This window comes from Pantoea sp. SGAir0430 (assembly GCF_043549295.1).
Genome location: NZ_CP039428.1, coordinates 282210 through 336701, shown reverse-complemented (window position 1 = coordinate 336701; position 54492 = coordinate 282210). Strand labels below are relative to the sequence as shown.

Below are 54492 nucleotides of genomic sequence, written 5' to 3'. Positions count from 1 at the left end.
AACCTGCTGGCCAGACTGATGGAAAATGCGCTGCGCAACATAGAGCCGTTACCGGGTCTGCGGCCCGCCTGAATTGCTGCGCTAATCCCTGCGACAGTTACTTCGCAATCAGCAGCGCATCGGCGATATCCAGCATGGCGCGCAGGCGGTCCATGTGCCGCAGATCCTGATGATAGCCTACCCAGATATCGCGCGAAGGCGGCGGCTGTGGGGTTGGAATCCGCTGCAGTCCGGCGGTGGCATCGCCCAGCGGCTGGGGTAACACCGCCACGCCCATGCCGCGCCGGCACATCTGCGCCTGCACCGCCCGGCTGGTGCTGGTAAAAGCCCGCCGTGACTGTGGAAATTGATCGAGCAGCCAGACGACGTCCGGAAAATGCGCTTGCGCGGTATTCATCAGGATCAGCCCCACTGATGCGGGATCGTGTTGCAATGCGCGGGCATTTTCAGGCGTGCCGTATAACGCATAGGGCATGCTCATCAGGCGCCGCTGGACGATATCCGGCTCGGTAAAAGGCACAATGCGAAAAGCCACGTCGGCGTCGCGCCGCGACAGATTGAGCAAACGGTAGCTGGCGATGATTTCCGGCACGATAGCGGGATGGCGCTGTGTCAGCTCGCTCAGTACCGGCGCCAGCACGGCGGTGGCAAACCACTCGGCACAGGAGATGCGTAAAATGCCTTCCAGCCGCGGGTGATTGCCCGCCAGTCGTCTCTCCATCGCCAGCGCAGCATTTTCCATACTTTCTGCCAGGCCCAGCACGGCGTCACCGGCATCGGTTAACACCAGGCCATCCGGCGTGCGGCGAAACAGCGCCTGATGGGCCTGCGCTTCCAGCACCTTAATGCGACGACCCACGGTCGGATGGCTGACGCCGAGCCGGCGCGCGGCCTCGCCATAGGATCCGCTGCGCATCACCGCCAGAAAGATCCGTACATCGCTCCATTCCATTGCGCTTGCTCCCGTTCAAAAATGAACGTCGAATATACAAAAATGGCAGTTCTCAAACAACTTTGTAGCTATCACCATAACGGCACCATCCAGACTGAACTGATTGAGGATTGCAGAACATGAAAAAGCTTCAGGACAAAGTCGCCCTCGTAACCGGCGCATCTAAAGGCATTGGTGCGGCGATTGCCCGCCAGCTGGCCGCCGACGGCGCAAAGATCGTCGTCAACTATGCCGCCGATAAAAACGGGGCGGATAAGGTGGTCGCCGCTATTGAGGCTGCCGGTGGCACGGCGGTGGCGCTGGCAGCGGATGTCACCGATCAGCCGCAGGTTGAGGCACTCATTCAATCTACCCTCGCGCAGTTTGGCCGGCTGGATATTGTGGTGAACAATGCCGGTGTGTATCAGTTTGCGAAGATTGAAGAGAGCAGCGAAGCGCTGTATCGCAAGCAGTTTGACATCAATGTGCTCGGGCCGCTGCTGGTGACAGGCGCCGCCGTGCCACATCTGGGCAAGGGCAGCAGCATTATCAATATCAGCTCATTCGTGACGCGGGTATTTCTGGCGGAGAGCGCTATTTACAGCGGCAGCAAAGGCGCGATTGATGCCATTACCGGCGTGCTGGCGCGCGAACTCGGCCCGCGCGGCATCCGCGTCAACGCGGTCAATCCTGGGTTAATCGAAACCGAAGGCACGCACAGCACCGGCGCGATGGGATCGGAGTTTCAGCGCTGGAACGAAAGCCAGACACCGCTTGGCCGTATTGGCCAGGTGCAGGATATTGCGCCGATTGTGGCTTATCTCGCTTCCGACGATGCCGGATGGGTGACGGGCGAGGTGATGGTGGCGTCAGGCGGCATGCGTTAACGGGAGAAAAGGATGCATCAGATGATGGTGGTATGTGTCGGCGATGAAACCCATCGCTTTGACCGCGACTATTATACCCACACGCACCTGCCGCTGGCGCTGGCGTGCTGGCAGGATTATGGGCTCATTTCGGCGGAAGCGTTCTATCCCGCTTCAGACCGCAGCGGCTGGCTCTCCATCGGTGTTTACACGTTTGCCTGTCAGCAGGATGTCAACCGGGCGCTGGAGTCCGAACAAACCAAAAGAGTCATGGCAGATGTGGTGCATTTTACCGACGCCACCACGGTGATTCGCAGCCATTTCATTCCTTTCTGAACGGCAGCAACGCCGCCGCGCAGTTATGCCCTCCGGTCACCGGTTTAATAGTCTGCTTAATGAACGCATTGTGCGTTAAGCAGGCATCCCGGCAGCAAAAACGGGACGCGCTGGTGCCAAATCAGGACAAACCAATCCCTGAATCTGGTACGTGGCGCTGCCTTTTGCTATTTCATGTGTGAGCTATCACCGCAGCAGCACACAGGACGCAAACATGAATTTTTACAGCAGCAGAGAATTTACGGGTTCCAAAGCCTGGGAGTCTCAGCATATTGCCAGCTTCGATAACACCAGCGTTAAACTGCACTGGACCGATCAACCCTATAAATGGCATATCAATGATGGACAAGAGGTGTTTGCCGTTATGGATGGTTGCGTTGACATGTTCTACAAACAAGCGGGCGAAGTGAGAACCCAACGATTAACCGCCGGTGATATTTTTTATGCCAGCGAAGGCACTGAACACGTCGCACATCCGCAGGGCGTAGCCCGGGTGCTGGTGATTGAACAAGCGGGATCGGTTTGATGCGACGCCTCAACCCCGGTTATTTCACGATCGACGAAGCCTGATCAGCGCGATTACCGGCTATGACGCGCCGGCGATGACAGTCGGCGGGATCGAGTCGTTCTCCCCGGGCAGAATACACGGCCAGTTCAGGTAACGGTTCACCGTTAGCGTTATCCAGCAAAACCGAGTGTGTCTCGCCTTTTTCAAACAGATAACGCTCTCCCCACTGGCGCATCGCCACGACGATTGGGAAGACGTCTCGTCCCCGTTCGGTCAGCAAATATTCCTTGTAGGCGCTGCCATCTGACGCCGGACAACTCTCAAGCACGCCGACTTCGACCAGCAGTTTCAGCCGTGACGCCAGGATATTTTTTGCCAGCCCAAGGTTTTTCTGGAAATCACTGAAGCGGCGCACATCATCAAACGCTTCACGGATGATCATCAGACACCAGCGTTCGCCAATCACCTCCACGGTCCGGGCGACCGGGCATTCGCTGGTTCTGAGCGATTCCTGTTTGGCCATCTTCTCTCTCACTCTGCTGATTTACTGACGGCAGCTTAGCCTTCAGTAAAACAAGTTGCAAAAAAAAACCACCGCTGCTACTTATAGAATAAATCGGTTTCAAAAAAAAACCACATAAGGATGCAACATGACTTGCACCAGTGATACCCCTGCAACCTCTGAGGCGCCTCTTTCGCCAGCGACGACCTCAGTGCTGTCGCCTCACATCATTTTTCTGCTCTCACTGACCTGTGCGCTGGCTGTCGGCAATGTCTATTCTGCCCAGCCATTGCTGGAATCCATCTCCGCAACGCTGCAGGTTTCGCCCGGCACCATCGGCCTGGTCATCACGGCAACGCAGGCGGGTTATGCCATAGGATTGTTTTTGCTGGTGCCGCTCGGCGATCGCTTTGATCGCAAAAAGCTGGTGGTCACGCACCTGCTGCTGTCGGTGCTGGCCCTGGTCGCGGCGGCGTTAGCAGAGAGTTTGCTGGCGCTGCTGGTGGCGATGCTGCTGGTGGGTTTGATGGCGGTGGTGACGCAAACCGTGGTGGCGTGGGCCGCTATCCTGGCGGCACCGGCTCAGCGTGGCAAGGTGGTAGGCAGCGTCACCAGTGGCATCGTCATGGGCATACTGCTGGCGCGCCTGGTCTCTGGCATCATCGCCGATATCGCCGGCTGGCGGGCGGTGTATATGACCTCAGCCGCGCTGATGCTGCTGATTACCGTGCTGCTGATGAAAGTGATACCTGCTGCCGGTCCGCAGAACACAGCCACTTCCGTGGCCGGGCTGCTGGGGTCTGTCCCGCGTCTTTTCGTCACCGAGCCCTTGTTGCGTCAGCGCGGCGCGCTGGCTCTGCTGATTTTTGCCGCGTTCAGCATGTTGTGGAGTTCCATGGTTTTGCCGCTCACGGCCATGTCGCTTTCCCATACGCAAACAGGGCTGTTTGGTCTGGCTGGGATAGCCGGAGCGCTGGCGGCTTCCAGAAGTGGCGCCTGGGCTGACAGGGGAACCGGGCAGCGCGCCAGCGGATGCGCACTGGTTTTACTAACGCTCTCGTGGCTTCCCATCGCCTTCGCGCAGACTTCTTTATTATTGCTGGTTATTGGCGTGATCATGCTGGATTTCGCGGTGCAGACGGTGCATGTCATCAACCAGAGCATGCTGATTGCCGGCAAACCCGCTATCACCAGCCGGCTTATCGGTGCCTATATGTGTTTTTATGCGGCAGGCAGCGCGCTGGGCGCTATTACTGCCACCCAACTCTATGCGCACTGGGGATGGTATGCAGTGTGCAGCGGCGGGGCACTGGTCAGTGCCTGCGCACTTATTCTCTGGTATGGAACACGTCAATCATGAAATTATCACACCTGCTGCTGGCCATCGGTATTACCGCCATCTGGGGCATTAATTTTTCGGTGATTAAATTAGGGTTGCACGCCATCGATCCATTTATTCTGGCAGGGCTGCGTTTTACGCTGTGTGCCATCCCGGCGCTCTTCTTTATTAAAAAACCTGACGTCCCGTGGCGCTACCTTATTGGCTACGGACTGGTGTTCGGCATTGGCTTGTGGGGCCTGGTCAATCTGGGGATAAAAACCGGGCTGTCGGCGGGGATCGCCTCGCTGGTGCTGCAGTTCAGTGCCTTTTTCACTCTGCTGCTCGGCAGTTATGTGTTTAAAGAACAGCTCAGCCGCTATCAGATCGCTGGCTTTGTGCTGGCGTGCAGCGGATTGATGAGCATTGTGTTTATTACCGACGGCTCGGTGACGTTTGCCGGGTTGCTGCTGGTGCTGGCAGGCGCCATAGCCTGGAGTATTGCCAATATCATCATGAAAAAAGCCGGCACGAAGCAGGTATTCGCGTTTCTGGTCTGGTCGAGCGCCTTTTCGCCGCTTCCGCTTTTCCTGCTGGACGGATTAATTAATGGCAGCACGGGCTATAGCGCATTAATCAGCCATATGGATACCCGTGCGATATTATCCATTCTGTTTCAGGTCTACCCCAATACGTTATTAGGCTACTGGATCTGGAATTCATTGCTCAAACAGTATCCTGTCTCCACCGTCGCGCCATTATCGCTGCTGGTGCCGGTATTCGGCATTCTCGGTTCGATGATGATATTTGGTGAAGCTATTTCTCCGATGAAAATCCTGGCGCTGGTACTGATTATTACCGGGCTGGCGGTTGGGTTGTATGGACAACGCATCAAACGTTATTTCATCCGCAGTCGGATTCGCTGTGATCAGCAGCCCGCTGATGAGCCGTGATCCGACAAGAGCGGGCATCCCGCCCGCTCTCTCTGTCAGTGAAAATCCGCTTACTGCACCACGAAACGCGCGACTGAGCCTTCCAGTGTCGACGCCTGATCGCGCAGTGCGCTGGCGGCGGCCGATGATTCCTGCACCAGCGCGGCGTTCTGCTGCGTCACGCTGTCCATCTGAACGATAGCGACGCCGACCTGCGAAATGCCGCGATTCTGCTCATCGGATGCCTGCGCGATTTCGGCGAGGATGCTGGTTACGTTGCCAACGGAGTGCACAATTTCATCCATGGTTTTACCGGCCTGACCCACCAGCTGTGAACCACTGCTGATACGCGCGACCGATTCGCCAATCAGGGTTTCAATCTCTTTGGCCGCCTGAGCGCTGCGCTGCGCCAGACTGCGCACCTCGCTGGCGACCACGGCAAAGCCGCGTCCCTGCTCACCGGCGCGCGCTGCTTCTACTGCTGCGTTTAACGCCAGGATATTGGTCTGGAAAGCAATGCTGTTAATGACGGTGGTGATTTCGGCGATTTTGCCGGAGCTGGCGCTGATCTGGTCCATGGTTTCAACCACGCCTTTGACCAGCGAGCCGCCCTGATTGGCCTTCTCTGAAGTGGCACGCGCCAGTTCGCTGGAGTGATGAATGTTTTCAACGTTCTGCTTCACGGTAGCGGTTAACTGCTCCATGCTGGCTGCCGTCTGCTCCAGCGCGGCCGCCTGCTCCTCGGTGCGGGCTGACAGATCGTTATTGCCTGCGGCAATTTCTGCGGAAGCGTGGCTGACCTGCATCACGCCGCTGCGAATGTTACCAATGATGCCGCGCAGATCGTTGCTCATCTCACCGACCGCCTGCATCAGCTCGCCCAGTTCGTCCTTACGCGAAGTTTGCAGCTGTACGCTCAAATCTCCCTGCGCAATCTGCCGCGCGACGTTCAGTGTTACCGCTAAAGGACGGGTAATCTGCCGGGTGATAAACACCGCAATCAGAATGCTGATTACCACAGCCGCCGCCAGGATCAGCGACATCCACAGGATTGCCCGGGCGATATCCTGGTGCGTGGCGGCCAGCTGCTGGGTAAATAATTGATTACTGGTATTAGTCAGATGCAGGCCCGCGATGGCAAGCTGGCGGGTCGCTTCCACTTCTTCTTCCGCGGAGGCGTTGTAGTCCTGCACGCTGTCGCGTCTGGCCGCCAGCGTTACGGCAATTTTATCCAGCGCGTTGCTGTCATCAGCGCTCAGGCGTGGTCGAGCCTGGTCAATGAGTTGAATCGTTTCAGCTATAAAGCCTGACAAAGCCAGACGGTTTTCCTCAGTGTTGTCCAGCGCCATCAGCTTTACGCGAATACTAATACCGTTCAGATATTTAGCGATTTCAGTGAGCGTAGCTGCCGTATCCTGCTGTGTGCTGACGTAGTTTCTGGCCAGCGCGGCAATCGCCGTGGTTTCGTCACTGAAGCGCAGTGCCTGCAGAATGCTCTGGCGCTTATGCACTTCGTTCACCGTTTCTGCACGATGCTGACGATAAAGGTTCATCGCAGCCGGCAGAGAGGCAATCAGCGCGGTCTGCGCGCTATCCCATCGCCAGGTTTTCAGCTGGTTGATACTGCCCTCAATCGCCTGCAGTCGCGATTCGTTGTCGGCAATGAATTTTTCATCGTGGGTTTTAACGTATTGCAGGCGGGCATCTTTAGCCTGCGCGAACTGATCGTTGATGCCTTTCAACTGGCTGAGTTTTTCCGCACGTTCCGCGATGTCGTGCAGGTTTTTGATGCCACAGGAAGCTACAGCAATGCTGAGGATAAGCAGCACACCAAACCCGAGCATGAGTTTTCTGCTGACTCTGATATCTTCCAAAAAAACACGTATTTTTTTCATTAAGGTGAATCTCCCTGGTTGTTGTTGTCCACGCTTTTGCCTGATGGCAATGGCGTTATCGGCAGGGAGATGGTTAATTTCAATTAAAATAATTAAAAAACATATAATCACCTAAATTTATTAGATGAGCTATGCTGGGGGAAGGGATGCAACGGTAGGGCAGGCGGGTAATTCACATTCTCTGTTTTATGATGGTACTGATTTTGGCTGATAGCGGTGCGGGGGAAAGTATTGACGCAACCTGCCGGTTTGTCAAAGCGCCGGGATTTCAGGCGAAGGGCCCGATAGCCCTCAGGCCAGCCATTGCGCCTGAGGACATTCTGCTACGCCTGAAATCCTCAGGACTCCGCTGGCTGGTTCGTCAGCCACTGAGCGGCGCTGGTGGTGGCAATGTGCTCGCGGTAATTAAACGTCTCCTGTTTAGACCATGCCACACCGTCCGGACGGGCAAAGGCCAGCCGGTAGGCCGCGCCAGTGTCATGGGGATGACGCTCTGCATCTTCCCTTAGCCTTTCCCGGCTAAGTAATACTCGCCTGACTGCGCTTTTCCAGTGAGATTGCATCAGGTCAGCCAGCTCTGCGTAAGTCAGCGTATCGCCAGCAATATAAACAATGTCGTTCTGAAAAGCGGGCTGATGAAAGAAGATATCGGCTGTCAGCTGCCCGATGTCGTCTGGCGTGGTGAGTGTCAGGGCATAGTTCCAGTCACCGAGGGCATAAACCGTTTTATTCCCGGCATCGATCACGCCAAAATCGGGTTCAAACAGATAGCTGGTAAAAATACCGGTCGAAACAATTACCCAGTCAGTGTTGCTTTGGGCGCGCAGCAGGTGGCGCACTTCAAGCTGCTCATCCCATACCGGTTGCCCACTCTCTTTGCCGATAACGTCATAATCCACGCCAAACTGCCAGGGAAAATAGCGTGCGACACCCGCCTTCAGCACGGCCTGAGTGATTCTTAGCTGCGTTCCCGGCCCGCCGACAAAACCACTGCAATTAATGATGGCATCATAAGTGCGAAATAATGCTGAGAGTTCGCTCAGGCTATTTTTCTGCAGGTCGCCTTCCACCACAGTGATATTTAGCTTTTGCAGCGCATCCAGCCGGGTTTTAAGTGGGCCGGACGTGACATGTGCAGCCTCGCTTCTGAGTAATACACTTATTTTAATCAGAGGATGCTGCTGCGCTTTTTTAGCCATGGCGTTTAACACCGCCATGCCTAATTCTCCTGCGCCGAGGATAAGAATATTTTCGACATGTTGATCAACGGGTAGCATGCTTGTCTCCTTAGGTTATATCCGTCATCCTGACAGCGGACAAACCCTGATTCAATCAGGTACACCCGTGATACCGGAGGAGAGATGGAACCTAATCGCGAAGCCCTGCTGCAGTTTTCCAGACAATTTTGTGAGGCGTTGAGTCACGATGATGAAACATTAAAGCGTGAAATTCTTTCACACGCCGGCAATCGCTGGTCGCTGGGTGTATTGCATATTCTGGTCACCCATGGACCGTTGCGCCATGCAGAAATGGGTCGTTTACTGCATGGCGTCACACAACGAATGCTGACGCGCACACTGCGAACGCTTGAGCGTGACGGCCTTATTTCCCGATGTGATTATCAGGAAAAAGTACCGCGTGTCGTTTATACGGCCACGGACGCGGGCGAAGAAATGATGATGAAAATGATGCCGCTCTGGGCGTGGATTATCTCGTCGGCCGACTATTTTAAGCAAAGCAGAATTACGTTTGATACTCCTCAACAGTAATGGCATTAAATTGCGCGATGACGACCTTGCTGAGGATGCGTGATTATTTCCCTGCTGCCAATAGTGCAATTTTTTTGCACTATTAATCCTGCCTCAGTTTTGACAGGTTGTCTCGTGAGAATTCACGCATTGAGAGCAGCACGGGCATCAGATTATGGCCTGCATGCGTGAGTGCGTATTCAACACGCGGGGCAGTTCACCAAAATCAGTGCGGGTTATCAGCCCATCACGTTCAAGCTTGCGCAGATGTTGAGTCAGTACTTTATGCGATATCTCCGGCATACTCTTCATGAATTGCGAGTGACGCATCGCAGGCTCCGCAAATAACCTGAATAAAATCTGCAGTGTCCATCTGCCGGAAATAATAGTTAAACATTGCGTGACATAAGCGACCGAACCTTCTGGTCCGAGACAACGTGTTTTCTCATCATCGCCTACAGGCACTTTCAGGTGCGTAATTGATTCATTCATCAGTTTATTTTCTAATAGATTTTTCAGGTATCCTGGAGAACAGTAATGGATCTGAAACTCGACGGCAAAATTGCTCTGATAACGGGTAGCACCAAAGGTATTGGAGAAGCGGTAGCCAGAGGGCTTGCCGCTGAAGGCACCCGCGTTATTATACATGGCCGGGATCCGGTTAAAGCTGAAAATATCGCCAGCGATATCATAAAGCAAGGTGGACAAGCGTACGCAGTAACGGGAGATTTAACCCGTGAGGCAGATATTCAACTGCTTTATCAGCAAGTCTGTTCGTTTGTACAATGCGTTGATATTGTTGTTAATAATGCGGGTGGCTCCGGCCCCACAGAGGACTGGACGTCTTCTTTGCCAGAAACCTGGGCGGCTGGGTATTATAAAAATGTCCTTTCAGCCTTACGTGTCATTAATCTTTTTCTTCCTGGGATGCGTGAACAAAAATGGGGCAGAATCATTAATATTTCGAGCCTGGCAGCGTTGATGCCTCCCGCCAGGCGTCCGGATTATGCGGCTGCTAAAGCAGGGATTATTGCCATGACTTCATCGCTGGCAAAAGCGGTCGCACACGATGGCGTAACCGTAAATACTCTCTCACCGGGTACTATTCATAGTGCAAGCCTGGAAAAAGCGTTTCGTCAAACGGCCAAAGATGCAGGGCTTTCAGCTGACGCGCCCTGGGAAGATATTGAACAGGCCGTATTGCCCCTGTATGCCAATGTGCCCATGGCGCGCGTAGGGACGCTCAAAGAAATAGCGGACGCCATCACCTTTCTGGCCAGCCCGTTGTCGGGTTACATAACGGGTTAAAATTTAAGGCTTGATGGCGGTATGTGGCCCGGACTTTAAAACCAGCCGCACAACATCCTGAATAAAATCTCTGTTTCAGCTACTACTTCATTCGATGACATCATCACAGCCGATTTAATTATCAGAACTTAGCAGGCTGCTGTTGCAGCCCTGCTTATACCCTAACGTCATCCTCTTCATGATGCGCGCAGTCCCGGTCGGTATGCCCAATCCTGATTATTGACAGTCCACGCCTGGTCATGCATATTGTTATGTTATAACGTAACAATAAAAGTACCGTGATGAAAAACTCGCTCTCCCTGATTATTGCGGCGCTGCTGTCGCTTCCTGTATTCAATGCTAATGCCAGTAACTATCCGCTCACCGTTGATAACTGCGGTGTCAAAGAGACCTTCGCTCATCCGCCAGCGCGCGTCGTCACCGTGGGTCAGCATGAGACGGAACTGCTGCTGGCGCTCGGTCTGGCAGATAAAATTGCCGCAACCTCGGTATGGTTTGGCGCGCTGCCCGCCGACTTGCAAGCGCAGGGCAGCCATCTTAAACGGCTGGCCGATAACGCCCCGGGCTTTGAAGCGGTGGTGGCACAGCGCCCGGAGCTGGTGCTGGCGCAGTACAGCTGGCACGTTGGGCCGCAGGGTGAAGTCGCCACGCGTGAACAGTTTGAACAGCTCGGCATCCGAACCTGGATTTCGCCTGCCGACTGCATCGGCAAAGCCGTCACCACCACGTCCAATAGCGACGGTGCACGCACCACACCGTATGGGATCGAGGTGATCTTTGCGGAAATCAGCGCGCTGGCGCGCATTTTTGATGTGCCGGCGCGTGGCGAAGCGCTCAAACAGCAGCTGGCCGCTCGTATAGCACAGGTTCAGCAACAGCTGCACAAATCGCCGTCAGCGCCTCTGAAGGTGGTTTACTGGTTTTCCAGCCCGCGCCTGAAAGGCGATCCCTGGGTCGCCGGCAATAAAGGGGCGCCGGGCTGGATCAGCCAGACGCTCGGTCTGACTAACATTATCGATTCAGACGAAGAGTGGCCGGCGGTCACCTGGGAACACATCGTCTCCGCGCAGCCGGACATCATCGTTATTGCCAGCATGGCGCGGCGGCTCTATCCCGCCGATGACGTCGCGGTTAAAAAACACTTTCTGCAAAGCGATCCGGTGACGCGTGAAATGCCAGCGGTGAAAAACGGCCACATCGTGGTGGTACCGGCGATGTCACTGAATCCCTCGTTGCGCAATGTGGAAGCTGTAGAGCTGATCGGTCAGCAGATCGCTGCTTTCGCACCTGCCCGATGAGCGCTCACGCTGTCTGTTACTGGCGCACCGGCCTGCTGATTGCTGCGGGCGCGCTCAGTCTGCCGGTGATGATGACGCTGGCCGCGGCAACCGGCGATGTCGCGATCAGCTTTACCCTGACCGCGCAGGCCATTACTAATGGTCTTGGCATCACCCATTACGACCTGCCGGCGCTGGAAGCCGGCATCGTCTGGCAATACCGCATGAGCCGCGCGCTGATGGCGGCGAGCAGCGGCGGCGGCCTGGCACTGTGTGGGATGGTGTTGCAGTCGTTGCTGCGCAATTCGCTGGCCGACCCTTATCTGCTGGGTATTTCCGCCGGTGCATCAACCGGCGCGGTGTGCGTGATGCTGCTTGGCATCGGCGGCGGCGCCATCACCACCGGTGCCGGCGCGTTTGGCGGTGCCTGTCTTGCATTTATGCTGATTGTTCTGCTCTCCGGCGGCATGCGGGAAAACACCGCGCGCATCATTCTGGCCGGTATTGCCGGGACGCAATTATTTAATGCGCTGACCGCCTACATTGTCAGCACGGCGGCCAATGCTGAGCAGTCGCGCGGCGTGATGTTCTGGCTGCTCGGCAGCCTGAGCGGTGTGCGCTGGGCAGATGCATTATTGTGTTTTGCCGTTACTCTCGCCGGTCTGCTGACTGTGCTCTACCATGCGCGCGCGCTGGATACCTTCTCCTTTGGCGCGGAAGTTTCCGCGACGCTGGGCACGCAGGTTTCAGCGGTGCGCATCGTATTACTGCTGACCACTGCGTTAGTGACGGCGGTGATCGTCAGCGCGATTGGCGCGGTCGGTTTTGTCGGGCTGGTGATCCCGCATATCACCCGCATGATTGCCGGGCCGCGTCATCTGGTGACGATTCCCCTCGCATTCCTGGGCGGCTGCCATTTCATGGTGATTGCCGACCTGGTATCGCGCACGTTAATCACCCATCAGGTGCTGCCGATAGGCGTGGTGACGGCGTTAGTCGGCGCTCCGGTGTTCGCCCTGATTCTGTATCGCAACCGGGAGAAATCATGAAGTATGTCGCGGTGGATAAACTGAGCGTGACGCTACAGGCGCGCAGCGTGTTATCTGACATCAGTTTTGCGGCGCAGCGGGGACAAACGGTCGGGTTGCTCGGCCCTAATGGCTCGGGCAAATCGACGCTCATCCGTGCGCTGGCGGGCGTTCAGCCCTGTGCTTATAACGGGCTGGAAATGGGCGGCACGCGGCTCAACCAACTCAGCCGGCGGCAGCGTGCCCGTACGCTGGCCTTCGTACCGCAGCATGCCGAAATGGAGGCTGAGATGTGCGTCAGCGACATCGTGCGTCTGGGGCGGGCGCCGCATCGCAATGCGTTCAGCCCGTGGCGGACGGCAGATGAAACGGCAGTGCAGCACGCGCTGTCGCTGATGAAACTGGATGCGCTGGCCGGGCGGTCGTGGCAGCGGCTGTCCGGTGGTGAACGCCAGCGCTGCCAGATCGCGCGTGCGCTCGCGCAGCAGCCGGATATCCTGTTGCTGGATGAGCCGATTAACCATCTGGATATTCAGTTTCAGCTTGAGCTGATGCGGCTGATTGCCGCACTGCCGGTCACGGTGATTGTGGCCCTGCACGATCTGAATCTGGCGGCAAAATTTTGCCAGCATCTGGTGGTGCTGCAGCACGGGCAAGTGGTGGCGAGCGGTGAGCCCGCCGCCGTGCTGACGCCTGCCCTGATTCAGCGGACGTGGCAGGTCGAGGCCATCGTCAACCGCAGCGAGCGCGGCTCCATGAATATTCAGTACGCCTGAACCGGGCTGATCTTAACGCTCGTCGAATGGCACGCCGCCTTTAGATTTATGATGCTTCGGCGTTTCGATAATCGACACGGTGACCACATCAGCATCGATCTCAAACGAATCCACCACGGCCTGGGTGATGGCTTTGAGTAACTTTTTCTTCTGCTCAACGCTACGGCCTTCCGCAGCATAAACGACAATCTCTGGCATAACGGCGTTTCCTCACGGGTTAGAGTTCTTCTCAAGCATACCTCAGCCAGGCTGCCGCGCGCAGCGTTAACCTGTCGCGACGGTTAAAAGGCAACAAGCGGCTGACGAATTCCCTGCAAACGCCGTGTGTTAAAGTGTGAATTGTTATGTTATAACGTAATTGATTCGATGATAGTGTAACGGTTTATTCGGAAAATTTAATGAAATCAATGCAAAATTTGCTGATCGCTGCGGCGCTCGGCCTGGCTTCTTGCGCCGTTGTGGCGGCGAGCACACCCGAAAAACCGGTGCGGATTGCCGCACCGTTTGAAATTAAAGGCAGCGATCCGGCGCTCTCCGGCGACATTCTGTTGCGCATGGATGTGGTTGAAACGCTGGTAGAAGTGAACGATCGCGGTGAGCCGGTGGCGGCGCTGGCGCAGCGCTGGCAGGTCTCTGACGATGGGCTGCGCTGGCAGTTCCAGCTGCGCGACGGCGTGCATTTTCACGATGGCTCGCTGCTGGATGCGGTTGCCGTGGTGAAATCACTCAACACCGCACGCGGCAAAGCGGGCTTACTGGACAAAACGCCAATCGCCGACATCAGCGGGGCAGGGCAGCTTGTCACCATCACGCTGCGTGAACCCTTCACGCCGCTGCTGTCGGTCCTGGCGGAAAGCCGCTCGCAAATCCTCGCACTGGCCAGCTGGGATGCGCAGGGCAACATCACGCGCATTATTGGCAGCGGACCGTTTAAGCTTACCTCCTTCCAGCCGCCGCAGTCGCTGACGGTGGCGCGCTTCGCGGATTACTGGGGCGAGAAACCGGTGATTGCCGCCGCCAGCTATCTGGCGACCGGCCGCGCGGAAACCCGTGCGCTGCTGGCAGAAAGCGGTGATGCAGATTACGTGTTTAACCTTGATGCCGCCAGCCGGCAGCGGCTGGCACGCAAAGCGTCGCTGCACATCCCGGCGATTCCGGTGCCGCGCACGTTGATGCTGAAGCTTAATCTGGCCGATCCGCTGCTGGCGGAACTGCCGGTGCGTGAGGCGATCAGCATGGCGATCGATCGCAACGCGCTGGCGCAGGCGGTGCTGCGTTATCCGGGCGCAGCCAGCCAGCTGTTTCCCCCTAACATGGCAGAGTGGCACAACACGGCACTCACGCCGCTGCACTATCAACCGCAGCAGGCTGCTCAGTTATTACAGTCGGCCGGCTGGCAACGCGGCGCGGATGGCGTACTGACGCGCAACGGCCAGCGCTTCAGCCTGACGCTGCTGACCTATCCCGATCGCCCTGAGCTGCCGCTGATGGCGATGGTGATTCAGCAGCAGCTGCGTCAGGTCGGCATAGACGTGCGAATCAACGCGACCAACGCCAGCGAGATCCCGGCGCAGCACCACAACAACCGTCTGCAGCTGGCGCTGTTTGCGCGTAATTTTGCCCTGACGCCCGATCCGACCGGAACGCTGCTGCAGGATTATGGCACCCACGGCGGTGACTGGGGGGCGATGAACTGGCATGCGGCAGGCTTCGACGCGGCGCTCCACACGCTGACGCAATCCACCGATGGCGCAGCCCGCGCCGGGGCGCGCAGCGTCATCACCCGCGCGCTGCAACAGGAACTGCCGGTGATTCCGCTGGCCTGGTATCAGCAGTCGGCGGCGGTTAACAGCCAGCTGCAGGGCGTCAAACTCGATCCGTTTGAACGCCACTTCGGCCTGCGCCAGATGCACTGGGGGGAGCCATGATTAAACAACTCAGCTGGCGCCTGGCGCAGGCGCTGTTCGTGGTGCTGGCGGTAGGATTACTGACCTGGCTGCTGGTGCAGGCGCTGCCGGGCGACATGGCGTGGCGCATCGCCTCGGGGCGCTATGGTTATGATCGCGTCGATGCCGACGCGGTGGCGCGGGTACAGCAGGAGCTGGATGGAGCGCTTAGCGGCGGCAGTGCGCTGCTGCACTGGCTCTTCGATCTGCTGCAGTTTAACTTTGGCCGCTCGCTGGTTTCCGGTGAGCCGGTGATGGATGAGCTGCGCTGGCAGCTGGGCCAGACGCTGGCGCTGGCGGGCGTTTCGCTGCTGCTGGCGTTGCTGCTGACGCTGCCGCTCGGCATCTGGGCCGGTTGCCACGCCAACGGCCGGCTTGACCGTGCGCTGTTTTGGCTGACCGCCTTGCTGAAATCGGTGCCGCATTTTGCACTCGGCATGTTGCTGATCCTGCTGTTCGCGCTGCAACTCGACTGGCTGCCGAGCGCCGGTCACGGCGAGCTGCGCCATTTCCTGTTGCCGGCACTGACGCTGGCACTGTCGCTGACGGCCGTCGGCGTGCGCGTGGTGCGCGAAGCCACCTGGCAGGTGATGTCATCCGGCTACTATCGCTGGGGAGCGCAAAAGGGACTGGCACCCGCGCGCCTGCTGCTGCGTCACGGCCTGCGTAATCTGAGCGCGCCGGTGCTGACGTGGTTTGGCATGCAGTTTGTCTGGCTGGTGGAAGGCGTGGTGGTGGTGGAAACCCTGTTTGCATGGCCGGGAATCGGTCACGCTCTGGTGCACGCCATTTTTGCGCGTGACGTACCGGTGATTCAGGCCAGCGCCATGACGCTCGGCCTGCTGTTTGTCCTGCTGAACATGCTGGTGGATGCCGGTTGTCATCTGCTCGATCCCCGGGGGCGCGCGCATGAAGATGACGCTTTCACGCTGGGTGGGTCTGGTACTGCTGGCGGTGCTGCTGGCTTACGCGTTTGTGCTGCCGCTGATTCAGCACGGCGATCCGCTACAGCAGGATTTGCTGCAGATGCTGCAGACGCCCAACCGCAGCCATTTGCTCGGTTTCGACCATCTCGGTCGCGATATGTTAACGCGCCTCAGCGCCGCGCTGCGCCTGTCACTCGGGCTGGCAGCCCTGTGCGTGATCAGTGCGCTGATAGCGGGCGTGTTCACCGGTGTGCTCAGTGCACTGTACGGTGGCTGGCCTGAGCGATTGCTGAGCATCGTTGGCGATATGTGCCTCGCGCTGCCGGGATTGCTGCTGGTACTGCTACTGGCCGCCATTGCGCCAGACGCGCCCCAGATGCTGTGGCTGGGCATTTCGCTGGTGCTGTGGGTGGAATTTTTCCGCGTCACGCGTGCCACGCTGCGGCCAATTGTGCAGGCGCCCGGTATGCAGGCCAGCAAACTGCTCGGGTTCACTGCCTGGTATCGTTTTCGTCATCATCTGTGGCCTGCGCTGGCACCGGTGCTGCTGACGCTAACCTTGTTCTCTTTCAGCAGCGCCATCATGGCGGTGTCGGCGCTCGGGTTTATCAGCGTTGGCGTGCGTCCGCCCACGCCGGAGCTGGGCCTGATGATGACCGAACTGCTGCCGTTTGCGTGGGAAGCGCCGTGGCTGCTGATGCAGCCGGTAGCCGCACTGTTTTTACTGTTGATCAGCCTCAATCTGCTGATGAAAAAGGAGCGATGATGAAGGGATTACAGATCACCGGGCTGAGCGTTGCCACAGCGACTGAAACACTGGTTGAACCGGTGGATGTGCGGCTACAACCCGGTCGGCCGCTGACGCTGCTCGGCGAAACCGGATCGGGGAAAAGTCTGCTGGCGCAGGCGATCATGGGGATATTGCCGCCGTCGCTGCAGGCCAGCGGTGAGGTGATGATCAACGGCAGACGCTTTCAGCTGCCGCAGGATACGGCGCAGCTGCGTCGGCTGTGGGGCAATACGCTGGCTTCGCTGCCGCAGGAGCCGTGGTTGTCGCTCGATCCGACCATGGCGATTCAGCAACAGGTGGCGGAAGGGCATCGCTTCGTGCGCGGTTTGCCGCCCGCCGCCAGTGCTGCAGCGGCGCAGCAGGATCTGCAGCAGCTTGGTCTGGCCGCGGCGGCACGGCGTTATCCGTGGCAGCTTTCCGGCGGCATGGCACAGCGCGCCGCGTTTGCGGCAGCCCGTGCCGGTGGCGCGCAGGTTCTGATTGCCGATGAGCCAACCAAAGGGCTGGATGTGGCGCGCCGCGATGAAGTCAGCCAGCTGTTACAGCGTGAAGTGGCCGACGGCGGCATGCTGTTAACCATCACCCACGACATCGCCCTGGCACGCCAGCTGGGTGGCGACGTGCTGGTGATACATAAAGGCAGCGTGATTGAACAGGGCCCGGCGCAGCAGGTGTTGCAGTCACCGCAGCAGCCTTACACGCGCGCGCTGCTGGCTGCCGATCCGGCCGTCTGGCCCGCCCGACAACAAACGGTGATCGGTGCCAGGCCGGTGATCAGCGCACAGGACATTGTGCTGGCGCGCGGGGGCAAAAGGCTGGGTGTGCCACGCGATTTCACGCTGCACGCCGGTGAAATCGTTGGCCTGCACGGTGCCAGCGGCAGCGGCAAAAGCAGCTTCGGCGACGTGCTGTTGGGGTTGCTCGCGCCGCAGCAGGGCCGCGTAACGCACCACGCTGATGCGGATGCGCTGAAATATCAGAAAATCTATCAGGATCCTTCCGCGCTGTTTCCGCCGCAGCGCACGCTGGGGCAAAGCATCAACGATGTGCTGCGGCGTCACGCTCTCCCGCCGGCACAGCGCGATGCGCTCATGACGCGGCTGGCTTTGCATCCCGCGCTGCTGACGCGGCGACCAGAGGCGCTCTCCGGCGGCGAACTGCAGCGCTTCGCGCTGCTACGGGTGATGCTGCTGCGGCCGGTATTTCTGTTTGCCGATGAGCCGACGTCACGCCTCGATCCGCTGGTGCAGCAGCAAACATGGCAGTTGATCGTGGAACTGGCGCGCGAGCAGCAGTGCGCGGTGCTGCTGGTGAGTCATGACCGCGATCTGCTGGAGAAAGGCACGCATCGGGTGATCGCCATGGAAGCGGCTTAGCGACCGGGCGGCTGGCTGTCACCGGGCCCGAGACTCCGTTGCATTACCACGGTGTCCAGCCAGCGGCCATGTTTGTAACCCACCGATTTCATCACGCCGGTGTGCTCAAAACCGAGCGCCCGGTGTACTCCCAGCGAGCCCTGGTTGGCGCTGTCACCGATAATCGCGATGATCTGGCGAAAGCCAGCGGCTTCGGCCAGCGCCACCGCTTTTTGCAGCAGCGCCTTACCGATGCCGCGTCCGGTTTGCTGCGGGTCGAGATAGATAGAGTCTTCCAGCGTGAAGCGGTAGGCATAACGCGGACGATACGGCGCGAGATAGCAGTAACCCAGCACCTGATCCTGCTCTTCAGCCACCAGCCAGTAACCGCCGCGCTCATGCACGTCATTGATACGCCGCAGCATTTCACTCTCCGCCGGCGGTTCCGTTTCGAAGGTTGCGGTGCCGTGCAGCACGTGCCAGGCGTAAATCTTCTGTATCGCCGCCGCGTGATGCGGCTGCGCGGGAATAATGTCCATATGTTCCTGCTGTTCTGCCAATGATGCTGACAGCATGCCACCGCGCCGCAGCGCAATCATCCGCCTTAGTCATAGGAAATTGTGATAGTGGTATTGCTAATGGGTTTTAAGACGATGCGCATCTCGCTCAAAGCCTTGCGGCAGTACCCTGTACTAAAAATAGCTGGAAATTAGTACGGGGTACGATTAAAGTGATAGGTAATTATCTGGAATTTATCGAAACACGCGTGTTTTCAAAAGCTCGTAAAAGTCTGCTGGCAGACGATAACGAATTTCAGGAACTCCAGGTTTTTTTGCTGGAGCATCATGAGTCGGGTGCCACCATCAGTCAGACCGGAGGATGCAGAAAGATCCGCTGGAGCCGGGCCGGAATGGGGAAACAAGGCGGAACAAGGATCATTTACTACAACCGCCTAAGTTCAGGCAGAATTTATCTGTTACTCATCTATCCCAAAAATGCGAAGGATGATTTAAATGAAACGGAAAAAGCGCTGCTAAAAGCATTTACTCAACAAATAAACCTTTAAGCCACAGATCCACGAAGATTAAACTATGGAAAAACAGCTATTTAACGACCTGCTGGAAAGCGTGCAGGAAATGGTCGCCATTGAGCAGGGCCATGAATCACCGGACATAAACCGCATCCACCGTCATGAACTGCCGGATGTAAAGCTGATCAGAAAAAATGCGGGGCTAAAGCAAGCTGAGTTTGCCGATGCGATGGGCGTGAGCGTGGATCTTATTCGTAGCTGGGAGCAACACAGACGCAGCCCTACCGGACCAGCATTAAAAATGCTTTATCTCATTCAGCAGCAGCCCTTACTGATTAACGCATTACAGGCGTTGTAATCCCAGTTGCGCTACCGATTATTATCATGGCCTGGCAGATTGCCTGTTGCGGCGCTTTCAGCAACCACCAGACGGATTGAGCTCACAAACTTTAGCTGTGAGCTAAGGCATGTTTGAAGCTTATAACGTCTAATTCTGCTCCGACAGCTGGACCGCCATGGTATCGGCGTCGAGCGCCTCGAAGATGTGCGGTTCATCAGCGGGATAACAAATATAATCGCCGGGGAAGAGTTCGACCGGCGCGTCCATCGGGCCGACCCGCGCGCGACCGCGTGCCAGGATGATGTGTTCGACGGAACCCGGTGGATGCGGTTTTGACGCGCGCGGTGCGCCGGGCTGGCTGGTAATCAAGTACAGATCGCGGCGGCCGCCCGGCGGACAGCTGGCCAGTAGCGCGGCCTGAAAGTCCGCTAACTCTGCTGACACCACCATGCCTTCGCCACGCCGAATCACCTGCATCTTTTTCACTTCCGGCTCCATCAGCCGTGCAAACGGAATATTCAGCGCCACACACAGTGACCATAACGTCTCAATGCTGGGGTTACCGTTGCCTGCCTCCAGTTGCGACAGCGTTGACTTGGCGATGCCAGCGCGGCGCGCCACTTCCGTCAGCGAAAGTCCGGCGCGCTGGCGTTCGCGCACCAGTCCGGCGGCAATGATAGCAATGGGCGGGGTCACAATTACTCCTGTTCTTTATATCGAACGTTTTGTTCATCTTGTAAAACACGTACGGTGCGTTCATTATAACGGCTTTCTTGTTCGTTATGAGATCAAATTGTGATGCGTCTGGGTGCCGTACCGCTTGATCGCGGCGTATTGAAAGCGATCTTCCTTGTTTGTCTGGCCGACGGCATCGTTGGCCTCTCCTATGGTTCTCTTGCCGCTGCCGACGGTTTTCCGCTCTGGGTGCCGATTGCGCTCTCGACGCTGGTGCTGGCGGGTGCGTCCGAGTTTTTGTTTATTGGCATCGTGGCAGGCGGCGGCAGTCCGTTAACCGCTGCCGCAGCCGGTTTACTGGTCAACGCGCGTCATCTGCCGTTTGGCATTGCGGTGAAAGACCTGGTCGGGCAGGGCGGACGCAGTCTGCTGGGCTGCCATATCATGAATGACGAGAGCGTGGTGTTCGGTATTTCACAGCCGAAGCTGGCGCAGCGTCGGGCGGCTTACTGGGTTTGCGGACTGGGTATTTTTGCCATCTGGCCGCTCACGGTGATTGCCGGTGCGGTGATTGGGCGCTTTATTCCTGATGTGTCGGCGATTGGCCTGGACGCGGTGTTTCCGGCCATCCTGATCGCGCTGATTTTCCCGGCGCTGCGCCAGCGTCGCACGCGCATTCCGGCCACCCTCGGGCACTGCTGTCCGTGCTGGCGACGCCTTTTGTGCCAGCCGGTATGCCGGTGCTGTTTTCTTTACTCGGTTTGCTGAGCTGGCGGGAGCGCAAAGATGCAAAATAGTTTAGTGATTGCCGGCATCGCGCTGCTGGCTGCAGGGACGTATGCGATTCGCTTTGCCGGTTACCGGCTGGGCAGCCGGATGCACATGTCGGAACGTGTGCGCAACATGCTGTCCGACGCGGCAACGGTGCTGCTGCTGGCTGTCGCTGTCACCACCGCGCTGTTTGAGGGCACCGATTTCGCCGGCGTCGCGCGACTGACCGGCGTGTTGTTCGCGGTGTTTCTCGCCTGGCGTCGCGCGCCATTGATACTGGTAATCATCGGTGCGGCGGTGATGACGGCGCTGCTGCGCTATTTTGGCGTACCGTAAGCGGCGGCGAGATGGCCGGCGCAAAGATGACGGCGCACTGGCACCTGCTTTGCAGCTATGATTAGGGATAGTGAGTACAACAAGGACAACGCGAAAATGGTGATTAACTGCGTGGTGTATCGCCACGGCAAACGCGAAGAGCATGTCGAAGTCGATCAAATCAGCGAAGTGCTGAAAGAGGAAAAATCGTTCGTCTGGCTTGGCCTGTATCAACCCGATCCGGCGTTCATGCAAACGCTGCAGGAGGAGTTTAGCCTGCATGAGCTGGCGATTGAGGATGCGCTGGTGGCGCATCAGCGGCCCAAGATTGAGCAGTACGGCGAATCGGTATTTATCGTGGTGAAAACCGCACACATGGAAGATCGCCAGCGCATCAGCTTTGGCGAAACCCACTTTTTCCTCGGAAAAAATTTTCTGATTACCGTGCGCCACGGTTCGGTTGAGGGCTATAAAGCGATCCGCGCTAAAGCCGAGAAAAATCATGCCATGCTGTGCCAGGGACCCGGCTATGCGCTCTACTGCATCCTCGATTTTATCGTCGACAACTACAGCAAAATCACCGAATCGCTGAGTGAACGTATTGCTGACCTGGAAGACGGCATGTTCACCACCCGCTTTGACAGCGTCACGCTGGAGAATGTCTACCACTTGCGGCGTCAGCTGCTGTCGTTGCGCAATGCGGCGATGCCGGTGACAGAGATCTGCCCGCAGCTGGTGCGCTTCCATGAAGATATCATCCCGAAAAATCTGCGCGCCTATCTGCGCGACGTGCAGGATCACGCGCACCACGTCATGATTGATGCCGAAGACATGCGCGAAACGCTGGCCAGCGCCATGCAGGTGAATCTGGCGCTGGTCTCGGTACAGCAGAGTGAGGTGAATAAAAAGCTGGCCGGTTGGGGGGCAATACTGATTGTGCCGACCATCATCTTCAGTATGTACGGTATGAACTTCTCAGACATGCCAGAGCTGCACAGCCACTTTGGCTATCCGGCGGCGCTGGCGGTCACGCTGGTGATCTGTTTCGTTATGTGGTGGCGGCTGAAAAAAGCGGGCTGGCTGTAAGCGTGATGGCCTGCGCGCGCTGTCACCAGACGCGAAGGCCAGGGCGATTTCAGCCTGAAATCGCCACGCTCCATTAGCCTCAATGCGCGCTGGCAGTAGGGCGCACCGTGATCTCATTAACATCAACTTCGCCAGGCTGAGTAATGGCCCAGCTTACCGCCTGCGCAATGGCTTCGGGTTTTAACGCAATCTGACGATAGCTCTGCATGGCCACGCGTGCGGTCTCGTCAGTGATGGTGTCCGCCAGTTCCGATTCCACCACGCCGGGATTAATGACCGTCACACGCAGCTGGCGCGATTCCTGACGCAGGCCATCCGAGATGGCGCGAACCGCGAATTTTGTGGCGCAGTACACCGCTGCCGTCGGCGATACCGCCAGCGCACCAATCGAGGCGATATTGATGATATGGCCGCTTTGCTGCGATTCCATGACTGGCAGCACGGCAGCGATGCCGTACAGTACGCCACGCACGTTGACGTCGAGCATACGATCCCATTCATCCACCTTCAGCGAACTGAGCGGCGACAGCGGCATAACGCCGGCATTGTTGATCATCACATCAACCCGACCATATTTATCGCGGGCAAAATCGGCCAGCTGCTGCGTATCGGCACGCTGCGTCACGTCGGTGGCCAGATAATCCAGTTGCGCGCCGCTGGCACGCAGTTCATCACACAGTATTGCCAGCCGATCGGTACGGCGCGCGCCGAGCACCAGTTTATGCCCCTGACTGGCCAGCAGACGCGCTATCGCTTCGCCGATGCCGCTGCTGGCGCCGGTCAGAATAATCACTTTCGCATTGGAATGAGCCATGATGGTTTCCTCGTGTTGGTTGACGAGGCTATTGTGGAAAACGCCGGCTAAAGCGAACAGACCGGATTGTGGCGCATCATTGCCTGATTCTCTCGTCACTATTGTGAGTAAGAAAGAAACCTGGCTATGCTTTGCCTGAACCTCTCACCGGAAACCCGTTATGTCGCAAACCGTACAACAGCAGACCTGCGCGCTGCTGCGCCAGCTGGCACCGCAGGAAGGTTACACGGCCTCACTGCTCGACAGCGTGCGCTTTATGCGTGCCGACCGGCAGTGGGCGCGTACGCCGGTTCTTTATGAGCCGAGCATCATCATTATCTGTCAGGGCTCGAAGCGGGCGTTTCTTGCCGACAAAATGTATCGCTACGACGCACAGCACTATCTGGTGTTGTCGGTGCCGCTGCCGTTCTCCGCTGAAACTGAAGCGACCTCCGCCGAACCGTTGCTGGGGCTGGCTATTCGTCTGGATGCGGCCACGCTGGCGCGCCTGGTGACGCAGGTCGCAGCGGCAGACATTCCGCTGGCGGAGACACCAGCCAGCATTATTTCGACGCCGGTAAATGAGACGCTGGCGGACAGCACGCTGCGCCTGTTGCAGGCGCTGAGCGATCCGCTGGAAGCGCAGGTTTTAGGCCCGGCACGGGTAGAAGAGATTTGCTTTCGTGTGTTGCTGGGTGAGCAGGGCGGTGCGGTGCGCGCAGCGCTGACCTATCAGGGGCATTTTGGCCGCATCGCGCGGGCGCTGCAGCGCATTCATGCTGACTGGCAGCAGCCGCTGGATGTGCCGCATCTGGCCAGCGAAGCGGGCATGAGCGTTCCGCGCTTCCATCTGCATTTCAAAAGCGTCACGCAGACCTCGCCGATTCAGTATCTCAAGTCGCTGCGGCTGCATCAGGCGCGTTTGATGATGATTCGCGATAATCTCACCGCCGCCGGTGCCGCCGCACGTGTCGGTTACGAAAGTGATTCACAGTTTAACCGGGAGTTTAAGCGGATGTTTGGTCGCACCCCAGCTGACGAGGCGCGGGTGATGAAACGCGCCTTTGCGCTGCTGCCGCCGGAACAATTATCCGCGCGGCTACAGGCACATTAGGTCAGTACGCGATGACGATTGCCGCCACCACACCAATCCAGAACAGCAGGCTGGCAGCCAGTGCCAGCTGGCACAGTAACCGGCGGGAAAAATTCAGCAGCGCACTGAGGCGCGGCGATAACATTAATACCATAATCATCCCTCACAACAGCCAGCAATTCATCAGCGCAGCCCCATCACGGCAACCACCAGCAGAATCCAGAAAAATGCACAACCTGTTAGCAGAAAACGCCAGACAAGATGGCGTTCGGGAGTCAGCAGCGTGTGCAGACGCATACGAAGAAGCAGTGGCATAGCGACCTCAAATCAGAAAGTTTTATAGGGAATATCCGGCAGCTGAGAACAGAAAATTCTGTCAGCGAATAAGAACATTCTGACGTGTTATAAGGCCGCGAAACGACAAGACCAGTCTTGAAAACAGGCTGAGAAATTCCTTAGCAGGCAGGCAATAGCCACAGCGGACATCAGGTGCCGCTGTGACCATCTGGCACAGCAAAGCCGGTTACACGCTGCGCGTGACGCCGCCGTCCACGCGAAGATTCTGCCCGGTGATATAAGCCGCGCCGGGCGAAGCAAGAAACGCAATGGTAGCCGCCACTTCTGCAGCCGTGCCGTAGCGCTGCATGGGCACGCTGTCGCGCCGTTCATCCGTTTTCGGCAGGCTATCAATCCAGCCTGGCAGGACGTTGTTGATACGAATATTCTCAGCTGCGTAGGTGTCGGCAAAGATTTTACTGAAAGAAGCCAGACCGGCACGGAACACGGCCGAGGTCGGGAACATGTCGGTGGGTTCAAACGTCCATGCCGATGAGATATTGATGATACTGCCGCCACCCTGCTGCTGCATGATCGGCGTGACCAGACGTACAGCGCGCACCACGTTGAGGAAGTAGGTTTCCATTCCCTGCTGCCACGCATCATCGCTTAATTCGAGGATTGGCGCGCGCGGACCGTGACCGGCACTGTTAACCAGCACGTCAATACGTCCCCAGCGCGCCAGAGTGGCATCAATCAGGTGCTGCAAATCGTCCACTGACTGATTCGAACCGGTAATACCGAGCCCGCCCAGACGATTCGCCAGCGCCTCGCCTTTGCCGGAGGAGGAAAGAATCGCGACCCTGAAACCCTCGCTGGCCAGCTTCTCCGCTGCCGCTGCGCCCATACCGCTGCCACCTGCGACAATTACCGCAACTTTTTCTACTGTCATGTGAGTAACCTCATCAATTAAATATCCTGTGATGCCAGTATAATGGCCGGGAGATGCCGCAGAGAGTCAGCTCAGCTGGCAATTGACGATAGGAAAACTACAGGATGAATCAGGGCTTTCAGGCATTACCGTCGCTGAATGCACTTCGGGTATTTGAAGCCGTGACGCGGCACCTTAATTTTCGCCTCGCCGCTGAAGAGCTCGGCGTGACGCAGGGTGCGGTTGCGCAGCATATTCGCGGTCTCGAGGCCAGCCTGGGCCTGAAACTGTTCGATCGGTTGCCGCGTTCGCTGGCGCTGACCGCTGCCGGTGCAGGCTATGCGGTGCACATTCGACAGGCATTTGAGCTGATTGATGAGGCGACGCGCACGCTACGCCCGGAGCCGGATCGCCTGACGCTGAGCGTAACACCGACCTTTGCCAGCCGCTGGATGCTACCGCGTTTACCGGCATTTACCGCGGCCTGGCCGGATATCGACCTGCGCGTGCTGGCCTCTGAACGGCTGGTGCAGTTTCACCATGAAGGCGTCGATCTGGCGGTGCGCTATGGCCGGCCGCCGTTTGGTAGCGGGCTGGAGGCCACGCTGCTGTTTAGCCAGACGGTGCTGGCGGTGGTCAGCCCGGCGCTGCTGGCACAACACGGTGATGCAGCGCAGCCAGAAAATTGCCTGCGCTATCCGCTGCTGCACGATGGCCATCACCTGTGGCCGGCGTTCCTGGCGTTTATGTTCCCCGGCCAGTCGCTGCAGCATCAGCATCATCTGCGCTTCAACCAGACCGCGCTGGCGCTGGAAGCGGCGCTGAGTGGTCAGGGTATCGCACTGACCAGCCCGCATTTTGTGCAGAACGATCTGGCCAGCGGTCGGCTGGTTCCCGCCTGGCAGCGTGAGATGCCCGTTGATGCCGGCTGGTATCTGGTGGCTCCGCGTCGTCCGCGTGAGCAGGCAACGGTGAGTGCGGTTCGTGCGTGGCTACTCAGTCAGGCGGAGCAGAGCAAAGATTGATGGCTGAGCAACGCGATGCTTTTATGTTCAATAACGAAATCAGTAAAACTGATGATCCGCGCCGGATCATGAATGTTATGACTGACTGAGCATGCATTTTACAGGGTTTATCCTGCCCGGGCAGGGTTTTAGAAAAATATCGCGCAAATTCAGCAGTTAAGGAAAGGAATTGTGCGTTGCAATATGACTGGTGCTGTGAATAAATAAAACGCTGAACTTCATAAAAATGCCATAACGGCCAGGCGACAGCCTGCATAAACGTATTACCCACATGACCGATCATAAAACCATTTTAGCCAGGGATATCAGCGCCAGAAGTGAAAGCATGCAGGCGCACCTCATCGCCATCCGGCGCGACATTCACGCGCATCCGGAGCTCGGTTTCGACACCGTCCGCACTGCAGCCATCGTGGAACAGGAGTTGCTGCGCCTCGGGCTAACGCCGCAAACCGGCGTGGGCCGCACCGGCGTGATGGTAGACATTACCGGTACGCAGCCGGGCAAAACCGTGCTGCTGCGCGCCGATATGGATGCGCTGCCGATTCATGAGCAAACCGGCCTGCCGTTTAGCAGCATCTGGCCGGGTAAAATGCACGCCTGCGGCCACGATATCCACACGGCTACGCTGCTCGGCGTCGCGGCGATCCTCACGGACCTGCGCAGCCAGCTGCACGGCACGGTGCGGCTGATTTTTCAGCCGGCGGAAGAGACGCCAGAGAGCGGCGCGCAAGCCATGATTGCTGCCGGCGCAGCGGACGGCATTGATGTGGCGATCACGCTGCACAATAAGCCAGAGCTGGCCGCAGGAGAAATTGCCCTGACGCGCGGTGCCAGCACCGCTTCCAGCGATGAATTCGACGTAGTGATTCATGGCAAATCCACCCACGCCGCCCGGCCGCACATGGGTACCGATCCGATCATTGCCGCCGCCAGCCTGGTAACGCAGTTGCAGACCATTGTGTCGCGCGAGCTCGATCCGGCGAACTCTGCTGTGCTGACGATTGGCCATATCCACGGCGGCACCACCCATAACATCATCTCCGACAGCTGCCTGATTCAGGGCACCATCCGCGCTAAATCACCGCAGGCGCGCGCTCACATGGAAGACGCTTTCCGCCGCATCTGTGCCGGAGTGGCGCTGTCGCTCAATACGCGGATTGAGGTCAATTATCAGCGAGGTGTACCGCCGCTGATGAATGATGATGCGCTGATTGATGCACTGGAGCCGATCCTCTCGCACCAGTTCGGCAAGCCGGTGGTGGCAAAACCCAGCAGCAGCTTTGGCGCGGAAGATTTCTCGCTGTTTACCGAGCGTGTGCCGGGCTGTCAGATCCATATCGGCTCTGGCGCGCCGGGGCGCGACGACCATCTGCACAACTCCGACTATCAGCCGGACGAACGCAGCATTCACGCTGGCACACAGGCTCTGGCCCGTATAGCGATCGACTTACTCTACTGATAATAATGAGGTTTTATGATGATGCGTAAAGGGCTGTTCTCCGCCTCCGCGGGCATGTTGCTGCTGGCTGCTGCCGCTGTGGTTCAGGCCAAAGATTTTGGCACGTTAAAATTCGCCACCGAAGCGGCCTATCCGCCGTTTAACCAGTCCACGCCGAGCGGCAAAATTGTCGGCTACGAGCCCGATATGGTGGCCGAACTGGCGAAACGCGCGGGATTCAAATATGAAATCGTCGCGCAAAAGTGGTCCGGACTGATCCCCGGCCTCGCTGATGGCAAATATGATGCAGTGGTCGATGCCGTCACCGTGACGCCAAAACGTCAAGAAGTGGTGGATTTTACCCATCAGTACACCGTGAGCGTTTCGGGCTTCGTCACGCTGAAGGGCAGCGCAGTAGATACTCTGCCGGGCAACGGTGAAGTGGTACAGGCGACCGATGAAGCCGGTATGAACAAAGCCATCGACGCGCTGAAGGCGAAGTTCAAAGGCAAAACCATTGCGGTGCAGGTCGCTACCATTCAGGCCGATTTCCTCAACAAATACCTCGGTGATGTCGCGACTATCCGTACCTATCAGGCCGGCCCGGAAACCTTCGCCGATCTGCTTAACGGCCGGGTTGATGCGGTCATGGCATCGCGCACCAACCTCAATGCATATGTGAAAAAACACGCGGATACGGTAAACAGCACCGGTTACGGCTTTGTGGGTGGTGTACTGGGCCAGGGCTCGGCGATTGCCATTCGTAAAAACAATCCGGAGCTGAAAGCCGCGCTGGATCAGGCGCTGGTGTCGATGATCAAAGACGGCACGCTGAAGCAACTGTCTGAGAAATGGTTCGGCGAGAACGTCGCGCCTGCGGAATAATGCTGAGCGCTTATGACTATTGACTGGCAACTGTTAGGTTTTGGTGACGAAGGCTGGGGCGGCGTGCTGCTGGACGCCGCCACCGTCACGGTAACGGTCTCGCTGTGTGCGTGGCTGCTGGGCGCGATGCTCGGCAGCCTGCTGTGCTGGATGCAGATTGGTGGCGGCCGCTGGCAGCAGCGTGTTGCCAGCGGCTACATCACGCTGTTTCGCGGCGTGCCGGAGCTGCTGGTGATCTACCTGTTCTACTTTGGTGGCCGACAGGTGGTCGGGTTTATCGGTGAAGCTATCGGCCTGCAGGGACCGTTCGACGTTAACGGCTTCGTTGCCGGCGCGATCGCTATCGGGCTGATTTCCGGCGCTTATCAGAGCAGCGTATTTCGCGGCGCGTTTTACGCGATCCCCGCCGGCACGCTGGAAGCCGCTACGGTCACCGGTATGGGCCGTTTTATGCTGTTCCGCCGCATGATTGTGCCGCAGGCGCTGCGCACCGCGCTGCCGGGCATGGGTAATCAGTGGCAATCGGTGATTAAGGAGTCGGCGCTGGTATCGGTAACCGGGCTGGTGGAAACCATGAACCAGATTTCCACCGCGTCGAATTCCACCCAGATGCCGTTTTTCTTCTACAGCGTAGGCGCGGTGATTTACCTGATTATCACCACCTGTTCAGATTTCTTCTTCCGCTATGTGGAAAAAGTGGCCATGCGCGGGCAACAACGCGCGCGGTTGTAAGGAGCCACGATGGATTTCACCTTTTTACAGCACACGCTGGCGGCGCTGCTGCGCGGACTGCCGCTGACGCTCAACCTGGCGGTATTGTCCCTGCTGGGCGGCGGAATACTGGCGCTGCTGCTGAATTTGCTGCGTCAGCATCGCCTCGGCAGCTACGTTACGCGTTTTTATGTCTGGCTGTTCCGCGGTACGCCGCTGCTGATTCAAATCTTCATGATCTACTATGGCCTCGGCAGCCTGCCGGCGGTGCGCGAAAGCGTGCTGTGGCCGCTGCTGCGTGAGCCCTACTGGTGCGGGTTAATTGCGCTGATTCTCAACGATGCCGCTTACACCGCCGAGATCCTGCGCGGCGGACTGAATGCGGTTAGCGTGCAGTCACTGGAAGCGGCGAAAGTGTGCGGCATGTCGCGCTTCACCACGCTGCGGCGCATCACGCTGCCGCTGGCGGTGCGTCAGGCGCTGCCGGCCTACAGCAATGAGATCATCTCGATGATCAAATCCACGTCGCTGGTTAGCACCATCAGCCTGATGGAGATGACCGGCATCGCCGACTCCATCGTGTCAGAAACCTTCCGCGCGCTGGAGGTGTTTATCAGCGCGGCGATTATCTATCTGCTGCTGACCGTGCTGGTGAGCAAAGCGGTGGCGCTGCTGGAGCGCCGTTTGTCCCCTTATCACGCTGGAGCACGTTAATGAACAAACCCACTATTGCCCTGAGCCATCTCAGAAAAAGTTATAGCGGGCATGAAGTGCTGCATGACATCAGCCTGACGGCGCAGGATGGCGACGTCATTTCGCTGATCGGCGCCAGCGGCTCCGGTAAAAGTACGCTGCTGCGCTGCATCCCGTTTCTTGAAGTGCCACAGGCCGGTGAGATTGCTGTAGGCGATGAAGTGGTCACCCTCGATAACGCGGACGAAAAGCTGAGCCGTGAACAGCGCCGCCGCATCAAGCTGATGCGCATGCAACTCGGCTTTGTGTTTCAGGGCTTCAATCTGTGGCCGCACAAAACCGTGCTGCAGAACATCATTGAGGCGCCGATCCATGTGCAGAAGCGCAGCCATCAGGAGGCCGTTGCCGAGGCCGAAGCGCTGCTGCAAAAAGTCGGGTTATACGAAAAGCGCAACGCGTGGCCGTCGCAGCTCTCCGGTGGTCAGCAGCAGCGCGTGGCGATTGCCCGGGCGCTGGCGCAGCAGCCGAAAGCGATACTGTTTGATGAACCCACTTCCGCACTCGACCCGGAGCTGGTGGGCGAAGTGCTGCGCGTCATCCGCAGCCTGGCGGAAGAGGGGCGCACCATGATTATCGTCACCCACGAAATGGGGTTTGCGCGCGATGTATCAAACAAAGCGGTGTTTCTGCATCAGGGCAAAATCGAAGAGTCCGGATCGCCGCAGCAGGTGTTCAGCGAACCGATCTCGGCGCGCTGTCGCGCTTTTGTCAGCAGCCACCTGCAGCGCAACAGCTAACCAGATTTGTGCCAATGGTGTTCTAAGCCAAATTATGGAAAAATCGCCCTCCCTCAACGGAGGGCTTTTTTATCGGCGCAGGGAAGGTGCACGTCGTCGCGCACTTCACGTCCATCGATAACCAGCTACCGTCAGGTCTGGCTGCTGTTGCGTTACCGCGCGACAGAGAGGGCCGAAATTTTCCTCATTTTTCTACAGGCGGAGTACGTAATGGGCGCGAAGGTGTGGTTAGTGGATGATGATGTATCCGTGCGTGAGTCGCTGGGATTTCTGCTGCGAACCGTGGACTACGAGGTCGCCGACTTTGCTGACCTGGCATCGTTCGAAACCGCCGCCGCCGGTCAGCAAGCCGTATGCGGCTGTCTGCTGCTTGACGTGCGACAGCCAGAGAGTAGCGGCCTGAGCTGGCTGGCCCGGCAGGGTGCACGCCATCCGCTGCTGCCGGTGATCATCATGACCGGGCACGACACGCTGGAGGCCTGCCGGCGCTTGTTTGCTCAGGGCGCCTTTGCCTTTTTCACCCGGCCGCTGGAGATTGAACCGCTGCTGGAGACGGTCCGGCTGGCGATGCGTGAGAGTGAGCAGCGCGCCAGCCTCTAATGATACCGCGCCGTGTTGCCGCAGAGCGCGCGCCGGGAAGCCAGCGCGCACAGCAGCGGCATCGGCAGGGTAAACAGCAGTAACAGCCACAACAGCACATACACCGCATCCACGCCGTCGTTTTGCAGATTGTTATACAGCTGCGCCGGCATTCCGTGGGGAAACCAGGCGAAAATCATCACAATGCCGAATTCGCCCATCGCCCGCACCCACGCCAGTGCCGTAGCCGACGCCAGGCCCGGTGCGGCCAGGGGCAGCGCCAGCCGCCAGAAGCGCGGCCACGGTGTGGCACCCAGCGTCCGGCCCGCTTCAAGGATCTCCTGCGGCACCGCGATAAACGCCGAGCGTGCGCTGGTGACAAAGTAGGGCAGCGCGCCATACCACTGCGCCAGAATAAAGGCGGCGGGATTGTTCACCAGCGTCCAGCCCAGCTTGCTCAGCAGCTGGCCGGGCAAACTGTACGGACCGTACGCGCTGACCAGCAGGATTCCCATCGCCAGCGGCGGCGTCAGCAGCGGGATCATCACCAGCGTTTCCACCAGCCAGCGCATTTTTCCCCGCGCCTGCGACAGCCACCAGGCCAGCGGTAAGCCGGTCAGAAAAATCAGCACCAGCGCGATCGCTCCCAGACTGAGCGAAGTGGTTACCGCCGCGCCGTCACCCCACGCCAGCCGCAGGTGTTGCCAGTGTGTGACGCCCGTCAGGGTGACAAACGGCACGGCCAGCAGCACCAGGGCGGGCAGCGACAGCCACAGCGCGCCAGCATGGCGGATTTTCATGGGGTGTAAAGCCCATCGCCCTTCGGCGCGGCATAGCCTTGCTGTTTAAACAGCGCCTGTCCTGACGGACTCAGCATGAAATCTACAAAGGCTTTGCCAGCGGCCGTACCGTGCGGCGCATTCCTGAGCACCGCCGCGTAATAGACCAGCGGCTGGGTGTGCAGCACTTTATCTTTACCCTGGCTGTCTTTGACGCTAAAGCTGACCGTGTTGTACCACTTAGTCGCCATCGCCGGATTGCTGAGGTTGATTTCATCGGGCAGCGCGATGTAAGGCAGATGGGCAGAGCTCACTTCGCTTTCATAGCCTGCTGCCGCATCCACCTGACCGCTCTCGAGCCGCGTCAGCAAGCCACCCTCCAGATGGGTTTGCGCGGGATTCTGGTAACCGCCGAGAATGTTGTCAGCGATGCCGGGCTGCCGGTAATACTTCTGCGCCAGTAGCAGGGTAAAAATAATGTTCTGGCCTTTAGGATCGTTTACCGGATCGGTCCGGCCAAATTTCAGTCCCGGCGCTGCCAGCAGCTGAAGCCAGCGGCCATCATTGCCTTTGGCTGCGGCAAACTGCGGCGCAAACGGCCCTTTTGGGTTATAGGCAATCACCATGCTGGTGCTGGCTACCGGTACTGCGTTGTCGATCAGCCCGGCGTCTTTCAGGATCTGCATCGGACCGGGAGTAATAGACACGAACACGTCAGCGGTGATTTTTTTGCTCGCCAGCAGACGCGCCATGCCGTAAGCCCCCTGGCCCTGACCTTCATACTTACCGTCATGCTGTTGTGCAAATGCCGGGCCCAGCGCCTGATCCATCATTTTTCCCATCGAACCGGCATACGTCACGCGGATATCCATGGCGGCCTGCGCCGGTAAACTCAATCCGCCGGCGGCAGTCATTAACAGTAGGGTAAGCGTCTTCACGCGGAGATTCCTTTTCGCTATATAAATGAGTAGATAGCGATTATCGGAATTCTCCGTTTTAGCGCAAGGTAAAATCTGTTGCGAAATCCTGCGGGCCGCGCCAGCGCCGGGTTTTAGTGCCAGTTTATCGCGCTGAGAGAAAAAATTCATTTACCGATCCGCGAGCTACCGCAAATACAGGCAGCCAGCCGTCTGCTGGTTAAATAAGCGGCTATAGTTATCCCAGTTGGATTATTTTACGTGCCGCTGGGCGTGCACCTTTTCCTCATTTGCATGGAGCCCGTTACTACGTCACGAGGTTTAACGTGTTTGCCGATCTTTCCTGGAAAATTATTCATCAGGTCATCAATCAAACCATCGCTGAGATGGTGGATGAACAGCAAACGCTGGACGTGCTGAGCCTGCGCAGACGCTTAAGGGAAATGGCGGAGAACGAAACTAACGAAGAGATGGTGCTGTGTTACTGGCAGGCCAGCAAAGTGCTGACGCGTTTGCCGCCCACCGTCACCGCCAGCCAGCTGATAGAAGAGGCGCGCCATGCGTTCCGCAGTCCGCCCAGTCACGATTCGCTTTAACGCGAAATGCTTTTCTTTCCCCGTTGCGCTTAACAGACTCTAATTGGCTGAAATTTAATCATAATCAGGCAATACGCTCTGCTAGACTTCCCGGGTTAACAACGCTGAAAACAGAGGACAGTAATGAAAATCAAAAGTTATGCCGCACACAACGCCGGTGATGCGCTGGTACCGTACGAGTACGAAACCGGTCCGCTGGCGGCGGAAGAAGTGCTGGTTGAGGTCGATTACTGCGGTGTGTGCCATTCTGATTTGTCGATGATTGATAACGAGTGGGGCATTTCCTCTTATCCGGTCATTGCCGGTCACGAAGTGATTGGTCGCATCAGCGCACTCGGCGATGCGGCGCAGGACAAAGGGTTGAAGGTCGGCCAGCGCGTGGGTATCGGCTGGACTGCGAAAAGCTGCCAGCACTGTGATGCCTGCATCAACGGCGAGCAGGTCAACTGTGAGAACGGTTCAGTGCCAACCATCATGAACAAAGGCGGTTTCGCCAGCCATCTGCGCGCCGACTGGCAGTGGGTGATTCCGCTGCCGGAATCCATGGACATTACCTCTGCCGGTCCGCTGCTGTGCGGTGGGATTACCGTGTTTAAACCGCTGCTGATGCACCATGTAACGGCCACCAGCCGCGTCGGCGTTATCGGTATTGGCGGCCTGGGCCATATGGCGATCAAACTGCTGCGCGCCATGGGTGCTGAAGTTACGGCGTTCAGTTCGAATGCCAGCAAAACCGAATCCATCAAAGCCATGGGCGCCGATCGTGTGGTCAACAGCCGCGATCCTCAGGCGCTGAACGCGCTGGCCGGGCAATTTGATTTGATTATCAGCACCGTAGCCGTCGATCTGGACTGGCAGCCGTACTTCCAGGCGCTGGCTCCGCACGGTAAGTTCCACACCGTGGGCGCGGTGATGAAGCCATTTGAAGTGCCGGCGTTCAGTCTGATTCTGGGCGATCGCGCGGTAACGGGTTCTTCTACCGGTTCACCGGGCCAGCTGCGTAAACTGATGCGTCTGGCGTCACGCGCCGATGTGGCACCGCAGGTGGAAGAGTTCCCGATGTCGAAAATCAATGAAGCGCTGGATCACGTACGCGCCGGTAAAGCTAATTACCGCGTGGTGCTGAAGGCCGATTTCTGAGGCGGATAACACGCTGACATTTGTCAGACAAAACGGCGGATGGGGGATCATCCGCCGTTTTTTACGCCTTATCCCTGCGAATCATCCTTTTCGCCGAGGAAGAAATACCACAGCGGAATCGACATCAGCGCGGTGAACACCGTGGTGTAAAGCGCGATCATAAAGCCCTGCGTCAGATACATGGTCAGCGTCCAGTGGCTGAACGGGATGCCGTATTGATCGATCACGCCGCCGATAATCGCATTGCTCATCACCGTACCGACAATCAGCGCCAGAATAAACAGCCCACGCAGGTAGTAACGCATCTCCTTGCGTTTCACCGTGAAGCGCGCCCGCACGATACCGAGCGGCGACTGCTGCGCAGCGAGAATTTCCGCTTCGCTCATCGGCGCACGTTGTTGTCTGCGCCAGCGCAGTACGTCCACCAGCACGAAGGCCAGCAGGCTGACGCCCATCACCGGCAGGGCATAACCGAGCGCCAGCGCCAGCATCAGGCAGACCCCTTTGGCATAGTGCGGCAGCGCCAGCCAGCTTGCGCTCAGGGTTTGCGCCGGGCTGGCCTGATCGAGAGCCGGGCGGCGCAGCCACCACATGCGATAACCCAGCACAATCATACTGCATAAACCCAGGCCAAACAGCGCCAGCAACAGCTGATTAGGCCAGCCAAACAGCACGCCCATGTGCGCATCGACGCCCCAGCGCGTCAGTTTTGCCACCAGCGGGAAGCGATCAAACCAGACGTGATCGACAATCGCGAAGCTGTGCGGATTCACGGACACCGCATCCACCTGGGTGGGCCAGCTGCGATCAATCTCGCTGACAGTCCAGGCTTTGCCCTCGCTCTTCGGCTGGCGCAGCTCCACTTTAGCCGCGCGGATGCCATCCTGACGCGCCGCCGCCAGCACGCGATCCCAGTCAGCGTCGGCGGCATTTGCCGGCAGTGACTTCGCCGGCTGCGCCGCCGGTTTCGCCATCGACGACATTGGCATGCTGGTCATGTCCATGTCCGGCATACTGCGGTGATCGGCGTGAGGATCCGCCGGCGCGGCGGGCGCATCACCGCTGAGCGACGTATTCACCTGTGGCGTCAGCCAGTTAAGCTCGGTGCGCATCTTATCGATATTGCTACCTGCCCATTGTGACCAGGTGAGGCCGGTAACGGAGAAGAACAGCAGCCCGAGCAGCAGCGTCAGCCCCAGCGTGATGTGCCAGTGCCGGTTAAAGGCAAACCCCTTTCGCACGGTTTTCAGCTGGCGTTTTGGCCGCGTGCCCAGCCACAGCAGCACGCCGCCGAGCGCGGCCACCCACAGCCAGCTCGCCGCCAGTTCGCTGTAGTTGCGACCAAAGTCACCGAGTAACAGGCTGCTGTGCAGCAGATCGAGCGTGGTGCGCAGCGGCAACACGCCACTGGTGCCGTACACCGTCATGTCGCCGGTTACTTTGAGGCTGTAGGGATCGATAAATACCGCGCGCGACTGCGACGGACCGAGTGTGGCATCGCTGAACTGTACGCGCGTGGTATCGCGCGCGGCGGGCGCAGGTCGAACCGCATAAATGTGCTGATTTTCGCCCGCATAGGCGCGTGCTGCGGCGATCTGCGCCGAGAGCGGTTGCGCATTGCCCTGCGGCTGCGCGGTGAGCGCATCAGCGTAGATCAGATTTTCCAGCTGCGGCGTCAGCACATAGAGCGTGCCGCTGAGCGCCGCCACGAAGATGAATGGCGCGACAAACAGGCCAATATAAAAATGTAAGCGGCGTAGCAGATTTAGCACCGCGCGGCGCGGTGCTGCAGAGTGAACAGCAGACAAAGCCGTCTTCCTTCCGATAAGAGAATGTCAGGGCACAGCGCAGGCGTTGTACCAATTAATGAGATTCAGCAGGAAAGAAAAACCGGTGGCGCGCGCGGACGATGGGTACCGCTGAAGCGGCGCGGCCGGGGTGCCACCAGCGGCGGCAGCGGTGGGGCGCGCGAGATCACCAGCATCAGCCAGATGAACGGGATAAACACCCACATCAACAGTGGAACATGCACCAGCAAATCGCAATAGCCGCAGGCAAATTCGCCGTCGTCCATGTTGTGATGCATCATGCCCGGCATCGCCATCTCCATCGGCATATCGTGATGGTGCATTGGCATGGCAGATGAAGGGCTGTGCGACGCCACGGGGTCAATGCGCGTTTGCCGCTCCAGCAGCGTTTTCGACACAATCGGCGCGACGAACAGCAGCAGCACCGCCACAATGGCGACGCAGGCGGTCAGGCGCTGGCGAAAGTGATAGGAAAACGTCATGGCAAATACTGAGTGCTTCAACAAATGAGGCCGAAGTGTAACGCGATTGCCGCACAAGGGTTAATAAAAGTGAGGCTGGGAGCGACAAAATTCGCACCTTTTGAAAAGGGTCACTTAACGTGGTGTGTTTGTTAACTTAATTGCAACCTGATGAGTACATTAGAGAAACACTATTTCTCATTGCTGAAGGATGAGTGGAGTCTGATGGCAAGAGCTGTCATTGCTCAGAATTTGTGGTCGCCATTAATGGCGACCCTACAAGGTATTTGCACTATTTGCACAGGGTGCGCATTGATCCGCACCGATATAAACAGGTCACTTGCAACTTTACTGCAGGGCTCACGTCATTTATTGCGGCCTGTAGGCAGTTGCACTATTTACACATGACGGCGCATTGATACGGACCGTTGTAATCAGGTCACTTTCAACTTAATTGCAAGGCATAACGGCATCGATCGCAATCAGCAAGGAATTACACGATTTTCGTAGGGTGCGCATTTATGCGCACCGATATAAACGGGCGGCTCATTGTTTAACTCTTTTCATTTACAGGGAAGACTCTCAGTATGAGCCGGGCCTTAAAATATCGATCGCCCCAGCCGCTCCGTGAGTTTCTCCAGCATGGCGGTGCCGGCCAGCGAGTTACCGGAATGATCGAGCGCCGGTGACCAGACGGCAATACTCATTTCACCGGGAATCACTGCGACAATCCCGCCGCCGACGCCGGATTTAGCCGGCATGCCCACGCGCCAGGCAAACTCACCGGCGCCGTCGTACATGCCGCTGGTCATCATCAGTGCGTTCACCTGCCGCGCCTGGCGTGCAGAGATCACCGCCCACTCATCATCCAGCGTGCGACCGTGATTGGCGAGATAGAGAAAAGTACGCGCCAGTTCGCTGCAGCTCATCGCCAGCGAGCAGTAGTGAAAGTAGGTTTCCATTACTTTACTGACATCATTATGGAAGTTGCCAAACGACTTCATCAGCCAGGCAATGGCGGCGTTACGCGCCGAGTGCTCATACTCTGAACGCGCGACCACACGGTCATACTGAATGTCCGGCTGCTGTGCCAGACGACGCACAAACTCGAGCATGCGCTGGCGCGGCGCGGTGAGTCGGCTTTCCAGCAAATCGCACATTACCAGCGCGCCGGCGTTAATGAATGGATTGCGCGGCTTTCCCTGTTCCAGTTCAAGCTGCACCAGAGAATTGAATGCCTGGCCGGATGGCTCTTTGCCCACGCGCTGCCAGATCTCGGCGTCCTCGTACAGCGTCAGCGCGACGGTAAGCGACAGGACTTTGGAGATGGACTGGATCGAGAAGCGCGTGCCTGCATCGCCGGCCTGGTAGCTGCGTCCATCGGCGGTGGCAATGGCGATGCCCAGTTGATCGGCATCCACGCCGGCCAGCGCCGGGATGTAATCTGCCACTTTGCCCTGACGGGTGAGGGGGCGTACGTCCGTGACAATCTCTTCAAGCAATGCATTACTGAGTTCCGACACCTTGTGGCTCCGGGGTGACTAATCCTGGCGCGATCATGGTGATTTGCCGTCGGCGCGTCAATCCACCGCGTAAAATTCTGTGAGCATGCTGCAGCAAGCCTGCACTGCATTGCGGATTTTCTGCCCGGTTTGTTGCGCCCGATCGCAACCCAGCCTGGCGCCCACGCCACATCGCGCGGCCTGAGGTAAAATTATGTTGCGAATGATTGAGTTACCGATCAGGTAATTTTGGTTATGCTAAGCCCAAACTCTTTCCGGCGCAGCCAATGCGCTCAACTGTTGTAATTGAGGATGACGATGTCTGCCTTACCTGATGCCACCGAGCCTGCCAACGCGATGCGCGCCGGGCGCTTTATGCTGCTGCAAAAACTGCTGCGACGCGATAAAACCCCGCTGGCATTGCTGCTGCTGGCCGCGCTGGTCGGTATCCTTACCGGGCTGGTGGGTGTGGCTTTCGATCGCGCGGTCAATTTTATTCTCCACCTGCGGATCGGCTGGCTGACAGAGCGTGCGGATAACCTGGCCATGGCGTTGCTGAGCGCGTTTTTTATTTCGGCGCTGCTGGGCGGCATCGGCTATTTTCTGGTGCGCCGCTTCGCGCCAGAGGCGGGAGGCTCGGGCATTCCGGAAATTGAGGGCGCGCTGGAAGAGCTGCGCCCGGTGCGCTGGTGGCGCGTGCTGCCGGTTAAATTTATCGGCGGCATGGGTGCGCTGGGCTCTGGCATGGTGCTGGGACGCGAAGGACCCACGGTGCAGATTGGCGGCAACATCGGTGGTATGTGCCTCGATCTGTTTCGCGTGCGCGATTCCGAATCGCGTCATACGCTGCTGGCGACCGGTGCCGCGGCGGGGCTTTCGGCGGCGTTCAACGCGCCGCTGGCCGGCATTTTGTTCATTATCGAAGAGATGCGCCCGCAGTTTCGCTATAGCCTGATATCGATAAAAGCGGTGTTTGTTGGCGTGATCATGTCGAGTATTGTCTTTCGCGTGCTCAACGGTAATGAAGCCATCATTAATATCGGTCAGCTGCGTGACGCGCCCACCGAGACGCTGTGGCTCTATCTGGTGCTGGGTGTGCTGTTTGGTGGCTGCGGCGTGGCGTTCAACCGGCTGATATTTCTCGCACAGGACCAGTTTCAGCGCCTGCATCTCGGACGTACCGGGCGCTGGGTGCTGTTCGGTAGCCTGCTGGCCGGACTGTGCGGCATGCTGGGTTTACTGCTGCCGCAGGCGGTGAGCGGCGGAACGACGCTGATTCCGGATTTCGCTACCGGACACTATGGCGCGCTGGCGCTGTTTGCTCTCTTCGCGCTGCGCACGCTGGTCACCATTTGCTGCTTCTCTTCAGGCGCGCCGGGCGGCATTTTTGCGCCCATGCTGACGCTGGGCACGCTGCTGGGCACCTGCTTTGGTCAGCTGAGCGCCGACTGGTTCCCGCATTATCAGCTGGAAGCCGCCACCTTTGCCGTCGCCGGGATGGGCGCGCTGTTCGCCGCCTCGGTGCGCGCGCCGCTTACCGGCATCGTGCTGGTGCTGGAGATGACCAATAACTATCAACTGATTCTGCCGATGATCATCACCTGCCTGGGCGCGACGCTGGCAGCGCAGTTCTTTGGTGGCAAACCGCTCTATTCTTCAATCCTGGCACGCACCCTGGCCAAAGCACAGCTCACTAACCGCGCCAGCGCCCGGACGGAATAGGGATTATCCCGGCTTATCGAAGCGCGACTCAAGCCGGGTGGAAAGATATCCCCTCACGCCCGGCTTTTAACCCATCGGATGCGCTGGCTGAGGCTCCAGAGCATCAGTGCGGCGAGGGCGATGCTGCCGAGCACGGCGAAAGCGACCTGATAAGACCAGGCGGCGGCGATGCTGCCGGTCAGTGCCGGACTGCATGCCGCGCCCACGCCCTGCATCAGCATGACGAAACTCTGGCCGGCATTGGTGTGTCCGCTGCCGTCAAGCACGCTGACGATGTAGCCCGGTACTGCCACGCCCAGCAGCCCGGCGGCCAGACCATCAAGAATCTGTACCGGTACCATCGCATAGGTGCCATCGAACAGGGAGGCGATGCCGGCACGCACCGGCAGCACCACCAGCGCGAGGGTTATCAGCAGCGGGAAACCGAGGCGGCTGGCGTTTCGGGCGGCGAATAGCGCCACGGGAATCATCACGCATTGCGAAATCACCACGGTTGCAGCGGTATAAACACCGGGGCTGAGCTGTCCGCTGTGCGTTGCCGCCGCGCGAATGCCCAGCATCGGCAACAGCGCGGCGTTGCCGAGGTGAAACAGCAGCAGCGTCAGGCCGGTAATCAGCAGCACCGGATTGCGCAGCAGGGCAGAGAAACCAGGAAGCTCTGCGGCCTGCTGTCGGGCACCGCCGCGCGCCGCGCGGTCATCGATCGCGTTACGCTGAATGGCGGCCACGGCAAAACATGCGCACAGTGCCATCGCGGTCATCAGGATAAAAACCGCATCGGTGCCCCACAGCCAGACCGCAAACCCGGCAAACAGCGCGGCAGTCATATTGCCGCCATGATTGAACGCCTCGTTTCTACCCATCTGCTGGCTGAACCCCTGAGAGCCGGTCAGGCCGAGGGTGACGCCGGTCAGTAACGGGGCAATAAGCGCGGCCGCGAGGCCGGTAACCACCTGCGAGCCAACCACCACTCCACCGTAAGGAAACCACCACAGCATCAGGGTGGCCAGCGTAATAAGCAGTGAGGCCAGAATCAGCAGCCCTTTTTTATGGTGCGTGGCATCGGTTGCCAGACCCGCCGGCAGCGTAGCCAGCAGACCGGCTAAACCGCCGGCAGTCATCGCCCAGCCAATATCATCCGCTCTCCAGCCATGCTCGGTAAGAAAGATCCCCAGGAAAGGGCCGAGTCCATCCCGCACGTCGGCCATGAAAAAATTGACCAGGCACAACGCCTGGAGAGACCGCAAAGCAGCGGGATGCGCTATCGGATTTGCATTCATGTTGTGATGAAGAAAGAGTGGAGGATGGTGACAAGCATAGAGCAGCAATGTGACATCGTAAATTAGCGCAGCGCGATTGGCGCACCGCTCGTACTGCGCTATACATCGTCCGCCGACTCACGGATAATTTGCTGTCTTACGCCCTTACAGAGATAAGCAATGCTGGAAAATCATCCGTCGCGTGACGCCATCAGGCTGGAGAATGTGCTGGCCGCGCTGGGCAATCCGATGCGCATGGCGGTCGTCGCGCTGCTGGCACAGGGGGAGGAGCGCAGCTGCGGTTCGCTGCTGCATGGCGTATCCAAATCAACCTTAACCCACCACTGGCGGGTACTGCGTGACAGCGGCGTAATCTGGCAAAAACCCTCTGGCCGCGAGAATCTGCTGTCACTGCGGCGCGACGATCTGGACGCGCGCTTTCCCGGTCTGCTTGATGCGCTGCTCAGCGCCGCCGCCGATGATGCCGCCACCCGAAGCGCGCTGCAGGCTTTTCAGCACGCGGAGTAGCGCCCTTTTCGCCGGAGCGGCTGCAATTGCAACAGCCTGGCGACAGCGGCTGCTGCATCCGCAACAGACATTCCTCATCCTCTCATTCAGTTAGCCCGCAAATCAGGCGTTTAATCTCTGCCAGGAACTGGCACGCTCACTGCATAGCCTCTTATAGCCAAAAGCATTAATGAAGATAATTTTCCGTTAGTCCAGCTATAAGAAGTCTCAGGAGAAACCTATGTCACAGGTAAAACCGCTGCAGTTTGCTTACTGGGTACCTAATGTTTCAGGTGGTTTAGTCATCAGTCAGATCGAGCAGCGCACGCGCTGGGACGCGGAGTACAACCGTGAACTGGCGAAAATCGCTGAACGCGCTGGCTTCGATTATGCCCTGACGCAGATTCGCTTCACCGCTGGCTATGGCGCTGATAATCAGCACGAATCAGTCACCTTCTCTCAGGATCTGCTGAGCCACACCACAAAACTCAAAGTGATTGCCGCGCTGCTGCCGGGGCCGTGGAACCCGACGCTGGCGGCGAAGCAGATCGCCACCATCAGCCATCTTTACGGTCCGCGCATCGCGGTGAACATTGTCAGCGGCTGGTTTCGCGGCGAGTTCAAAGCGATTGGTGAACCCTGGCTCGATCACGAAGAGCGCTATCTGCGTTCGGAAGAGTTCATTCGCTGCCTGCGCGGCATCTGGCGTGAAAGCAGCTTCAGCTTCGCCGGGGATTTTTATCGCTTCCGCGACTACGCGCTCAAGCCGAAACCACTCGATCCGCTACCGGAAATTTTCCAGGGCGGCAGCTCGCGCGCCGCGCGCGACATGGCGTCACGGGTGTCTGACTGGTACTTCACCAACGGCAACACGCCTCAGGGCGTACGGCAGCAGGTAGACGATATCCGCGCCAAAGCCGCCGTCAATCAGCACGCCGTTAAAATCGGCCTGAATGGTTTTGTCATCGCCCGCGAGAGCGAACAGGAAGCCCAGGCGGTGCTGCAGGAGATCATCGCCAAAGCCAATCCGGATGCAGTGAAAGGCTTCCAGCATGAGGTGAAAAATGCCGGCAGCGCGTCGCCGGAAGGCGAGGGCAACTGGGCCAAATCCTCCTTCGAGGATCTGGTGCAATACAACGACGGTTTCAAAACCAATCTGATTGGCACCCCGCAGCAAATTGCTGAGCGCATCATGGAGCAGAAACGCGCTGGCGTGGATTTACTGCTGCTGGCGTTTCTGCATTTCCATGAAGAGGTGGAGTTCTTTGGGCGTGAAGTTATCCCACGCGTGCGCGAACTGGAACGACAGGAGGCGCTTAACGCCGTCACGGTCTGAGGTCAGATAGCGCGGTCGCGTCCGGCCAGCAGCGCCATCGCCATTTGCAGCGCGCTTACCGCCAACAGCATCAGCAGCGGGAGCTGCCAGCTGCTGCTGACATCATGCAGCATGCCGAAGCACAGCGGTCCCAGCGCCGCCAGCCCGTAACCCACGCACTGCGCCATGCCGGAGAGTTTCGAGGCCTGGCGATGGTCCCGGGTGCGTAAATTAAACAGTGACAGGCTGATCAGCAGCGAGGCGCCCGCACCGAGGCCTGCCAGAATCAGCCACAACAGCGACCATGCGGGTGCCAGCAGCAGGCCGGTCACCGCGATGAAGATCGACAGCGAAGCCAGCAGCCCGATCAGACGCTGATCGCGCAGCTGCTTCAGCGCCCGCATACAGGCCAGATTGGAGGCGATCGCCACGATTTGATAGATGAACAACATGCCGCCCGCCTGCAGCTGACTGATGCCATTATCCTGTGCGAACGGGGTAAACCAGCCAATCAGGGTATAAAACAGCAGCGACTGGCTGGCCATGAACAGCGACACCTGCCAGCCAATCGCGGAACGCCACGGCGAACGCGTTACGGTGACCTCTGTCGCGCGCTGCGCATGCGTCACGGGATTTTTCAGCTGCGGCAGCCATGCCAGCAGCGCGATCAGCGCCGGAATCAGCCAGACCGCCAGCGACAGACGCCAGCCGGCGCTGCTGAGTTCGGCCAGCGGCACGGCCACGCCGGAAGCGATGCTGGCGGTGATGCCCATGGTCATGGCATACAGCCCGATATAACGTGCGGTGTGCGCGGTGTAATCCCGCTTAATCAGCGGCGGCAGCAGGACGTTGGCCGCCGCGATCCCGCTACTGAGAATCAGCGTACCCAGCCACAGTGCCGTTTCGCTGCCGCTGATTCGCAGCAGTGAACCCAGGACGATCAGGAGTAACGCCCCCCACAGACTGCGCTCCAGGCCAAAGCGATTGCCAAACCAGGCGGCTGGCGGTGCCAGCGTGGCGAACATCAGCAGCGGTAAAAAGTTAATCACGCCGGCAGCGCTGGCGCTCAGGCCAAATGTCAGGCGAATATTTTCCAGTACCGGCCCGGTGGCGGTGATGGGCGTGCGTAAGTTGGCGGCGGTGAGTAACAGCAGCAGCAGGAAAAAGCCGGAACGACGCAGGGCAGAATCAGCAGATAAAGCGGTATGGGTCATGTTTGCGCACCATAGAAATGAGGCAGAAAGTCTCTGCATATGGTGCGTTGATTGACGTTAACGCGTACGCAGCAGCCTGGACCGCTGAACAGCTGGCTATACTAGCCAGCTGTTAGAACGATGTAAAGCAGACCCACCCGGCCGCCATGCAGGATAACCTTCTTGCCGCTTTGCTTGTCTGACGGTGACAGCACGCATCTGTGACCTGGCTGGTATTTACGCTGCCGGTGCGTTTTTTTGCCGGGGACTTGCGCCTTTCGCTATCCACGTCCACCTTTATACTCTCACTCTTCGCAAATGGACCAATGATGCTCTGGTTATGGAATGCGCTTATCCTGCTGGCTACCGTGATACTGATGGAGATCGTCGCGGCGCTGTCGCATAAATACATTATGCATGGCTGGGGATGGGGCTGGCATTTGTCGCATCATGAACCGCATGAGAGCAAATTTGAGCTCAACGACCTGTATGCCGTGGTGTTTGCGCTGTTGTCGATTGGCCTGATTTGGCTGGGTGTCAACGGTGTCTGGCCGCTGCAGTGGATTGGCGCTGGCATGACGACTTATGGCGCGCTCTATTTTATGGTGCATGACGGCCTGGTCCATCAGCGCTGGCCGTTCCGCTACATTCCGCGTAAAGGTTATCTGAAGCGGTTGTATATGGCGCACCGCATGCATCATGCGGTGCGGGGACGGGAGGGCTGCGTTTCCTTTGGCTTTCTTTACGCCCCGCCGCTGCACAAGCTGCAGGCGACGCTGCGCCAGCGCCATGGGCGTCGTGTCAACGCGGACGCTGCCACAGACCGGCAGGACGCGCCTGGGGATGAGCAAGGCGCGAAGTAAGCGCGACGCCGGCACCTTTCACCAGCAGCGCCAGCTTTTCGCCTTTACTGGTACGCTGGCGCGCATCCCACGCCCGGGCACCGGCATGCTGCACTTTTACGCCAATTTCCCGATAGACGCCGCGCGCGGTGGCGATCGCCCACGCCGAACGGAGCGGCAGTCCGGGTAGCCCGCTGCGCGCTGACTGATAGTAAGGTTCAGCCTCGCGCACCAGACGCGCCGCCAGCGGGGCCAGCGCTGCGCGATGTTGCGGATCGGCAAGCTGAGCGGCGCTCAGTCCGGCCTCATCCAGCCAGCTTTGTGGCAGATAGCAACGGCCATTCTCCGCGTCCTCAACGATATCCCGTGCGATATTGGTCAGCTGAAACGCCAGACCCAAATCACAGGCGTGATCGAGTACGCGCTCATCACGTACGCCCATCACGCGCGCCATCATTAACCCCACCACGCCGGCCACGTGATAGCAGTAACGCAGCGTGTCCCCGAAACACGCGTAACGTTCTTCACGCGCATCCATCGCAAACCCTTCCAGATGATCAAACGCCAGCTGCTGGGGAAGCTGATGCGTCAGCGCCACTTCCTGAAAGGCACGAAACGCCGGTTCATCCATGTGGGCACCGCTGTAGGCGCGGCGGGTTTCGATTTGCAGGTGGCGCATCCGCGCCTGGGCATCCGCCACCGCGTGCTGCGTGCCGCCTTCGCCCAGCGTCTGACCATCTATCACATCGTCACAGTGACGACACCATGCGTACAGCATCAGCGTACTGCGGCGCGTTGGAGGATCAAACAGCCGGGTAGCGCTGGCGAAACTTTTGGAGCCCTGCGCCATGGTTTGGGTGACCTGCTCAATCAGCGGCGGTTGGTTCATCCGGTCAGATCCTCCACCATCAACTGGGCGGTCGCTTTCGCGGAGCCGATCACGCCTGGCACACCGGCACCGGGATGCGTGCCAGCCCCCACCAGATAAAGGTTAGTGATGTCGGCATCGCGGTTATGCGGCCGGAACCAGGCACTTTGCGTCAAAATGGGTTCGAGCGAAAACGCTGAGCCCTGATGCGCGTGCAGCGTGTCGCGAAAATCAAACGGCGTAAACATACGGTGTGTCACTAACTGCTGTCGCAGACCCGGCATATAGTGCTCCTCCAGATAAGCAAAAATGCGATCGCGCAAGCGCGGTCCTTCCTGTTGCCAGTCAATTGCGGCGGTACCGAGATGCGGCACCGGCGCCAGCACGTAAAAACTGCCGCAGCCTGCCGGTGCCAGCGACGGATCGCTGGAGCAGGGCGCGTGCAGATACAGCGAGAAATCTTCCGCCAGCTGGCTGCTATTGAAGATCTCATCGATCAATTCACGATAGCGCGGACCAAAGCACACGGTGTGGTGCGCCAGCTGCGGGTGGGCATGATTAAGACCAAAATAGAGAACAAACAGCGAGTTGCTCATCCGCTTGCGCTTCAGCGTCGCCGCGCGTTTACGCGCCGCAGGGTGCTGGCTCAACAGGCGATCGTAGGTATGCACCACGTCAGCATTTGACGCAACGGCGGCGGCGGCAAAACGGCGCCCATCCTTCAGCTGGACACCGCTGATGCGGTTACCCTCGGTCTCCAGCTGGCTGACTTCGGCGTTGAGCAGCAATTCACCGCCCAAATCGCGAAACAGTCGCGCCATGCCATCAACCAGCGCACCGGTACCGCCGCGCGGAAACCACACGCCCCATTCGCGCTCCAGTGCGTGAATTAAGGTATAGATCGAAGACGTTGCAAAAGGATTACCGCCGACCAGCAACGAGTGAAAGGAAAAAGCCTGGCGCAGATGATCGTCCTGAATAAATTTCGCCACCATGCTGTAGACACTGCGCCAGGCCTGCAGCCGACCCAGCTGTGGCCCGGCACGCAGCATGTCGCGGAAATGCAGAAAAGGCACGGTGCCAAGTTTCAGATAGCCCTCACGAAACACATCCTGTGAATAGGCCAGAAACTGGCGGTAACCGGCGACATCCTGCGGGTTAAAGGTGGCAATCTGCTGCTCGAGCTGTGTCTGGTTGTTGTCGTAGTCCAGCTGCCTGCCGTCTTCCCAGCACAGGCGATAAAACGGCGTCACCGGCATCAGGTCGACATAATCACTGAGTTGCTTGCCTGCCAGCGTAAACAGCGCCTCGATAGCGCTGGGATCGGTAATCACCGTCGGACCGGCATCAAAGGTAAAACCCAGATCCTGATAAACATAGGCGCGCCCGCCGGGCTTATCGCGCTGTTCCAGCAGCGTGACCGGCACGCCGGCCGCTTGCAGACGAATCGCCAGCGCCAGGCCACCGAAGCCTGCGCCAATCACATAGGTGCGTTTCATTATTTCTTCCCTGGTAACGGAGAGGTCATCATCAATGCGCGCAGCGCTTCGCCGAGAGGGACCGGCGGTTTGCCGCACAGAATGCGTGCTTTATCGCTGAGGCGCAGTTGCCCGGCGTAAAAGCGGCTAATCAATCCGGCGTCAAGCCGGTAAAAACGCTGCATTACGCGCCAGCGCTGTTCAGGCCGTCCGGCAAGAAACAGCATGCGATTTAACAGACGGAAAAAGCGCTGCTCGCGCCAGTGCTGACGGGCAAAGGATTCGATGCAGTGGCTCAGCGTGTGGGCATCGGCGGGCAGCGTGCTGGCAATCTTCTCCGCCAGCGCCACTGCCGCAGGCAGCGAGTAACCGGTGGTGGCGTGAAACAGTCCGGCGCGCAGCCCGCTGCACGGTTGTCCGTGCTGCTGTTGCCAGAACTGATCGATATCGCCGCTGAGCGTGATCGGCAGCGAGCCGTGCTCCTCGCGCAGCAGCTGGCGCAGATTCCAGCCGCGCTGGTGGGCATAGTCCGTGATGTGCCGGCGCGCCTGTGCGGCATCCAGCGTGGCATGGTTGATATAATGGGTATCTTCAATCAGTAGACGGCTGGCACTGAGCGGCAGGGTGTAAACAAAGCGATAACCCTGCTGCTGATCGACGCTGGCGTCCATCAATATTGGCTGCTGCAGGCCATGCGGCGCGGCCAGCTGCCACTCCTGACCGACAAATGCCTGATAGCCGAGCTGCAGATGCGGTGTCGGCTGCAGCCCGCGTCCGTCAATCACCGCCTGCGCCTGTAACATCCCGCCATCCGCCAGTCTGACCCCGGTGGGCGAGACCTCGCTGACCGGCGCTGCGGTGCGTAGCGCGGCACCGAGCACCTGCTGCAAGTGCCGGGCAAAATCCTCCGAGGCAATGGAGCAATATTCACCATCCATCTGGCGACGCAGGGTGGGGAAGCGTACCTGATAACCGGGCCAGCGCGCCGAAAGCAGCGGTTCGAGCCAGCGGAACTGCGCTTCGCTGACGTCTTCGCGATGGAACGACCAGGTATGATTGCCGGCCGGCTGCGCCTGACTCTCCAGCAGCAAAACCTTAAGTGCGGGCTGCAGCTGGCGTAAACGCAGCGCAATCAGCCCGTTAGCCAGGCCGGCACCGACCAGAATGACATCGTAAGGTGCGCGCATCAGGTGGCCTCCGCCAGCACGATTTGCTGCTGACACAGCGCCTGCTCGACAATATCCGCCGCGCGCGTACAGCCACCGGCCCGCTGCAGCTGCGCCTGAATGGCTGACATGCGCAGACGATAGCGATCGTCACTCAGCAACTGTTGCAGGTGGTGCTCCAGCTGCGCGACGCGGCTGAAACGTGAGGCGCGCCGGCCGACGCCGTGCCACTCAATACGTGCCGCCACGCCGGGCTGATCGAAGGCGATCGGCAGCGCCAGCATCGGCGTGCCACACTCCAGTGCTTCCAGCGCACTGTTCAGACCGGCGTGAGTGATAAACAGTTGCGCATGCTGCAGCGCCGCCCGCTGATCCACAAAATCGGTCACCCACGCAGCACCGGCCAGTCTGAGCTGATGTGCCTGGCTGGCGGTCAACCCGCCACAGTGTGCCACCACCAGCGACAGCTGCTGATTGCGGCAGGCCTGAGCCAGATGCAGAAACAGGCGAAAGCGATGCCCCTGTAGCGTGCCCAGCGAGGCATACACCACCGGCTGGCGCAGCGCTGGCCAGGGTGCGGCGAGCGCGCCGCTAGCAACTGGAGTCCGCAGCGGACCCACGCTGTGATAGCAGGCTGGCAGTTGCTGGCGTGGAAAATCAAAAGCGGGCACCAGCTGACTGATTTGCGCCAGCGGCGACAGACACTGATGTAAGCCATGGCGTTCGGGCAGGCCGAAGGCGCGCGCATGACGAGCGATGACAGCGCCATGACGACGCATGATGCGGTCGTAGATGTCACTGCTGGCCTGATAGCGCTGCAGCGCTTTCTCATCCTGAGCAAAGCGAAAGGGCATCACCGCCAGCGGAATGGCCGCTTCGCGATTGACCGGCAGCGCGCAGGCCACCGACACGAACGGCAGCTGTAACGCCTCTGCCACCAGACCACCCGCCGCTTCCATTTGATCGGCAATCACGCCATCGACCTGCAGCCGTTGCAGCACCGCGGGCAGTTCGCGGCATAGCATATCGGTGGTGCTGGCCAGATCGTGAATCACGCGAAACAGCGACAGCCCGCCCGGTGCGGCCAGCCGCCTGAGTTCGCTGGAGAGCGATCCGGCAGGATGCGTGCGCTCGCCGACGGCCACAAAGGCAATGCGCTCGTCGCTCAGCAAGGTGCGTGCATCACTTTGCTGGATAAAGGTGATGCGATGTCCGCGCGCCAGCAGCGTTTGCGCCAGCGCCTGCAATGCGTGAAAGTGGCTGTAGAGCGGTGGCGCAATAACGGCAAAATGCCCCATAGGTATGACCGGCTTCAGTTGAACATCGCCAGCTGTTGATTAAACAGGGCGTGCATATATTGACGGGTGGCGACACCGCGATGGCAGGCGCAGGCAAGGTGTGCATCGGCGCTGCTTAGATGGTCGCGCAGACGACGCTCAGCCCCTTCCGGGCCCAGCATCTGCACCAGAGTGGATTTGCCCTGATCCTGATGACAGTCCTTGCCGGTGTGCTTAGAGCCATCGGCCAGGTCGTCAAGTAACTGGAAAGCCTGACCTAAATCCTGCGCAAAATAGCTTAAACGCTGACGCACCTGCACTGACGCATCGGCCGCAATCGCCGCCATTTGCAGCGTGGCGCGAAACAGGACGCTGGTTTTCAGTTCGTTGGTCAGGGTGATGGCTTCCGGACTGCGGCTGTGTGCGCCGTCATGCAGATCCTGGAACTGACCCTGAACCAGTCCCTGCAGGCCCACGGCAGAGGAGAGCTCGGCAATGGCTTCGGCTTTGTGCGTTGCCGGCAGACCCGGCGCGAGTGCAATCACCTCAAAGGCGCGGCTGAGTAGCGCGACCGCTGCCAGGATCGCCACGTTTTCCCCATATTCACAGTGGATTGCCGGGCGCCCACGTCGCATCCGGGCGTTATCCATTGATGGAATGTCGTCAAGGATCAGTGATGCGGCGTGCACCATTTCGACCGCACAGGCAAGATCAAGGATACCCTGCTGCGCCACGTCACAGCCCATATCGCGTGCTGCCAGCAGCAGCAAGAGCGGACGAATACGTTTGCCCGGTGCCAGCGTGCCGGCACGCATCGCGGCCCGAACGCGATCGGCCTGCTGCCCGGCAGGCAATAAATGTTCAAGATGGGCCTGCAATGCGTGATGCAACTGAAGGAGATCGCTTTCCTGGCTTGCTGTGGTATCGACATGGGCGGTCATAGCGGCTTTCCATGGTTAGTTAAATTCTTGTGCTTTTTCAATTAACCGTAGACCCGGTAAGGGGAGTGCGCCAGCGAGCGAAGCGACTTTAACGCACCGTCAGGCTTTTTTTATTTATTGAATAATCTGAGAAGTAATTCCTATGACCCTCAGGCCAGTTTTCGCTGCGGTGACTGCTATGATGACGGGCAATCAGAGGAGACAGCTATGACGACGCAAAAAGTGGCGGTAATCGGTGCGGGTGTTATCGGCCTCGCCGTGGCGTGGGCGCTGGCGCGGCAGGGGGCGCAGGTGACCCTCTTTGACCGGCAACACATGGGCGCGGGCACCAGCAGCACCACATTTGCCTGGGTGAACTCCAACGGCAAACAGCCTGCCAGCTATCACCGCCTCAATGCGCTGGCGATGGAGGAGCATATCCGGCTGCAGCTGACGCAGACCAATGGCGTGCGCTGGCTGGAACCTTGTGGCACCTGGGAGTGGGCCGGCGCGGGTGAAGCCGAACAGCAACTGCAGCAGCGTGCCACCGCCTTGCAGGCCGCTGGCTATGCGGCACGGCAAAGGACGCTGGCCGAGCTGCAGCAGGAAATTCCTGAACTGCGCGCGTCTGCGGTGCACGGCAGCATCTGGCATTTTCCAACGGAATCGGTGCTCTATCCGGCGCTGTATCTGGCACGGCTGTGGTCAGAGGCGCAGGCGCACGGCGCGGTACTGCATCAGCATCAGGCGATTCAGCACATCAGTGAAAATGCGGAAGGCGTGACGGTGCAGCTGGAGCAGGGTGAGCAGTGGCAGGGTGATCGTCTGGTGCTGGCGACCGGACGCTGGGCCAATCAGCTGCTGCATACGCTTGGTCTGGAACTGGCGCTGATTGACACCAGCAAGCCTGATGCGGTGGCCTGCAGCTTTCTGGCGCGCACCGCACCGCAGCCGTTATCGCTTGGCACCAACCTGATTTCTCCGCAGCTGAACGTGCGACCGGACGGCGGCGGGCGGTTACTGTTACAGGCGCTGGACCTCGATCACCTGGCCGATCCGGGCGCGCCGCCGTCGACTCATAGTGCCATCGCCGATCAGTTTCGTGAGCGCTACCGTGCGCTGTTTGCCACGGCTGGTGCGTTGCAGATCGAGCAGATTGTCGTCGGGCAGCGGGCGCGTCCGGCTGATGGCTTGCCGGCACTGGGCTTTGTCACCCCGCATCAGCGCGTGTATGTCGCGGTGACGCACAGTGGCATCACGCTGTCACCGTTGATTGGCCGGCTGGTGGCGCAAGAGCTGATCGGCCACAGTCCCAGCGACCTGCTGAAAGAGTTCCGGCCACAACGGCTGATCGGCAAAACCGCCAGCGCGTTTGCACCGATTCAGCGAAACTTTCCGGCGGCACAGTGAGCGAAGCGATGGCGCAGACCACAGGGTAGCGGGTTGATTAATTTTTAACCTGAATTAAGGCGTAGGCTGATCGCGATCAAAAAAACATCTGCCGGGCTGCTCAACCATGGAAGGCGAAACATAAGCCAAATGGAGGTGAGTATGCGTACCACCCTGATGACGCTGCCGCAGATGGCGCATTACCTTGATATCCCCTGTACCACGCTGGCGCGTGCTATGTGTAATCGTGGCACGCTGGAAAAATTGCCGCTGCCGGCGGCGGTTGATGACAGCCTGCCGCTCTCCTCTCGCTGCTGGTCACGCGAAGAGGTCAGGCAGTTTCGCCATCGGCTCCAGCGCCGCCGCCATCAGCGCTAAGCGAATCCAGCCGGTTGTCCTGACCGGCTGAATATCAGGCAGCGACACCATTTGGCCGTGCAGCGACATGACCGGCCCACAGGCTGGCAACCCACTTCACGCCTTTCGCGGTGAATCGTGCCTGTGAAAAAGCATGCTGGTTTTCACCCATTCCGCTGCGCAGAGCAAAATAGCCAGCCTGCAGATGGTGCTGCTGTGGCGTCAGCGCACCTTTGTCACGGTACATAATGTTGCGCTCAAGCAGAAACTGCCGAAACTCCGGCTCTTTCACCTTGAGCATTTTGCACAGCTGGCGAAAACCCAGCGACTCATGCACATCAACAAAGCGATCAAAGAATTCTGCCTTTGGGGCCGTCAGCGCCAGTTGCTGTTCCGCCGCACGGCGTTGCTCAAACTGTTCTGCCCAGGCACGTGCCGCCTCCGCCGGATTGGTGAAGTCGGGCAGATGGGTGAATTTTTCCCGCTCCTGCCAGCGGTCCAGCAGTTCGGCGGTAAAGCCGGGGGAAAGACGAGCAACCGCCAGCAGCGAGTCACGTTTATTCAGCTGGAACTCCTGACGTGTCTCACCTTCATGCTCGTAATGATTCACCGTGACAGGCTGGGAAAGGCGCTGCGCGGTTTCCAGGCTTTTAATCAGGCGCTTCACTTCGCCATGCGTGATGCCGGTTATTCTGGCAATTTCACGGCTGCTCATCAGCAGAGTTGCGTTGAGAGCAGCAAGACTTTCCGTTGAGATCATCATCAGTATCACCTCTTACAAACGTGGAACAGTCCTTCAGACTGCTGGATAAGTATACAATATACTGTTTGCATATCCAGTATTATTTTTAGCCGTTACTGTAAGAAATGCCTCTCTGCGAGATATCGCACAAAGCGCAACTGCGCCGGACCCCGCTCTGCACCCGATACCGATACGCTTGCCTATTCGACTATTACTACCAGGCTTAAGCGATTCAGGTTAAATAAAGACAGCCTTTCGTTACGCTTATTTATGAGGAGCTGATTATGAAAGCGTTAACTTATCATGGCCCACATCGGGTGCGCGTTGAAACTGTTCCTGACCCGATTTTAGAGCAGCCGGACGACATTATTTTA

At 58.6% G+C, this 54492-nt stretch carries 59 protein-coding genes and 3 pseudogenes (2 of these 62 running past the window's edge); 37 read left to right on the top strand and 25 right to left on the bottom strand.

All coding sequences use genetic code 11. The features are described 5' to 3' along the window. Nucleotides 1-72, top strand: partial view of a LysR substrate-binding domain-containing protein gene (locus E7738_RS20575; protein WP_394516563.1) — the 3' end only. Its footprint begins 849 nt before the window's first position; only the last 72 of its 921 coding nucleotides appear in the window; its start codon lies beyond the left edge, outside the window; it ends in the stop codon at nucleotides 70-72. 25 nt (nucleotides 73-97) lie between these two features. On the opposite strand, the gene E7738_RS20570 is transcribed toward E7738_RS20575, so the two are convergent. Further along, nucleotides 98-952, bottom strand: a complete 855-nt coding sequence (locus E7738_RS20570; RefSeq protein WP_058758955.1) for a LysR family transcriptional regulator — start codon at nucleotides 950-952, stop codon at nucleotides 98-100. A gap of 119 nt (nucleotides 953-1071) precedes the next feature. Here E7738_RS20570 and E7738_RS20565 point away from each other — a divergent pair, with 119 nt between their 5' ends. From E7738_RS20565 to E7738_RS20555, 3 genes are all read left to right on the top strand, one after another. After that, entirely contained in the window at nucleotides 1072-1818 is a 747-nt protein-coding gene (locus E7738_RS20565) for an SDR family NAD(P)-dependent oxidoreductase (protein WP_058781016.1), read from the top strand. Nucleotides 1819-1839: 21 nt separating this feature from the next. Then, nucleotides 1840-2133 carry an EthD family reductase gene (locus E7738_RS20560; protein WP_166710828.1) on the top strand — a complete coding sequence of 98 codons (294 nt, stop codon included), beginning with the start codon at nucleotides 1840-1842 and terminating at the stop codon, nucleotides 2131-2133. A gap of 214 nt (nucleotides 2134-2347) precedes the next feature. Then, complete coding sequence (locus E7738_RS20555) at nucleotides 2348-2659, top strand: cupin domain-containing protein (RefSeq protein ID WP_058781017.1); 312 nt, start codon at nucleotides 2348-2350, stop codon at nucleotides 2657-2659. 19 nt (nucleotides 2660-2678) lie between these two features. On the opposite strand, the gene E7738_RS20550 is transcribed toward E7738_RS20555, so the two are convergent. Continuing rightward, the gene (locus E7738_RS20550; RefSeq protein WP_211727185.1) at nucleotides 2679-3164 is read right to left on the bottom strand and encodes a winged helix-turn-helix transcriptional regulator; all 486 of its coding nucleotides are present in this window, start codon (nucleotides 3162-3164) and stop codon (nucleotides 2679-2681) included. 127 nt (nucleotides 3165-3291) lie between these two features. Between E7738_RS20550 and E7738_RS20545 the strand changes: the two genes are divergently transcribed. Next, the gene (locus E7738_RS20545) at nucleotides 3292-4503 is read left to right on the top strand and encodes an MFS transporter (RefSeq protein WP_394516560.1); all 1212 of its coding nucleotides are present in this window, start codon (nucleotides 3292-3294) and stop codon (nucleotides 4501-4503) included. After that, complete coding sequence (locus E7738_RS20540; protein ID WP_059009351.1) at nucleotides 4500-5414, top strand: EamA family transporter; 915 nt, start codon at nucleotides 4500-4502, stop codon at nucleotides 5412-5414. Before E7738_RS20545 ends, E7738_RS20540 begins: the two co-directional genes overlap by 4 nt. Nucleotides 5415-5464: 50 nt before the next feature. Here E7738_RS20540 and E7738_RS20535 read toward each other — a convergent pair whose 3' ends face one another. Both E7738_RS20535 and E7738_RS20530 read right to left on the bottom strand, forming a co-directional pair. After that, entirely contained in the window at nucleotides 5465-7237 is a 1773-nt protein-coding gene (locus tag E7738_RS20535; RefSeq protein WP_262258356.1) for a methyl-accepting chemotaxis protein, read from the bottom strand. Nucleotides 7238-7626: 389 nt separating this feature from the next. Beyond that, nucleotides 7627-8565 carry an aromatic alcohol reductase gene (locus E7738_RS20530; protein WP_262258355.1) on the bottom strand — a complete coding sequence of 313 codons (939 nt, stop codon included), beginning with the start codon at nucleotides 8563-8565 and terminating at the stop codon, nucleotides 7627-7629. A gap of 84 nt (nucleotides 8566-8649) precedes the next feature. Here E7738_RS20530 and E7738_RS20525 point away from each other — a divergent pair, with 84 nt between their 5' ends. Next, nucleotides 8650-9057, top strand: coding sequence for a winged helix-turn-helix transcriptional regulator (locus E7738_RS20525; RefSeq protein WP_262258353.1), 408 nt, complete (start codon nucleotides 8650-8652; stop codon nucleotides 9055-9057). Nucleotides 9058-9139: 82 nt separating this feature from the next. On the opposite strand, the pseudogene E7738_RS20520 reads toward E7738_RS20525, so the two are convergent. Then, nucleotides 9140-9528 (bottom strand): annotated as a pseudogene (locus tag E7738_RS20520) (winged helix-turn-helix transcriptional regulator). 45 nt (nucleotides 9529-9573) lie between these two features. On the opposite strand from E7738_RS20520, the gene E7738_RS20515 reads away from it, so the two are divergent. The 4 genes from E7738_RS20515 (at nucleotide 9574) to E7738_RS20500 (ending at nucleotide 13425) form a co-directional block, all read left to right on the top strand. Beyond that, nucleotides 9574-10344, top strand: a complete 771-nt coding sequence (locus E7738_RS20515; RefSeq protein WP_394516559.1) for an SDR family NAD(P)-dependent oxidoreductase — start codon at nucleotides 9574-9576, stop codon at nucleotides 10342-10344. 281 nt (nucleotides 10345-10625) lie between these two features. Further along, a complete protein-coding gene (locus tag E7738_RS20510) occupies nucleotides 10626-11642 on the top strand; it encodes an ABC transporter substrate-binding protein (RefSeq protein WP_394516558.1) in 1017 nt (338 codons plus the stop codon). Then, nucleotides 11639-12670: a FecCD family ABC transporter permease gene (locus tag E7738_RS20505; RefSeq protein ID WP_058758966.1), complete on the top strand. Its 1032-nt coding sequence runs from the start codon at nucleotides 11639-11641 to the stop codon at nucleotides 12668-12670. The genes E7738_RS20510 and E7738_RS20505 overlap by 4 nt, the downstream gene beginning before the upstream one ends. Further along, nucleotides 12667-13425, top strand: coding sequence for an ABC transporter ATP-binding protein (locus E7738_RS20500; RefSeq protein WP_058758967.1), 759 nt, complete (start codon nucleotides 12667-12669; stop codon nucleotides 13423-13425). Before E7738_RS20505 ends, E7738_RS20500 begins: the two co-directional genes overlap by 4 nt. Before the next feature lie 12 nt (nucleotides 13426-13437). On the opposite strand, the gene E7738_RS20495 is transcribed toward E7738_RS20500, so the two are convergent. Beyond that, nucleotides 13438-13623 carry a tautomerase family protein gene (locus tag E7738_RS20495; RefSeq protein WP_021508848.1) on the bottom strand — a complete coding sequence of 62 codons (186 nt, stop codon included), beginning with the start codon at nucleotides 13621-13623 and terminating at the stop codon, nucleotides 13438-13440. Between the two features lie 200 nt (nucleotides 13624-13823). On the opposite strand from E7738_RS20495, the gene E7738_RS20490 reads away from it, so the two are divergent. The 4 genes and pseudogenes from E7738_RS20490 (at nucleotide 13824) to E7738_RS20475 (ending at nucleotide 18463) form a co-directional block, all read left to right on the top strand. After that, the gene (locus E7738_RS20490; RefSeq protein WP_394516557.1) at nucleotides 13824-15353 is read left to right on the top strand and encodes an ABC transporter substrate-binding protein; all 1530 of its coding nucleotides are present in this window, start codon (nucleotides 13824-13826) and stop codon (nucleotides 15351-15353) included. Then, nucleotides 15350-16276, top strand: a pseudogene (locus E7738_RS20485) (ABC transporter permease); the annotation flags it as partial. The gene E7738_RS20490 and the pseudogene E7738_RS20485, both read left to right, overlap by 4 nt. Nucleotides 16277-16286: 10 nt before the next feature. Continuing rightward, a complete protein-coding gene (locus tag E7738_RS20480; protein ID WP_104093443.1) occupies nucleotides 16287-17063 on the top strand; it encodes an ABC transporter permease in 777 nt (258 codons plus the stop codon). After that, entirely contained in the window at nucleotides 17063-18463 is a 1401-nt protein-coding gene (locus E7738_RS20475; RefSeq protein ID WP_394516562.1) for an ABC transporter ATP-binding protein, read from the top strand. Before E7738_RS20480 ends, E7738_RS20475 begins: the two co-directional genes overlap by 1 nt. On the opposite strand, the gene E7738_RS20470 is transcribed toward E7738_RS20475, so the two are convergent. Next, nucleotides 18460-18981, bottom strand: a complete 522-nt coding sequence (locus tag E7738_RS20470; protein WP_031279967.1) for a GNAT family N-acetyltransferase — start codon at nucleotides 18979-18981, stop codon at nucleotides 18460-18462. The two genes, E7738_RS20475 and E7738_RS20470, sit on opposite strands and share 4 nt — an antisense overlap. A 191-nt stretch (nucleotides 18982-19172) precedes the next feature. On the opposite strand from E7738_RS20470, the gene E7738_RS20465 reads away from it, so the two are divergent. Both E7738_RS20465 and nadS read left to right on the top strand, forming a co-directional pair. Continuing rightward, complete coding sequence (locus E7738_RS20465) at nucleotides 19173-19508, top strand: type II toxin-antitoxin system RelE/ParE family toxin (RefSeq protein ID WP_376738787.1); 336 nt, start codon at nucleotides 19173-19175, stop codon at nucleotides 19506-19508. A gap of 25 nt (nucleotides 19509-19533) precedes the next feature. Further along, entirely contained in the window at nucleotides 19534-19830 is a 297-nt protein-coding gene (nadS, locus tag E7738_RS20460; protein WP_125311239.1) for a NadS family protein, read from the top strand. Nucleotides 19831-19959: 129 nt separating this feature from the next. On the opposite strand, the gene E7738_RS20455 is transcribed toward nadS, so the two are convergent. Beyond that, nucleotides 19960-20508, bottom strand: coding sequence for a helix-turn-helix domain-containing protein (locus E7738_RS20455; RefSeq protein WP_125311237.1), 549 nt, complete (start codon nucleotides 20506-20508; stop codon nucleotides 19960-19962). Nucleotides 20509-20610: 102 nt separating this feature from the next. Between E7738_RS20455 and E7738_RS20450 the strand changes: the two are divergent. The 3 genes and pseudogenes from E7738_RS20450 (at nucleotide 20611) to corA (ending at nucleotide 22659) form a co-directional block, all read left to right on the top strand. Next, nucleotides 20611-21284: pseudogene (locus tag E7738_RS20450) on the top strand (AzlC family ABC transporter permease). Then, nucleotides 21274-21594, top strand: coding sequence for an AzlD domain-containing protein (locus tag E7738_RS20445; protein WP_021508856.1), 321 nt, complete (start codon nucleotides 21274-21276; stop codon nucleotides 21592-21594). Before E7738_RS20450 ends, E7738_RS20445 begins: the two are co-directional and overlap by 11 nt. Before the next feature lie 96 nt (nucleotides 21595-21690). Further along, nucleotides 21691-22659, top strand: coding sequence for a magnesium/cobalt transporter CorA (gene corA, locus E7738_RS20440; RefSeq protein WP_021508858.1), 969 nt, complete (start codon nucleotides 21691-21693; stop codon nucleotides 22657-22659). Nucleotides 22660-22738: 79 nt separating this feature from the next. Here corA and E7738_RS20435 read toward each other — a convergent pair whose 3' ends face one another. Next, nucleotides 22739-23473, bottom strand: coding sequence for an SDR family oxidoreductase (locus tag E7738_RS20435; protein ID WP_104093441.1), 735 nt, complete (start codon nucleotides 23471-23473; stop codon nucleotides 22739-22741). 160 nt (nucleotides 23474-23633) lie between these two features. Between E7738_RS20435 and E7738_RS20430 the strand changes: the two genes are divergently transcribed. After that, entirely contained in the window at nucleotides 23634-24566 is a 933-nt protein-coding gene (locus E7738_RS20430; protein WP_021508860.1) for an AraC family transcriptional regulator, read from the top strand. Nucleotide 24567: 1 nt separating this feature from the next. On the opposite strand, the gene E7738_RS20425 is transcribed toward E7738_RS20430, so the two are convergent. The 3 genes from E7738_RS20425 to E7738_RS20415 all read right to left on the bottom strand — a co-directional run bounded on the left by E7738_RS20425 (nucleotide 24568) and on the right by E7738_RS20415 (nucleotide 25773). Next, a complete protein-coding gene (locus E7738_RS20425; protein ID WP_262258341.1) occupies nucleotides 24568-24699 on the bottom strand; it encodes a hypothetical protein in 132 nt (43 codons plus the stop codon). A gap of 29 nt (nucleotides 24700-24728) precedes the next feature. Next, nucleotides 24729-24860 (bottom strand): hypothetical protein, encoded by a 132-nt coding sequence (locus tag E7738_RS20420; RefSeq protein WP_254919537.1) that lies wholly within the window; start codon nucleotides 24858-24860, stop codon nucleotides 24729-24731. A gap of 208 nt (nucleotides 24861-25068) precedes the next feature. After that, complete coding sequence (locus E7738_RS20415; RefSeq protein WP_058758976.1) at nucleotides 25069-25773, bottom strand: SDR family oxidoreductase; 705 nt, start codon at nucleotides 25771-25773, stop codon at nucleotides 25069-25071. 104 nt (nucleotides 25774-25877) lie between these two features. Between E7738_RS20415 and E7738_RS20410 the strand changes: the two genes are divergently transcribed. The 7 genes from E7738_RS20410 to E7738_RS20380 all read left to right on the top strand — a co-directional run bounded on the left by E7738_RS20410 (nucleotide 25878) and on the right by E7738_RS20380 (nucleotide 31901). Then, nucleotides 25878-26777: a LysR substrate-binding domain-containing protein gene (locus E7738_RS20410; RefSeq protein WP_021508864.1), complete on the top strand. Its 900-nt coding sequence runs from the start codon at nucleotides 25878-25880 to the stop codon at nucleotides 26775-26777. Nucleotides 26778-27048: 271 nt separating this feature from the next. Further along, nucleotides 27049-28236: a M20 metallopeptidase family protein gene (locus E7738_RS20405; RefSeq protein ID WP_166710555.1), complete on the top strand. Its 1188-nt coding sequence runs from the start codon at nucleotides 27049-27051 to the stop codon at nucleotides 28234-28236. Nucleotides 28237-28251: 15 nt separating this feature from the next. Further along, a complete protein-coding gene (locus E7738_RS20400; RefSeq protein ID WP_241493834.1) occupies nucleotides 28252-29100 on the top strand; it encodes a transporter substrate-binding domain-containing protein in 849 nt (282 codons plus the stop codon). Between the two features lie 12 nt (nucleotides 29101-29112). Beyond that, nucleotides 29113-29832, top strand: a complete 720-nt coding sequence (locus tag E7738_RS20395; RefSeq protein WP_058758979.1) for an ABC transporter permease — start codon at nucleotides 29113-29115, stop codon at nucleotides 29830-29832. Nucleotides 29833-29841: 9 nt separating this feature from the next. Beyond that, nucleotides 29842-30525 carry an ABC transporter permease gene (locus E7738_RS20390; protein WP_058758980.1) on the top strand — a complete coding sequence of 228 codons (684 nt, stop codon included), beginning with the start codon at nucleotides 29842-29844 and terminating at the stop codon, nucleotides 30523-30525. After that, complete coding sequence (locus E7738_RS20385) at nucleotides 30525-31301, top strand: ABC transporter ATP-binding protein (protein ID WP_058758981.1); 777 nt, start codon at nucleotides 30525-30527, stop codon at nucleotides 31299-31301. The genes E7738_RS20390 and E7738_RS20385 overlap by 1 nt, the downstream gene beginning before the upstream one ends. Nucleotides 31302-31511: 210 nt before the next feature. Next, nucleotides 31512-31901 carry a response regulator transcription factor gene (locus E7738_RS20380; protein WP_021508870.1) on the top strand — a complete coding sequence of 130 codons (390 nt, stop codon included), beginning with the start codon at nucleotides 31512-31514 and terminating at the stop codon, nucleotides 31899-31901. Here E7738_RS20380 and E7738_RS20375 read toward each other — a convergent pair. Together E7738_RS20375 and E7738_RS20370 are read right to left on the bottom strand one after the other, a co-directional pair. Further along, nucleotides 31898-32680: a molybdate ABC transporter permease subunit gene (locus E7738_RS20375; protein WP_262258339.1), complete on the bottom strand. Its 783-nt coding sequence runs from the start codon at nucleotides 32678-32680 to the stop codon at nucleotides 31898-31900. The two genes, E7738_RS20380 and E7738_RS20375, sit on opposite strands and share 4 nt — an antisense overlap. Continuing rightward, nucleotides 32677-33573 carry an extracellular solute-binding protein gene (locus E7738_RS20370; protein ID WP_262258618.1) on the bottom strand — a complete coding sequence of 299 codons (897 nt, stop codon included), beginning with the start codon at nucleotides 33571-33573 and terminating at the stop codon, nucleotides 32677-32679. Before E7738_RS20370 ends, E7738_RS20375 begins: the two co-directional genes overlap by 4 nt. A gap of 329 nt (nucleotides 33574-33902) precedes the next feature. On the opposite strand from E7738_RS20370, the gene E7738_RS20365 reads away from it, so the two are divergent. Both E7738_RS20365 and E7738_RS20360 read left to right on the top strand, forming a co-directional pair. Next, the gene (locus tag E7738_RS20365) at nucleotides 33903-34172 is read left to right on the top strand and encodes a hypothetical protein (RefSeq protein WP_010616678.1); all 270 of its coding nucleotides are present in this window, start codon (nucleotides 33903-33905) and stop codon (nucleotides 34170-34172) included. 123 nt (nucleotides 34173-34295) lie between these two features. Further along, nucleotides 34296-35312, top strand: a complete 1017-nt coding sequence (locus E7738_RS20360; protein WP_021508873.1) for an NADPH-dependent aldehyde reductase Ahr — start codon at nucleotides 34296-34298, stop codon at nucleotides 35310-35312. Between the two features lie 68 nt (nucleotides 35313-35380). Here E7738_RS20360 and E7738_RS20355 read toward each other — a convergent pair whose 3' ends face one another. From E7738_RS20355 to glsB, 3 genes are all read right to left on the bottom strand, one after another. Next, nucleotides 35381-37120, bottom strand: coding sequence for a DUF2534 family protein (locus tag E7738_RS20355; RefSeq protein WP_262258338.1), 1740 nt, complete (start codon nucleotides 37118-37120; stop codon nucleotides 35381-35383). 65 nt (nucleotides 37121-37185) lie between these two features. Next, a complete protein-coding gene (locus E7738_RS20350) occupies nucleotides 37186-37602 on the bottom strand; it encodes a DUF2946 domain-containing protein (protein ID WP_262258337.1) in 417 nt (138 codons plus the stop codon). Between the two features lie 578 nt (nucleotides 37603-38180). Further along, entirely contained in the window at nucleotides 38181-39104 is a 924-nt protein-coding gene (glsB, locus tag E7738_RS20345; protein WP_222952208.1) for a glutaminase B, read from the bottom strand. 297 nt (nucleotides 39105-39401) lie between these two features. Here glsB and clcA point away from each other — a divergent pair, with 297 nt between their 5' ends. Next, a complete protein-coding gene (clcA, locus tag E7738_RS20340) occupies nucleotides 39402-40805 on the top strand; it encodes a H(+)/Cl(-) exchange transporter ClcA (RefSeq protein ID WP_081316036.1) in 1404 nt (467 codons plus the stop codon). Between the two features lie 53 nt (nucleotides 40806-40858). On the opposite strand, the gene E7738_RS20335 is transcribed toward clcA, so the two are convergent. Further along, nucleotides 40859-42013, bottom strand: a complete 1155-nt coding sequence (locus E7738_RS20335; RefSeq protein ID WP_230201023.1) for an MFS transporter — start codon at nucleotides 42011-42013, stop codon at nucleotides 40859-40861. 231 nt (nucleotides 42014-42244) lie between these two features. On the opposite strand from E7738_RS20335, the gene E7738_RS20330 reads away from it, so the two are divergent. After that, complete coding sequence (locus E7738_RS20330; protein ID WP_262258336.1) at nucleotides 42245-42592, top strand: ArsR/SmtB family transcription factor; 348 nt, start codon at nucleotides 42245-42247, stop codon at nucleotides 42590-42592. Nucleotides 42593-42812: 220 nt separating this feature from the next. Continuing rightward, nucleotides 42813-43907, top strand: coding sequence for a dimethylsulfone monooxygenase SfnG (sfnG, locus tag E7738_RS20325; protein WP_021508881.1), 1095 nt, complete (start codon nucleotides 42813-42815; stop codon nucleotides 43905-43907). Between the two features lie 2 nt (nucleotides 43908-43909). Here the strand turns inward: sfnG and E7738_RS20320 are convergent, their stop codons facing one another. Next, on the bottom strand, nucleotides 43910-45100 hold the full coding sequence (locus E7738_RS20320; protein ID WP_262258335.1) for a CynX/NimT family MFS transporter: 1191 nt from the start codon (nucleotides 45098-45100) through the stop codon (nucleotides 43910-43912). Nucleotides 45101-45408: 308 nt separating this feature from the next. Here E7738_RS20320 and E7738_RS20315 point away from each other — a divergent pair, with 308 nt between their 5' ends. Further along, nucleotides 45409-45942 (top strand): sterol desaturase family protein, encoded by a 534-nt coding sequence (locus tag E7738_RS20315; protein WP_022547228.1) that lies wholly within the window; start codon nucleotides 45409-45411, stop codon nucleotides 45940-45942. Here E7738_RS20315 and crtB read toward each other — a convergent pair. The 5 genes from crtB to E7738_RS20290 are packed head-to-tail and all read right to left on the bottom strand — an operon-like array spanning nucleotide 45881 to nucleotide 51651. After that, nucleotides 45881-46810, bottom strand: coding sequence for a 15-cis-phytoene synthase CrtB (gene crtB / locus E7738_RS20310; protein ID WP_059009308.1), 930 nt, complete (start codon nucleotides 46808-46810; stop codon nucleotides 45881-45883). The genes E7738_RS20315 and crtB overlap by 62 nt on opposite strands. Beyond that, complete coding sequence (locus tag E7738_RS20305) at nucleotides 46807-48288, bottom strand: phytoene desaturase (protein ID WP_394516556.1); 1482 nt, start codon at nucleotides 48286-48288, stop codon at nucleotides 46807-46809. Before E7738_RS20305 ends, crtB begins: the two co-directional genes overlap by 4 nt. Continuing rightward, nucleotides 48288-49454, bottom strand: coding sequence for a lycopene beta-cyclase CrtY (crtY, locus tag E7738_RS20300; protein ID WP_058770349.1), 1167 nt, complete (start codon nucleotides 49452-49454; stop codon nucleotides 48288-48290). The genes E7738_RS20305 and crtY overlap by 1 nt, the downstream gene beginning before the upstream one ends. Beyond that, entirely contained in the window at nucleotides 49454-50731 is a 1278-nt protein-coding gene (locus tag E7738_RS20295; RefSeq protein WP_058758994.1) for a glycosyltransferase, read from the bottom strand. Before E7738_RS20295 ends, crtY begins: the two co-directional genes overlap by 1 nt. 14 nt (nucleotides 50732-50745) lie before the next feature. Then, complete coding sequence (locus tag E7738_RS20290; protein ID WP_022547229.1) at nucleotides 50746-51651, bottom strand: polyprenyl synthetase family protein; 906 nt, start codon at nucleotides 51649-51651, stop codon at nucleotides 50746-50748. A gap of 207 nt (nucleotides 51652-51858) precedes the next feature. Between E7738_RS20290 and E7738_RS20285 the strand changes: the two genes are divergently transcribed. Beyond that, nucleotides 51859-53040 (top strand): NAD(P)/FAD-dependent oxidoreductase, encoded by a 1182-nt coding sequence (locus E7738_RS20285; protein WP_262258333.1) that lies wholly within the window; start codon nucleotides 51859-51861, stop codon nucleotides 53038-53040. A 141-nt stretch (nucleotides 53041-53181) separates the two neighbouring features. Next, nucleotides 53182-53397: a hypothetical protein gene (locus tag E7738_RS20280; protein ID WP_021508891.1), complete on the top strand. Its 216-nt coding sequence runs from the start codon at nucleotides 53182-53184 to the stop codon at nucleotides 53395-53397. A gap of 34 nt (nucleotides 53398-53431) precedes the next feature. On the opposite strand, the gene E7738_RS20275 is transcribed toward E7738_RS20280, so the two are convergent. Beyond that, nucleotides 53432-54139 (bottom strand): phage antirepressor KilAC domain-containing protein, encoded by a 708-nt coding sequence (locus E7738_RS20275; RefSeq protein ID WP_021508892.1) that lies wholly within the window; start codon nucleotides 54137-54139, stop codon nucleotides 53432-53434. A gap of 263 nt (nucleotides 54140-54402) precedes the next feature. Between E7738_RS20275 and E7738_RS20270 the strand changes: the two genes are divergently transcribed. Further along, a protein-coding gene (locus E7738_RS20270) for a zinc-dependent alcohol dehydrogenase (protein WP_136545748.1) crosses the window boundary here: on the top strand, nucleotides 54403-54492 show its 5' portion. 1104 nt of this gene lie beyond the right edge of the window; the window shows 90 of its 1194 coding nt (coding positions 1-90); the start codon lies at nucleotides 54403-54405; the stop codon falls past the right edge of the window.

Excerpts from the sequence above, each read along its gene's own strand:
- E7738_RS20290 (WP_022547229.1), bottom strand. The coding sequence starts at position 51,651 with ATGACCGCCCATGTCGATACCACAGCAAGCCAGGAAAGCGATCTCCTT.
- E7738_RS20420 (WP_254919537.1), bottom strand. The coding sequence starts at position 24,860 with ATGCCACTGCTTCTTCGTATGCGTCTGCACACGCTGCTGACTCCCGAA.
- E7738_RS20430 (WP_021508860.1), top strand. The coding sequence starts at position 23,634 with ATGTCGCAAACCGTACAACAGCAGACCTGCGCGCTGCTGCGCCAGCTG.
- E7738_RS20435 (WP_104093441.1), bottom strand. The coding sequence starts at position 23,473 with ATGGCTCATTCCAATGCGAAAGTGATTATTCTGACCGGCGCCAGCAGC.
- crtY (WP_058770349.1), bottom strand. The coding sequence starts at position 49,454 with ATGCGCGCACCTTACGATGTCATTCTGGTCGGTGCCGGCCTGGCTAAC.
- E7738_RS20515 (WP_394516559.1), top strand. The coding sequence starts at position 9,574 with ATGGATCTGAAACTCGACGGCAAAATTGCTCTGATAACGGGTAGCACC.
- E7738_RS20525 (WP_262258353.1), top strand. The coding sequence starts at position 8,650 with ATGGAACCTAATCGCGAAGCCCTGCTGCAGTTTTCCAGACAATTTTGT.
- E7738_RS20415 (WP_058758976.1), bottom strand. The coding sequence starts at position 25,773 with ATGACAGTAGAAAAAGTTGCGGTAATTGTCGCAGGTGGCAGCGGTATG.
- E7738_RS20480 (WP_104093443.1), top strand. The coding sequence starts at position 16,287 with ATGACGCTTTCACGCTGGGTGGGTCTGGTACTGCTGGCGGTGCTGCTG.
- E7738_RS20545 (WP_394516560.1), top strand. The coding sequence starts at position 3,292 with ATGACTTGCACCAGTGATACCCCTGCAACCTCTGAGGCGCCTCTTTCG.
- corA (WP_021508858.1), top strand. The coding sequence starts at position 21,691 with ATGGTGATTAACTGCGTGGTGTATCGCCACGGCAAACGCGAAGAGCAT.
- E7738_RS20470 (WP_031279967.1), bottom strand. The coding sequence starts at position 18,981 with ATGGACATTATTCCCGCGCAGCCGCATCACGCGGCGGCGATACAGAAG.
- E7738_RS20410 (WP_021508864.1), top strand. The coding sequence starts at position 25,878 with ATGAATCAGGGCTTTCAGGCATTACCGTCGCTGAATGCACTTCGGGTA.
- E7738_RS20315 (WP_022547228.1), top strand. The coding sequence starts at position 45,409 with ATGCTCTGGTTATGGAATGCGCTTATCCTGCTGGCTACCGTGATACTG.
- crtB (WP_059009308.1), bottom strand. The coding sequence starts at position 46,810 with ATGAACCAACCGCCGCTGATTGAGCAGGTCACCCAAACCATGGCGCAG.
- E7738_RS20425 (WP_262258341.1), bottom strand. The coding sequence starts at position 24,699 with ATGGTATTAATGTTATCGCCGCGCCTCAGTGCGCTGCTGAATTTTTCC.
- E7738_RS20535 (WP_262258356.1), bottom strand. The coding sequence starts at position 7,237 with ATGCTCGGGTTTGGTGTGCTGCTTATCCTCAGCATTGCTGTAGCTTCC.
- E7738_RS20540 (WP_059009351.1), top strand. The coding sequence starts at position 4,500 with ATGAAATTATCACACCTGCTGCTGGCCATCGGTATTACCGCCATCTGG.
- E7738_RS20510 (WP_394516558.1), top strand. The coding sequence starts at position 10,626 with ATGAAAAACTCGCTCTCCCTGATTATTGCGGCGCTGCTGTCGCTTCCT.
- E7738_RS20330 (WP_262258336.1), top strand. The coding sequence starts at position 42,245 with ATGCTGGAAAATCATCCGTCGCGTGACGCCATCAGGCTGGAGAATGTG.
- E7738_RS20320 (WP_262258335.1), bottom strand. The coding sequence starts at position 45,100 with ATGACCCATACCGCTTTATCTGCTGATTCTGCCCTGCGTCGTTCCGGC.
- E7738_RS20370 (WP_262258618.1), bottom strand. The coding sequence starts at position 33,573 with ATGACTGCCGCCGGCGGATTGAGTTTACCGGCGCAGGCCGCCATGGAT.
- E7738_RS20400 (WP_241493834.1), top strand. The coding sequence starts at position 28,252 with ATGATGATGCGTAAAGGGCTGTTCTCCGCCTCCGCGGGCATGTTGCTG.
- E7738_RS20445 (WP_021508856.1), top strand. The coding sequence starts at position 21,274 with ATGCAAAATAGTTTAGTGATTGCCGGCATCGCGCTGCTGGCTGCAGGG.
- E7738_RS20380 (WP_021508870.1), top strand. The coding sequence starts at position 31,512 with ATGGGCGCGAAGGTGTGGTTAGTGGATGATGATGTATCCGTGCGTGAG.
- E7738_RS20335 (WP_230201023.1), bottom strand. The coding sequence starts at position 42,013 with ATGGCCGACGTGCGGGATGGACTCGGCCCTTTCCTGGGGATCTTTCTT.
- E7738_RS20405 (WP_166710555.1), top strand. The coding sequence starts at position 27,049 with ATGACCGATCATAAAACCATTTTAGCCAGGGATATCAGCGCCAGAAGT.
- E7738_RS20385 (WP_058758981.1), top strand. The coding sequence starts at position 30,525 with ATGAACAAACCCACTATTGCCCTGAGCCATCTCAGAAAAAGTTATAGC.
- E7738_RS20490 (WP_394516557.1), top strand. The coding sequence starts at position 13,824 with ATGAAATCAATGCAAAATTTGCTGATCGCTGCGGCGCTCGGCCTGGCT.
- E7738_RS20550 (WP_211727185.1), bottom strand. The coding sequence starts at position 3,164 with ATGGCCAAACAGGAATCGCTCAGAACCAGCGAATGCCCGGTCGCCCGG.
- E7738_RS20530 (WP_262258355.1), bottom strand. The coding sequence starts at position 8,565 with ATGCTACCCGTTGATCAACATGTCGAAAATATTCTTATCCTCGGCGCA.
- E7738_RS20500 (WP_058758967.1), top strand. The coding sequence starts at position 12,667 with ATGAAGTATGTCGCGGTGGATAAACTGAGCGTGACGCTACAGGCGCGC.
- E7738_RS20570 (WP_058758955.1), bottom strand. The coding sequence starts at position 952 with ATGGAATGGAGCGATGTACGGATCTTTCTGGCGGTGATGCGCAGCGGA.
- E7738_RS20390 (WP_058758980.1), top strand. The coding sequence starts at position 29,842 with ATGGATTTCACCTTTTTACAGCACACGCTGGCGGCGCTGCTGCGCGGA.
- E7738_RS20565 (WP_058781016.1), top strand. The coding sequence starts at position 1,072 with ATGAAAAAGCTTCAGGACAAAGTCGCCCTCGTAACCGGCGCATCTAAA.
- E7738_RS20395 (WP_058758979.1), top strand. The coding sequence starts at position 29,113 with ATGACTATTGACTGGCAACTGTTAGGTTTTGGTGACGAAGGCTGGGGC.
- E7738_RS20305 (WP_394516556.1), bottom strand. The coding sequence starts at position 48,288 with ATGAAACGCACCTATGTGATTGGCGCAGGCTTCGGTGGCCTGGCGCTG.
- E7738_RS20285 (WP_262258333.1), top strand. The coding sequence starts at position 51,859 with ATGACGACGCAAAAAGTGGCGGTAATCGGTGCGGGTGTTATCGGCCTC.
- E7738_RS20350 (WP_262258337.1), bottom strand. The coding sequence starts at position 37,602 with ATGACGTTTTCCTATCACTTTCGCCAGCGCCTGACCGCCTGCGTCGCC.
- E7738_RS20560 (WP_166710828.1), top strand. The coding sequence starts at position 1,840 with ATGATGGTGGTATGTGTCGGCGATGAAACCCATCGCTTTGACCGCGAC.
- E7738_RS20375 (WP_262258339.1), bottom strand. The coding sequence starts at position 32,680 with ATGAAAATCCGCCATGCTGGCGCGCTGTGGCTGTCGCTGCCCGCCCTG.
- sfnG (WP_021508881.1), top strand. The coding sequence starts at position 42,813 with ATGTCACAGGTAAAACCGCTGCAGTTTGCTTACTGGGTACCTAATGTT.
- E7738_RS20295 (WP_058758994.1), bottom strand. The coding sequence starts at position 50,731 with ATGGGGCATTTTGCCGTTATTGCGCCACCGCTCTACAGCCACTTTCAC.
- E7738_RS20555 (WP_058781017.1), top strand. The coding sequence starts at position 2,348 with ATGAATTTTTACAGCAGCAGAGAATTTACGGGTTCCAAAGCCTGGGAG.
- nadS (WP_125311239.1), top strand. The coding sequence starts at position 19,534 with ATGGAAAAACAGCTATTTAACGACCTGCTGGAAAGCGTGCAGGAAATG.
- E7738_RS20505 (WP_058758966.1), top strand. The coding sequence starts at position 11,639 with ATGAGCGCTCACGCTGTCTGTTACTGGCGCACCGGCCTGCTGATTGCT.
- E7738_RS20280 (WP_021508891.1), top strand. The coding sequence starts at position 53,182 with ATGCGTACCACCCTGATGACGCTGCCGCAGATGGCGCATTACCTTGAT.
- clcA (WP_081316036.1), top strand. The coding sequence starts at position 39,402 with ATGTCTGCCTTACCTGATGCCACCGAGCCTGCCAACGCGATGCGCGCC.
- E7738_RS20275 (WP_021508892.1), bottom strand. The coding sequence starts at position 54,139 with ATGATGATCTCAACGGAAAGTCTTGCTGCTCTCAACGCAACTCTGCTG.
- E7738_RS20495 (WP_021508848.1), bottom strand. The coding sequence starts at position 13,623 with ATGCCAGAGATTGTCGTTTATGCTGCGGAAGGCCGTAGCGTTGAGCAG.
- E7738_RS20360 (WP_021508873.1), top strand. The coding sequence starts at position 34,296 with ATGAAAATCAAAAGTTATGCCGCACACAACGCCGGTGATGCGCTGGTA.
- E7738_RS20475 (WP_394516562.1), top strand. The coding sequence starts at position 17,063 with ATGAAGGGATTACAGATCACCGGGCTGAGCGTTGCCACAGCGACTGAA.